The sequence below is a fragment of the Micromonospora alfalfae genome (assembly GCF_022230925.1).
Classification (GTDB): Bacteria; Actinomycetota; Actinomycetes; order Mycobacteriales; family Micromonosporaceae; genus Micromonospora; species Micromonospora alfalfae.
In genome coordinates this window covers 1-56,948 of record NZ_JAKKFH010000015.1, presented here as the reverse complement: position 1 = coordinate 56,948, position 56,948 = coordinate 1, and the positions used below count along the sequence as shown (strand labels likewise).

53 protein-coding genes and 2 tRNA genes (1 of these 55 running past the window's edge) are annotated in these 56,948 nt (G+C 67.5%); 36 read left to right on the top strand and 19 right to left on the bottom strand.

Annotated features, from left to right (window positions below):
* Window positions 1-233 carry the end of a ribose-5-phosphate isomerase gene (locus MED01_RS14215; RefSeq protein WP_238669040.1) on the top strand. 235 nt of this gene lie to the left of the window's left edge, so 233 of the gene's 468 nt are visible here — the last part of the coding sequence; its start codon lies off the left edge, out of view; its stop codon occupies window positions 231-233.
* Between the two features lie 11 nt (window positions 234-244).
* Here the strand turns inward: MED01_RS14215 and MED01_RS14210 are convergent, their stop codons facing one another.
* Window positions 245-586, bottom strand: coding sequence for a hypothetical protein (locus MED01_RS14210; protein WP_238669039.1), 342 nt, complete (start codon window positions 584-586; stop codon window positions 245-247).
* Between the two features lie 139 nt (window positions 587-725).
* On the opposite strand from MED01_RS14210, the gene MED01_RS14205 reads away from it, so the two are divergent.
* Window positions 726-1,271: a hypothetical protein gene (locus MED01_RS14205; RefSeq protein WP_238669038.1), complete on the top strand. Its 546-nt coding sequence runs from the start codon at window positions 726-728 to the stop codon at window positions 1,269-1,271.
* Between the two features lie 165 nt (window positions 1,272-1,436).
* Here MED01_RS14205 and MED01_RS14200 read toward each other — a convergent pair whose 3' ends face one another.
* Window positions 1,437-1,703 (bottom strand): hypothetical protein, encoded by a 267-nt coding sequence (locus MED01_RS14200; RefSeq protein ID WP_238669037.1) that lies wholly within the window; start codon window positions 1,701-1,703, stop codon window positions 1,437-1,439.
* A 72-nt stretch (window positions 1,704-1,775) separates the two neighbouring features.
* A complete protein-coding gene (locus MED01_RS14195; protein ID WP_238669036.1) occupies window positions 1,776-2,540 on the bottom strand; it encodes a class I SAM-dependent methyltransferase in 765 nt (254 codons plus the stop codon).
* A 130-nt stretch (window positions 2,541-2,670) separates the two neighbouring features.
* On the opposite strand from MED01_RS14195, the gene MED01_RS14190 reads away from it, so the two are divergent.
* Genes MED01_RS14190 through fxsT form a run of 3 tightly spaced genes read left to right on the top strand, consistent with a single transcriptional unit; the run spans window position 2,671 to window position 7,259 of the window.
* Window positions 2,671-3,042, top strand: coding sequence for a CU044_2847 family protein (locus tag MED01_RS14190; RefSeq protein ID WP_238669035.1), 372 nt, complete (start codon window positions 2,671-2,673; stop codon window positions 3,040-3,042).
* 57 nt (window positions 3,043-3,099) lie between these two features.
* A complete protein-coding gene (locus tag MED01_RS14185) occupies window positions 3,100-4,062 on the top strand; it encodes an effector-associated domain 2-containing protein (RefSeq protein ID WP_238669034.1) in 963 nt (320 codons plus the stop codon).
* A complete protein-coding gene (gene fxsT / locus MED01_RS14180; RefSeq protein ID WP_238669033.1) occupies window positions 4,059-7,259 on the top strand; it encodes an FxSxx-COOH system tetratricopeptide repeat protein in 3,201 nt (1,066 codons plus the stop codon). The genes MED01_RS14185 and fxsT overlap by 4 nt, the downstream gene beginning before the upstream one ends.
* Before the next feature lie 41 nt (window positions 7,260-7,300).
* Here fxsT and MED01_RS14175 read toward each other — a convergent pair whose 3' ends face one another.
* The 3 genes from MED01_RS14175 to MED01_RS14165 form a co-directional block, all read right to left on the bottom strand.
* Window positions 7,301-8,401, bottom strand: a complete 1,101-nt coding sequence (locus tag MED01_RS14175; RefSeq protein WP_238669032.1) for an aKG-HExxH-type peptide beta-hydroxylase — start codon at window positions 8,399-8,401, stop codon at window positions 7,301-7,303.
* An 86-nt stretch (window positions 8,402-8,487) separates the two neighbouring features.
* The gene (locus tag MED01_RS14170; protein WP_238669031.1) at window positions 8,488-8,682 is read right to left on the bottom strand and encodes a hypothetical protein; all 195 of its coding nucleotides are present in this window, start codon (window positions 8,680-8,682) and stop codon (window positions 8,488-8,490) included.
* Between the two features lie 146 nt (window positions 8,683-8,828).
* The gene (locus MED01_RS14165) at window positions 8,829-10,973 is read right to left on the bottom strand and encodes a M14 family zinc carboxypeptidase (RefSeq protein ID WP_238669030.1); all 2,145 of its coding nucleotides are present in this window, start codon (window positions 10,971-10,973) and stop codon (window positions 8,829-8,831) included.
* Window positions 10,974-11,284: 311 nt separating this feature from the next.
* On the opposite strand from MED01_RS14165, the gene MED01_RS14160 reads away from it, so the two are divergent.
* The 5 genes from MED01_RS14160 to MED01_RS14140 all read left to right on the top strand — a co-directional run bounded on the left by MED01_RS14160 (window position 11,285) and on the right by MED01_RS14140 (window position 15,095).
* The gene (locus MED01_RS14160; protein ID WP_238669029.1) at window positions 11,285-11,590 is read left to right on the top strand and encodes a hypothetical protein; all 306 of its coding nucleotides are present in this window, start codon (window positions 11,285-11,287) and stop codon (window positions 11,588-11,590) included.
* A gap of 71 nt (window positions 11,591-11,661) precedes the next feature.
* A complete protein-coding gene (locus tag MED01_RS14155; protein WP_238669028.1) occupies window positions 11,662-12,375 on the top strand; it encodes a hypothetical protein in 714 nt (237 codons plus the stop codon).
* 162 nt (window positions 12,376-12,537) lie between these two features.
* Window positions 12,538-12,975, top strand: coding sequence for a SigE family RNA polymerase sigma factor (locus MED01_RS14150; RefSeq protein WP_238669027.1), 438 nt, complete (start codon window positions 12,538-12,540; stop codon window positions 12,973-12,975).
* A gap of 52 nt (window positions 12,976-13,027) precedes the next feature.
* Complete coding sequence (locus MED01_RS14145) at window positions 13,028-14,590, top strand: recombinase family protein (RefSeq protein ID WP_238669026.1); 1,563 nt, start codon at window positions 13,028-13,030, stop codon at window positions 14,588-14,590.
* Between the two features lie 127 nt (window positions 14,591-14,717).
* Entirely contained in the window at window positions 14,718-15,095 is a 378-nt protein-coding gene (locus tag MED01_RS14140) for a hypothetical protein (protein ID WP_203148149.1), read from the top strand.
* A gap of 36 nt (window positions 15,096-15,131) precedes the next feature.
* On the opposite strand, the gene MED01_RS14135 is transcribed toward MED01_RS14140, so the two are convergent.
* Window positions 15,132-16,496 carry a hypothetical protein gene (locus MED01_RS14135; RefSeq protein ID WP_238669025.1) on the bottom strand — a complete coding sequence of 455 codons (1,365 nt, stop codon included), beginning with the start codon at window positions 16,494-16,496 and terminating at the stop codon, window positions 15,132-15,134.
* A 105-nt stretch (window positions 16,497-16,601) separates the two neighbouring features.
* Here MED01_RS14135 and MED01_RS14130 point away from each other — a divergent pair, with 105 nt between their 5' ends.
* Window positions 16,602-17,351, top strand: a complete 750-nt coding sequence (locus tag MED01_RS14130; protein WP_203148116.1) for a DUF5131 family protein — start codon at window positions 16,602-16,604, stop codon at window positions 17,349-17,351.
* A 156-nt stretch (window positions 17,352-17,507) separates the two neighbouring features.
* A complete protein-coding gene (locus tag MED01_RS14125) occupies window positions 17,508-18,602 on the top strand; it encodes a three-Cys-motif partner protein TcmP (RefSeq protein ID WP_203148117.1) in 1,095 nt (364 codons plus the stop codon).
* Window positions 18,603-18,733: 131 nt separating this feature from the next.
* Here the strand turns inward: MED01_RS14125 and MED01_RS14120 are convergent, their stop codons facing one another.
* Window positions 18,734-19,300 carry a GIY-YIG nuclease family protein gene (locus tag MED01_RS14120; RefSeq protein WP_238669024.1) on the bottom strand — a complete coding sequence of 189 codons (567 nt, stop codon included), beginning with the start codon at window positions 19,298-19,300 and terminating at the stop codon, window positions 18,734-18,736.
* A 1,053-nt stretch (window positions 19,301-20,353) separates the two neighbouring features.
* Here MED01_RS14120 and MED01_RS14115 point away from each other — a divergent pair.
* From MED01_RS14115 to MED01_RS14105, 3 genes are all read left to right on the top strand, one after another.
* A complete protein-coding gene (locus MED01_RS14115; RefSeq protein WP_238669078.1) occupies window positions 20,354-21,100 on the top strand; it encodes a DUF2637 domain-containing protein in 747 nt (248 codons plus the stop codon).
* A 453-nt stretch (window positions 21,101-21,553) separates the two neighbouring features.
* Window positions 21,554-22,492: a replication-relaxation family protein gene (locus tag MED01_RS14110; RefSeq protein ID WP_238669023.1), complete on the top strand. Its 939-nt coding sequence runs from the start codon at window positions 21,554-21,556 to the stop codon at window positions 22,490-22,492.
* A 571-nt stretch (window positions 22,493-23,063) separates the two neighbouring features.
* Window positions 23,064-23,207: a hypothetical protein gene (locus MED01_RS14105; RefSeq protein WP_238432884.1), complete on the top strand. Its 144-nt coding sequence runs from the start codon at window positions 23,064-23,066 to the stop codon at window positions 23,205-23,207.
* A 285-nt stretch (window positions 23,208-23,492) separates the two neighbouring features.
* Here MED01_RS14105 and MED01_RS14100 read toward each other — a convergent pair whose 3' ends face one another.
* A complete protein-coding gene (locus tag MED01_RS14100) occupies window positions 23,493-24,125 on the bottom strand; it encodes a 2'-5' RNA ligase family protein (protein WP_238669022.1) in 633 nt (210 codons plus the stop codon).
* Window positions 24,126-24,139: 14 nt separating this feature from the next.
* Complete coding sequence (locus tag MED01_RS14095) at window positions 24,140-25,609, bottom strand: helix-turn-helix domain-containing protein (protein WP_238669021.1); 1,470 nt, start codon at window positions 25,607-25,609, stop codon at window positions 24,140-24,142.
* A gap of 364 nt (window positions 25,610-25,973) precedes the next feature.
* On the opposite strand from MED01_RS14095, the gene MED01_RS14090 reads away from it, so the two are divergent.
* From MED01_RS14090 to MED01_RS14040, 11 genes are all read left to right on the top strand, one after another.
* Entirely contained in the window at window positions 25,974-27,380 is a 1,407-nt protein-coding gene (locus MED01_RS14090; RefSeq protein ID WP_238669020.1) for an APC family permease, read from the top strand.
* 5 nt (window positions 27,381-27,385) lie between these two features.
* Window positions 27,386-28,390 (top strand): acetamidase/formamidase family protein, encoded by a 1,005-nt coding sequence (locus MED01_RS14085; RefSeq protein WP_274525713.1) that lies wholly within the window; start codon window positions 27,386-27,388, stop codon window positions 28,388-28,390.
* 9 nt (window positions 28,391-28,399) lie between these two features.
* The gene (locus MED01_RS14080) at window positions 28,400-29,080 is read left to right on the top strand and encodes a GOLPH3/VPS74 family protein (protein WP_124771930.1); all 681 of its coding nucleotides are present in this window, start codon (window positions 28,400-28,402) and stop codon (window positions 29,078-29,080) included.
* Window positions 29,081-29,102: 22 nt separating this feature from the next.
* Window positions 29,103-29,756 (top strand): N-acetyltransferase, encoded by a 654-nt coding sequence (locus MED01_RS14075; protein ID WP_238669018.1) that lies wholly within the window; start codon window positions 29,103-29,105, stop codon window positions 29,754-29,756.
* A 33-nt stretch (window positions 29,757-29,789) separates the two neighbouring features.
* Window positions 29,790-30,359 (top strand): DUF4254 domain-containing protein, encoded by a 570-nt coding sequence (locus MED01_RS14070; protein ID WP_308193470.1) that lies wholly within the window; start codon window positions 29,790-29,792, stop codon window positions 30,357-30,359.
* On the top strand, window positions 30,356-32,263 hold the full coding sequence (locus MED01_RS14065) for a hypothetical protein (protein WP_238669016.1): 1,908 nt from the start codon (window positions 30,356-30,358) through the stop codon (window positions 32,261-32,263). Before MED01_RS14070 ends, MED01_RS14065 begins: the two co-directional genes overlap by 4 nt.
* Before the next feature lie 115 nt (window positions 32,264-32,378).
* A complete protein-coding gene (locus MED01_RS14060; protein WP_238669015.1) occupies window positions 32,379-32,813 on the top strand; it encodes a phosphoribosyltransferase in 435 nt (144 codons plus the stop codon).
* Complete coding sequence (locus tag MED01_RS36095; protein ID WP_238669014.1) at window positions 32,792-33,886, top strand: glycosyltransferase family 9 protein; 1,095 nt, start codon at window positions 32,792-32,794, stop codon at window positions 33,884-33,886. Before MED01_RS14060 ends, MED01_RS36095 begins: the two co-directional genes overlap by 22 nt.
* The gene (locus MED01_RS14050) at window positions 33,883-35,016 is read left to right on the top strand and encodes a hypothetical protein (protein ID WP_238669013.1); all 1,134 of its coding nucleotides are present in this window, start codon (window positions 33,883-33,885) and stop codon (window positions 35,014-35,016) included. The genes MED01_RS36095 and MED01_RS14050 overlap by 4 nt, the downstream gene beginning before the upstream one ends.
* On the top strand, window positions 35,013-35,759 hold the full coding sequence (locus MED01_RS14045; protein ID WP_238669012.1) for an SDR family NAD(P)-dependent oxidoreductase: 747 nt from the start codon (window positions 35,013-35,015) through the stop codon (window positions 35,757-35,759). The genes MED01_RS14050 and MED01_RS14045 overlap by 4 nt, the downstream gene beginning before the upstream one ends.
* Entirely contained in the window at window positions 35,756-36,343 is a 588-nt protein-coding gene (locus MED01_RS14040) for a histidine phosphatase family protein (protein ID WP_238669011.1), read from the top strand. Before MED01_RS14045 ends, MED01_RS14040 begins: the two co-directional genes overlap by 4 nt.
* Here the strand turns inward: MED01_RS14040 and MED01_RS14035 are convergent.
* Window positions 36,326-36,772, bottom strand: coding sequence for an NUDIX hydrolase (locus tag MED01_RS14035; RefSeq protein WP_238669010.1), 447 nt, complete (start codon window positions 36,770-36,772; stop codon window positions 36,326-36,328). The two genes, MED01_RS14040 and MED01_RS14035, sit on opposite strands and share 18 nt — an antisense overlap.
* 451 nt (window positions 36,773-37,223) lie before the next feature.
* Here MED01_RS14035 and MED01_RS14030 point away from each other — a divergent pair, with 451 nt between their 5' ends.
* On the top strand, window positions 37,224-37,892 hold the full coding sequence (locus MED01_RS14030; protein ID WP_238669009.1) for a hypothetical protein: 669 nt from the start codon (window positions 37,224-37,226) through the stop codon (window positions 37,890-37,892).
* Window positions 37,893-38,076: 184 nt separating this feature from the next.
* Here the strand turns inward: MED01_RS14030 and MED01_RS14025 are convergent, their stop codons facing one another.
* The gene (locus MED01_RS14025) at window positions 38,077-42,978 is read right to left on the bottom strand and encodes a P-loop NTPase family protein (RefSeq protein ID WP_238669008.1); all 4,902 of its coding nucleotides are present in this window, start codon (window positions 42,976-42,978) and stop codon (window positions 38,077-38,079) included.
* 541 nt (window positions 42,979-43,519) lie between these two features.
* On the opposite strand from MED01_RS14025, the gene MED01_RS14015 reads away from it, so the two are divergent.
* Window positions 43,520-44,023 carry a BsuBI/PstI family type II restriction endonuclease gene (locus MED01_RS14015; RefSeq protein ID WP_238669007.1) on the top strand — a complete coding sequence of 168 codons (504 nt, stop codon included), beginning with the start codon at window positions 43,520-43,522 and terminating at the stop codon, window positions 44,021-44,023.
* A 46-nt stretch (window positions 44,024-44,069) separates the two neighbouring features.
* Here the strand turns inward: MED01_RS14015 and MED01_RS14010 are convergent, their stop codons facing one another.
* From MED01_RS14010 to MED01_RS13995, 4 genes are all read right to left on the bottom strand, one after another.
* Window positions 44,070-44,636, bottom strand: coding sequence for a hypothetical protein (locus MED01_RS14010; RefSeq protein ID WP_238669006.1), 567 nt, complete (start codon window positions 44,634-44,636; stop codon window positions 44,070-44,072).
* Between the two features lie 42 nt (window positions 44,637-44,678).
* Complete coding sequence (locus MED01_RS14005; protein ID WP_238669005.1) at window positions 44,679-45,428, bottom strand: DUF6338 family protein; 750 nt, start codon at window positions 45,426-45,428, stop codon at window positions 44,679-44,681.
* Between the two features lie 674 nt (window positions 45,429-46,102).
* Complete coding sequence (locus MED01_RS14000) at window positions 46,103-47,284, bottom strand: hypothetical protein (protein WP_238669004.1); 1,182 nt, start codon at window positions 47,282-47,284, stop codon at window positions 46,103-46,105.
* Window positions 47,281-48,048, bottom strand: coding sequence for a TIGR02391 family protein (locus MED01_RS13995; protein ID WP_238669003.1), 768 nt, complete (start codon window positions 48,046-48,048; stop codon window positions 47,281-47,283). Before MED01_RS13995 ends, MED01_RS14000 begins: the two co-directional genes overlap by 4 nt.
* Window positions 48,049-48,195: 147 nt before the next feature.
* Between MED01_RS13995 and MED01_RS13990 the strand changes: the two genes are divergently transcribed.
* Window positions 48,196-49,026 carry a hypothetical protein gene (locus MED01_RS13990; RefSeq protein ID WP_238669002.1) on the top strand — a complete coding sequence of 277 codons (831 nt, stop codon included), beginning with the start codon at window positions 48,196-48,198 and terminating at the stop codon, window positions 49,024-49,026.
* A 111-nt stretch (window positions 49,027-49,137) separates the two neighbouring features.
* Here the strand turns inward: MED01_RS13990 and MED01_RS13985 are convergent, their stop codons facing one another.
* Window positions 49,138-49,530 (bottom strand): hypothetical protein, encoded by a 393-nt coding sequence (locus MED01_RS13985; RefSeq protein ID WP_238669001.1) that lies wholly within the window; start codon window positions 49,528-49,530, stop codon window positions 49,138-49,140.
* A 218-nt stretch (window positions 49,531-49,748) separates the two neighbouring features.
* Here MED01_RS13985 and MED01_RS13980 point away from each other — a divergent pair, with 218 nt between their 5' ends.
* Window positions 49,749-50,189 (top strand): hypothetical protein, encoded by a 441-nt coding sequence (locus tag MED01_RS13980; RefSeq protein ID WP_238669000.1) that lies wholly within the window; start codon window positions 49,749-49,751, stop codon window positions 50,187-50,189.
* 86 nt (window positions 50,190-50,275) lie between these two features.
* Here MED01_RS13980 and MED01_RS13975 read toward each other — a convergent pair.
* A tRNA-Gly gene (locus tag MED01_RS13975) sits at window positions 50,276-50,349 on the bottom strand.
* A 321-nt stretch (window positions 50,350-50,670) separates the two neighbouring features.
* Between MED01_RS13975 and MED01_RS13970 the strand changes: the two genes are divergently transcribed.
* From MED01_RS13970 to MED01_RS13945, 6 genes are all read left to right on the top strand, one after another.
* Window positions 50,671-50,744: transfer RNA gene (locus MED01_RS13970), tRNA-Pro, on the top strand.
* Window positions 50,745-50,882: 138 nt separating this feature from the next.
* Entirely contained in the window at window positions 50,883-52,229 is a 1,347-nt protein-coding gene (gene tig, locus MED01_RS13965; protein WP_145789660.1) for a trigger factor, read from the top strand.
* 193 nt (window positions 52,230-52,422) lie between these two features.
* Window positions 52,423-53,064, top strand: a complete 642-nt coding sequence (locus MED01_RS13960; RefSeq protein ID WP_007464111.1) for an ATP-dependent Clp protease proteolytic subunit — start codon at window positions 52,423-52,425, stop codon at window positions 53,062-53,064.
* Window positions 53,065-53,074: 10 nt separating this feature from the next.
* The gene (locus tag MED01_RS13955; RefSeq protein WP_030333536.1) at window positions 53,075-53,737 is read left to right on the top strand and encodes an ATP-dependent Clp protease proteolytic subunit; all 663 of its coding nucleotides are present in this window, start codon (window positions 53,075-53,077) and stop codon (window positions 53,735-53,737) included.
* A gap of 209 nt (window positions 53,738-53,946) precedes the next feature.
* Complete coding sequence (clpX, locus tag MED01_RS13950) at window positions 53,947-55,242, top strand: ATP-dependent Clp protease ATP-binding subunit ClpX (RefSeq protein WP_030333537.1); 1,296 nt, start codon at window positions 53,947-53,949, stop codon at window positions 55,240-55,242.
* A 138-nt stretch (window positions 55,243-55,380) separates the two neighbouring features.
* Window positions 55,381-56,178, top strand: a complete 798-nt coding sequence (locus tag MED01_RS13945; RefSeq protein WP_238668999.1) for a carbon-nitrogen hydrolase family protein — start codon at window positions 55,381-55,383, stop codon at window positions 56,176-56,178.
* Between the two features lie 65 nt (window positions 56,179-56,243).
* Here MED01_RS13945 and MED01_RS13940 read toward each other — a convergent pair whose 3' ends face one another.
* On the bottom strand, window positions 56,244-56,468 hold the full coding sequence (locus MED01_RS13940) for a hypothetical protein (RefSeq protein ID WP_238668998.1): 225 nt from the start codon (window positions 56,466-56,468) through the stop codon (window positions 56,244-56,246).
* Window positions 56,469-56,948: the final 480 nt, after the last annotated feature.

The following is a 56,948-nucleotide window of genomic DNA, read 5'->3' as shown; positions in this document are numbered from 1 at the left end:
TCGCCGGCGTCCGCGCCGCGCTGGCCTGGAGCGTCGAGACCGCTCAGCTGGCCCGCCAGCACAACGACGCGAACGTCGTCGCCATCGGTGCCCGCCAGCACACGCTGGACGAGGCGACCGGCATTGTCGAGGCGTTCCTGAACACACCGTTCTCCGGCAACGAGCGGCACGCTCGTCGGATCACCCAGGTGGCCGAGTACGAGCGGACCCGGAAGCTGCCCGACCTGCCCTGACAGTGCGGCGTTCAGCGCGGCGAGCGGGGCAGCTCCTCGCGGGGCACCCAGTTTCGCCGGACGACCACCACCCGGGCTTCCGCCTCGGCCAGGTCGTCGTCGGTGGGGCGGGCCGCGTCCCGGGCCCGTAGCGCGGCACTCAGTCCCACCTGGGACGAGCCGGAGCCGACCAATCCGCGCAGCCCCCGCTCGCCGTCGCGCTCGTCGCCGCCGGTGCTCCTGCGTCGCGGCGGCGGCTCGTCACCGTCGTGCACGCCCGGGGTGCTGACCGTCGGGCCGTCCGCACCCGGTCGGGTCGTCTCGGTGTCGGGGTGGTGGCGCAGCCGTCGCCGTCGTCGCTCGGGGTCACCCATCAGCCGACCGTACCCTGGCCGGGTTCGATCCGGCACCGTCGCGGGGCCGCGCGCCCCGGCCGGGGTCGGCGACCGATTTGCCGGCTGGCTACCCTCGAATCAAGGCGGTGCTGTTGCCGTCGGTCAGGGGGAGGACGAGATGGCAGACCAGACGCAGCCGTGGGCGGAGCGGACCGTGGAGGTGCCACCGCAGGCCGGCGTCGGGGTGCCGCCGCAGCGTGACGGGTTCCGCCGGGGGGTCGCTCCGGTGGGGGAGCCGCGCACCCCGCGGACGGAGCCGTTCCCGGTGGTAGAGCAGGAGCCGACCGGCACCGGTTGGCCCGGTGAGCCGGTGCCCCGCCGCTCGCTCAGCTCCCGGATGGCGCAGCTGCGGCGCGGCGGTGAATGGAGCGCTGCGGCAGGCCTCTTCGCGTTCGTGTGCTGGGGGATCTGGGCGCTGTCCGGCCAGGGTGACCTGAGCGGCCCGCTGCTGGTGCTGGTACTCAGCCTGCTGGTGGCGGCCGGCCTGTTCGCCCTGTTCCGGCTGGTCGGCCGGGTGGTGCTGGAGCGGCAGCTGGGCCGGGTCCGGCGCAGCGCCCGAGGTGCGCACCTGGCGACGGCGGTGTTCCTCGTCGGCCTCGGGGTGGCGTGGCTCCAGCAGACCGAGTGGGTCGTCTCGGCCTGGAACTGGATCTCCTCGAACTGACCGGGTGTGCACGGGTGGGCCGGTCCAGGACCGCCCACCCGTGCACCCGGTCGTCTCCCCACCAGGCACTGTCGCTGCTTACCCCGCCGGCCGCGGTTCATCCGTGGCCGGCCGCTCCGACCGGTACCTCCTTCGTGGGCTCGCGTGATCCCGATGGTGCGGCGGTCAGTGGGTGCCGCCGTGCCCCTCGGCGTCGGCCCGGGGCGACGCGACCCGGGCGGCCGGATCCTCGACGCCGGGCTCGCCGCCGTCCGGGGCGACCGCCCCGTCGTAGTTGTAGAGCGGTCGACCATCGTCGTGCTGCTTGGTGGTCTTTATGTAGCGGTGCATCAGGCCGTCGATCTCCACCTCGACGAGTGCCTCGTTGCCGGTCTCGTGGGTGCTGCCGTCTCGGGGGCCGCCCACCAGGTGGGCTTTTGTGTTCGTGTCCATGAACGGGGCCCTACCCACCAGACACCCGGCGGAAACGGGTGAAATCCGGCCAGCGGCGCAGGCGCGTTCGCGTCAGTGCTCGGGCTTGTGCGCCCGGACCAGGATGCGCTGGGCGTGGGCCACGAACGGACCGTGGCGACGGATGTGGTCGTGCAGATCGGCGAGGCGGGCCCGGTAGCGGTCCACGGTGAAGTCCGGCACCGTCCAGATGACTTTGCGGAGGAAGTGCACCACCGCTGCCACGTCGTTGAAGGTGGTCGGCAGCGCTTCGTGCCGCAGCTCGTCGATGACCAGGCCGGCGGCTCGCGCGTCGGCGGCGGCGCGGGCCGGGCTGCGTTCGTCACCGATCTCGCGGGGACCCGTGAGGAACTGGGCCAGCTCGCGGTTCGAGCCGGGGCCGATCTGCTGGGCCAGGTACCGCCCGCCGGGAGTGAGCACCCGTGCGATCTCGTCCCAGAGCACAACGTTGGGATGCCGGCTCACCACAAGGTCGAACGTCTCGTCGGGAAACGGGAACGGAGCGTCCTCGGCAACGTCGACCACCCGTACGCCGCGCGGTTCGAGCGCGCGTCGGGCCAGTTGGAGGTTGGGCGGCCAGTGTTCGGTGGCCACTGTCACCGGTGGGAATGCCGGCACCTCGGAGAGCACCTCGCCGCCGCCGGTCTGGATGTCCAGTGCGGCGCGGGCCACCCCCATTTGGGCTGCCATGAGTTTCAGATATCCCCAGGACGGCCGCTGTTCTGTCGCGCGGCCGTCGAACCAGGAGAAGTCCCAACCGTCCACGGATGCGTCGACACCTTCGCGGAGCAGATCCTGGAAGGTCGTCGTGTCCTGCATTGCGTCAGGCTGACAGGCCGCAGTGGTGATGGCAAGCAGATGTGTCAGGTGTCGGCGCAGGGTGCACGCAATGACTCCTGTCAGTGATCTGACACCAATTCCGAACGATCTTTCGGCGAGAATTCGTCACGTGGCGGATCTCCTTCGTTTCGAGACTGATCAGGGCGTCCTCCTCGTCGAGGAACACGCTGGCACCGATCTGGAACGGGTCGGTCTGCTCGACCGGATCCGCCCCGCCCGGCAGACGCTGGAAATGGCACTGGCCCACATCAGGCCCGCGCTCGACGCCGCGCTGGGCGTGGTCCGCGGGGTGGCGGTGCGCCCCGATCAGGTGGAGGTCGAGATCGGCGTCACCCTCACCGCGGAGGCTGGTGCGGTCGTCGCTCGTACCAGCGCGCAGGGCCACCTCAAGGTCAAGCTGATCTGGACCTCGCCCGTCCCGGCGCTGCCGTCGCCGGGTGAGGACGGGGCCGGCGCGCAGGAGGCCGCCGCGCATGACTGACCGCAGCGTCGGTATCCGGCCGCCGGCCGTCCTGGCCGAGTGGTTGGCGGAGCACGGATGACCGGCACCCGGTCGCTCGCCGGCCGGGTGCGGATACTCGGTGGCCACTCCTCGTCGGTCGTCGGCGCGGGCATCCAGTTGACCAGTGACCTGGTGCTGACCTGCTGGCATGTGGTCGATGACGGCACCGGGGCCGGCCCGCCCGGGGTGCTCGTCGACACACCGAGCCACCCCGGCACCCGGGTCGCCGCAGAGGTGACCTGGTCCCGGGGTGTCGGCCCGGCCGGCGACGGCGACCTGGCGGTCCTGCGCTGTGCCACACCGCTGCCGTCCGCCCCCGCCACCCTGGCGGATCGTGGCGACGACGAGTTCGACGTGCGGATCGTGGGTTTTCCGGCCAACACCCCGGCGTCCGTCATGGTGCTGGCGCGGGCCGTCGGCCCGGTCGACGGCGGCACCGGATGGCGGCAACTCGACCGAATTTCCCCTGCCACGGCCGGAATCGACAGGGGGTTCAGCGGTTCCGGGGTGTACGCGCCGGATGGCGCCGTGGTGGGCATGGTGCTGGCCCGCGCGAGCGTCGGCCAGCAGTTGGTCGGCTGGATGTTGCCAGTCGGGCAGTGGCGTGCCCTGCTGCCGTCCGGCCTGTTGCCGCCTGCCCTGCTGCCGTCCGGCCCGTTGGCGGCCGTCGCCCGGGCGACGCCCCGGACGCTCTCATTCGCGCAGAAGATGGCGCTGGCCCGACTGTTGGAGGAAATCCCGGTACTCCGGCACCCCGACAGCCGTCAATTGGTCATTCAGTCGCTGCCACCACACATCGGTCGGATGGTGAACCCATTCGGGCCATTGGGTCTAGACATGTTCGGCCTGATCCGGACGGCCTTAGAATACGAGGACGGGATCGCTGCTCTCTATCGCGTCCTGCTGTTGACGGAAGGGCCGACGAGTAGGCCACTGCGGGCCTTCCGTGACCTTGCCGAGAGCCTCGGTCTGCTGACGGGTACGGAGGACAATCGGTGACGACGCCCCGGATGCCGAGCGCCCAGGTGCAAGCCATCTGTGACGCACTGCTCTCGATGAGTTCGATCAATGACGGGAGCACCCGTTCGCTCTACCTCGACGAGGTCGAGGGGGAGCTGCGCAAGCGACTGTCGGTGCCCCGGCACTCCGAGGTCCGGTACGACGTCTACCGCATCGTGCGCACCTGCGCCCAGGAGCCCCGGGGCATGGCGACGCTGTTGCAGGTCATCGCCAACTTCCACCCGGGTGCCAGCGCGGTCACCTCCGCCCAGCAGATCTACCTCTCCTGGCTCCTCGCGCAGTTGCTCACCGACGTCCCGCCCGAGGTGTTGACCGCGGCCGTCGAGGCAGTCGCGGATCATCAGCTGTCACCGGAGGACATGCCCGGCCTGGTGGAGGCCGTCGGCTGGCAACCGGTGGGTGACTGGCGGGTCCCGGCCGCCGTGGCGCTGGCGGTCCTGGTCCTCACCGGCCTCGAGTCGGGCAGCAAGCCGCTCGAGCAGTGGTTGCGGGACGCGGCGGCGGCCCTGCGGCTCACCACCGCCGATCTCGACGAATCGCGCATGGCTGCGAAGGCGCACTGGACGTCGCTACGATCCCCGCACCAGGCGGCACCGGCCGAGACCGGTGGAGAGGAACCTGAATCCGACATGCGCAGGACGATCATCATCGAGGAGACGACGCCCCAGCGATCCCGAACTCTCATCCGGGGCGGCGTCCCACCGCGCAACCTGTACTTCACCGGCCGGGAGAAACAGCTCGTCGCGCTCGACGAGCTGCTGTCGTCACAGCACCGGGCCTCGGTGCTGCCGGAAGCGGCGCTGCGCGGTGTCGGTGGGGTCGGCAAGACCCAGCTCGCTGTCGAGTTCGCCTACCGGTACGCGGACCGTTACCAGCTGATCTGGTGGATGGCCGCCGAGGATCTCAGTGCGCTGCGTAGCTCGATCGCGGCCCTCGGCGAGCGGCTCGGCCTGGCCGCGAGCGCCAGCCTGGAGCAGACCGTGCGCACGGTCCTCGACTCGCTGTCGACGAGTTCGCTCAGTTGGCTGCTGGTCTACGACAACGCCGACGACCCGCACGAGCTGGCTCCACTCATGCCCTCGTCGAACCTCGTCGGCGAACGCGGCCACGTCCTCGTCACATCACGGAACATGGCCTGGTCGGCGAGCGCCCTGACCCTGGACGTCGACGTGTTCACCCGAGCCGAGAGTGTGGAACTGCTGCTCAAGCGGCGTCCCACGACCAGCCCTGACGAGGCCCGCCGGCTCGCCGCGGAGCTCGGCGACCTGCCACTCGCCCTGGAGCAGGCAGTCAGTTGGCTGCTCACCATGCTGTCGTCGGTCGACGAATACCTCGTCGACCTCAAGGAACACGCCCGGGAGCTGCTGGGTGAGGGGCAACCCCGGCAGTACCGGGGCACCGTGTTGACTGTGGTGTCGATGGCACTCGCCGCGATACGCGAGCAGAACCCGGCCGCCGCGCAGCTGATCCAGCTACTCGCCTTCCTCAGCCCCGACCCGGTCCCGATGCGCCTGCTCTGGGAGGGGCGCCGCGCCGGGTTGGACGAACCGCTGCGCACCAGCCTCCAGGAGCGCAACGACATAGCCCGGGCCATCCGGCAACTGGCGTCGCTCGGGCTCGCGAAGGCGGACAATGCCAGCCGGCACGTACAGGTGCATCGACTGGTGCAGGCGGTCATCCGGGAAGGGCTCGCCGAGCAGGGCGACGACGGCCCGCTGACGAATGCCCGCCGGCTGCTCGCTGCCGCCAACCCGGGCTTCCCCGACGACCGGAGCACCTGGCCCCGCCATGCCGACATCGCGCCACACGTCCGTGTCGCCGGTCTGATCCACGGTGACATCGACGCCCGCCGGACGGCGATGGACCAGCTGCGCTACATCTACAACCTTGGTGACTTCGAAGGCTGTCGGGACTTCGCGGAGGAGATCCTGGCCGCCTGGGACCAGCCCGGTCCAGACGGCCAGCGCAGCGGCGATCCGCTGACCCTGCTGGCGATGCGCCGGTACGCGGACGCCCTGCGGTTGCTCGCCGACCCGCGCGCGGCCGCGTTCGGCCTCGAAGCGCTGGAGCGGATGCGGACGAGCCTCGGTGAGGAGCACGAGTACACACTGGGCGCGGCGAACAGCGTCGGCGCGGACCTGCGGCGGCTCGGGGACTTCGCGGCCGCCGCCGACCTGGACCGGCGCAACCTCGACGTGCACCGCCGGGTGCTCGGCGACGGGCACCCGAGCACGCTGCGGGTGATGAACTCGATGGCGATCAACCTTCGCCTGATCGGTGACTTCGAAGGGGCGTACGACCTCAACCTCGAAGTGGCGCGGCACGCCGGTGCGGCCGCGGAGGACGGCACCTATTCACTGGTGCTGGCCCAGGAGGCCCAGGCGCGCGACCTCTACCTCCTGGGCCGGTACGCCGACGCGCTGGAACTGCTGGACAGCTCCCTGCCGGTGCAGCGGTCGCTGCTGGGCGCCGAGCACCTCACAGTGCTGCGGGCCACCTGCATCCACATCGCCTGCCTGCGCAAGACCGGGCAGCTCGACGCCGCAGTGACCGAGGGCGCGGCCAACTACCGGTTGGTGACCCGCCGCTTCGGCACCGATCATGTGCTGGCCGCGGAGGCGGGCATGACCTGCGCCAACGCCATGCGCGCAGCGGGCGACGCGACCCAGGCGTACGCCCTGGCCGCCCAGGGGCACACCACCTTCCGAGCCGTCTTCGGGGAGCGGCATCCGGTCACGCTCTGCGCTGCGGTCAACCTCGGGGTGATCCTGCGGGCGCGCAACTTCGACCGTGAGGCGCGGGAGTTGGGTGCGGCCACGTTGCAGGCGATGGGCGAGGCGTTGCCGCCCACCCATCCGTACCTGCTGAGCGCGCGCTCCGCGCAGGCGATCAACCTGGTCCGGTCACACCGGCTGGAGCAGGCGCAGGTGCTCTCCGAGGCGATCCTCGAGGACTCGCGTCGCCTGCGTGGGCCGGGGCATCCATACACGCTCTATTGTGCGGTCAACGCGTCGGTCGATCTGATCGAGGTCGGCGAGGAGGCTCGGGGCCGCGAGCTGCTCGACGAGGCCGCCGCGGCGCTGGAGGCGTTGTTCGGGCCGGACCACCCGGAGGTGGACGCCGCGCGGGGTCAGCGGCGCATCGAGTGCGACATCGAGACCGTCGGGCTGACCTGACGCCTCGTCCACCGGAGAGACGGTCGTACCGAGCCTTGGGTTCATCCGCTGGGGATCGTTTGTCGGCGGGCGCGCTCGGCCTCCGCCACCTCGCGCCGCCCGGCGGCGTCGGCGGACGCCGGGACCGGCACGGCGGCCAACTGGCCGATCCGTTCGGCCAGGCGATCTGCCCAGAGCCGCCCGGCCGAGGTGAGACTTGCGGCCCGGGCGAGCTCGACCAGAGCGCGCTCCAACTGGGCCCGTACCACAGCGAACCGCGCGGTGGCCTGGGCCGCGAGTTCCGGATGGGCGCGCAGCGCGGCCCACACCTCGGCGACGGCGGTGAACGCGTAGGTGCCGTGCAGCAGCCCGTCGATCGGACGCGGGTCAGGACGCCAGGGTGCGAAGTACCGCGCCGGGTCTGCGGGTTCGTGCAACTGGACCAGGCCGAGGACTGCGTTGAGTTTGCTGTGTTGCAGCTCGTGCACCATCGTCACGGCCAGATCCACCGGGTCGAGGTTGGCGTCGGCGGCCAACGCTCCGAAGGCGTCGGCGTGCGTGACACTGTGCCCGCGTTCGGTGCCGTCGGCCAACGGCACGAAGGTGCTGATGCCGGCGGCCACCTCGGCGGCGTGCGTTGGGGCGTACCCGACGAGCAGGTGCCAGGCGTGCCCGACGGACCGTTCCAGCTCGGCGGCCTGCGGCGCGGAGAGCCGGGCGGCGACCGGTAGCCCGAAGCAGTCGCGGTAGGGGTCAAGGTCGTCGACGCGGAGGTCGAGGGTGACCGACTGGTCGGTGAAGCGCCACCAGTGGGTGGGCGTCCACTGGCGCCCGGTCAAGTCGGCCGGCGTCACAGTTGTGCTGCCGCCGCCGCGGCGCAGCACCCCGAGGCCCGGCACGGGCACCAGGCCCGCACGGGGCGTGACCGGCACCGCCGCGTCCGACCGACCACTGAGGGCGGCCGCCGCGAGCGCCGCGAACGAAAGGTAGTCGGGTCGGCCGGTGTCGCCGTGCCGGACCCGATCGATCGCCCAGACGGCCAGCCACGGATGATCGAGCAGCACGTCAGCGGCGGCCGGGTCGACACGGTGGGCGTGGCCGAGCAGATGCGCCGACGCCGCCAAGGCGTCGTCGGTGTCGGCGAGGCTCTTGAGGACGAGCATCGTGCGGTTGCGTTGCGCCCGCCGCAGAGCGCGGATGGCAGCCGGGCCAGCCCGGCCGTCGGCCAGGCGGGTGAACTCCGAGTGGGTCAGCTGGAGTCGACGCCGGGGTCGAGGAAGCTGTTCCAGCCGGCGAGCGTCGTCTGCCGGGGACTCTTCAGTGTCGCGACCAGTTCCTCGATCCATCGGGCCAGTTCCGGATCCTCGTCGCGTAGCAGGTGGCTCAGACCCTGCGTCAACACGTCGACCACAACGAGGTGATCAGGTGCGGGTTGCTCAGTCATCGATGTCCCGGGTTGGCGCAGGCTTGCTGACATGAAAACACGTCAACGTCTGTGATCACCATCGGCTTACCGTCCGTCACCGAGGGTCGCGCGTCAGGGGCCGTACCGCCGCCGGCTGCTGCCGGCGGCGGTACGGGACCCGCGGGTCAGCCGGCGGCCGCCTCGGCGGCGGCGTAGTCGCGGGCCACCCGGACCATTTCCACCAGCCCGCCGGCGTACTCCTGGGATTCGCCGTGCGCCTCGTCGAACGGCGGCTGGAAGCCGACGCCCTCCCACTGGTTGGTTTCCGGGTTCCACAGGTCGTTGCCGACCTCGAAGTCCCAGGCGAAGATGCCCAGCTCGTAGTAGAGCTGGTCGGCCGAGTTGCCGGCGGCGGAGTAGAGCACGTCGGCGACCGGTCCGGTCTGCGACGGCCAGGTGACGGTGCCGCGCTCCTGGGCGATGGCGCCGACGATCCGCCGGGCGCTGTTGAGGAACAGCGTCGACTCGTCGATCGACGGTCGGGGCAGGGTGACCCTGCCGTCGGCCCGGTACGCTCCCGGCGGCCACATGAAGTACCCGCCGTAGGAGTGCACGTTCATCGCGAACTTGATGTTCGGGTGGGCCTGGGCGAGCGCGATCACGTTGCCGCTCTCCGCCTCGGAAAGCTCCGTCGTGCCGGCGAAGTTGCCGGACAGGCAGTTGGCGCTGGCGCCCACGTAGCCGTCGAAGTACGACCCGACTGTGTAGTTGCGGTTGATGTCGACGCCCCACGAGGTGCGGTTCTTCGGGTCGCGGGCCGCCCCGGTGCAGTGGTTGACGAGATTCTTGCGCTGGAAGTTGAAGTCGTTGAACGAGTAGTTCGCGCCGTCCGGGTTGACCGTCGGGATGACGAAGATGTCGACCTGCTCCAGCAGCTCACGGGTGGCCGGGTCGGTGCGGGCGTTGGCCAGCATCCGCTCGGCGAACTCCAGCGTCACCAGCGGGGTGGCCCACTCCCGGGCGTGTTCCTGGGAGTACGCGAGCACCCCGACCCGGGAGCCGTCCCGGTGTACGCCGAGGCGAAGGGCCTGCACCGTCCACGGCCGCGCCGGCACCTCGGTGCCCTGGAGGCCGTCGTCGAGCCGGGTGGGGCCGGCGACGGGCATCGGCAGCCCGGCCGAGCCGTCCTCGACGGTGGCCCGGAACCGGTCCGGTTGGCGGGCGTTGATCGCCGCCGCGACCTCGTCGGTGGTGCTCACCGTCTTGCCCGCCGTGTCGGTGGCCAGTGACACGGTGAGGACGCGGTCGCGGTAGCCGACGGTCAGTGGCCGGTTCGCCCGACCCGGGTCGACAGTCCGCACCTGTACGCCGTTCATGTTCTGGTCGCCGAAGCGGACCGACTCGACCACCACGGCGGCGACCGTCGGGTCGCCCAGGTAGCCGGCGGCGTTGCGTCGGTATCCCTGAGTCTTGTTCGGCAGGTCGATCACGTCCACCAGGTCCCGGTACTGGCGGGCCAGTCGCTTGATCCGCGCCTGGATGTCCACCGGCGTCAGGTACGCGTCGATGAAGTCCTTCTGGTAGCCGGCCGGTAGCGGCGGTGGGGAGGCGTTCGGCCAGAGCGTTGGCGTGATCGCCCGGCTGACCCCGCCGAGGCTGGAGGTCGCGCTCAACTGAACCGGCCGGCTCGGCACCGGCTGGGGAAGGTTGTAGTGGTACTGGTACTCGCCTGAGTCCTCGAACCGGTACAGCGGAAACGAGCCGGTGACGCCGTCCGCCGTCCGCCAACTGACGGTGATCTCCACGTCCGGGTCGTCGGTGGCGGTGGTGGCCACCTGGGCCTGCAGGAAGGTCTGTCCGTTGGTGGTCCACCAGTACGCCTGCTGCACCTGGAGGGTGTCCACGGCGGCGGCGGTGGACCGCTGGCCTGCGGCCGGCACGCGCAGCCCGGCGGCGGTGCGGGCCTGGGCCGCGCGGACGCTGTCGGCGTAGTGCCGGTTGCCGTCCCCGGCGCGCTGCACGATCTGCACGGCCGTCGCGCCCTGCGCTGTCAGTTCATCGAGCTGCGCGCCGCTGAGCACCAGGTCGGCGATGATCCGGCCGTCCCGTGCCCGGGGCCGGTTGGCCAGGTCCGCGCCGGTGGCCACGAGCCGGTCCAGCTGGGCCTGATCGCGGAGCTGGACTCGGACCACTGCCGTTTCGGTGGTGCTCAGGGTGATCGGGGCTGCCGGATCGGCGGGTGCCGCCGCGCCGGAAGCGGGATGGGACAACACTGCGCTGAACAGGATCACTGTGGTGGCGGCAGCTGTCCACCGTCGTCGGACGATCATGTGCCCTCCTGTGACGGACGTCGATGTGCTTGGTCCTTACACCAGTGCACAGATCGACACCTGTCAAGGTGGGGTGGCTGTTGGCCTTTGCCTGCGCGTTATACGCGGAGTCGTCCAGCGACTCTGCGACGTTCGATCGCAGTCGCGTTGGTAACGTCTGTTGTCGGCTCGCTGCTCGTGGTACCGGTTGCAGTCGTATCTCAACGTCGATGGCTCCGAGACGTTGGAGCAGAGCTGCCGAGACCGGTCGGTCTGGTTAGCTGGGCTCGTTGAGCGACGTGAGTGAGGCCACTCACAGAACGGATGCGACGATGGTTGCCCTGACGATTGACTTCATCGGTGATGACGCAACAATCAATGACTCCGTTCGGGAGTGGTTGACTGAGGCTGGCTTCCGCGCTACGAACGCCAGCAACGGCTCGAACGTCTGGGTGCAGAATGTTGCGGACTGCGAACAACTAGGCGCGCATCTGTCCCTCTTCGTCGCGGAGAGGAGCGATCCGTTCAAGCTGCGCATCGATGGTCCAGGCGGAGATTCCCTTATTCATGAGGTGCGAATGGTTGCGGACGCTGACTCAATGACACATCTTCTCGCCACGAGTGCTTATCTTCAGTGACTTCAGCTGTCGCTAACCTCGGCCCGTTCGCCAAAGTGCGCAGTTGTGACCGAGCCGTACCGGCAGCGTTGGTGACCAGGTTCGGCCGGCCGCTGCTCACAGTGGTGGCCGCGGTGGGGCTCGTCCTCACCGCGGCCTGCGGGGGCGGCTCCGGCACGCCGCCGGCAGCCGGCCGGAGTGGGCCGCCGGCCGGCGGGTACACCATCGATCCGGTCGCCGAGGGGTTGCAGCCGATCTTCGACATGGACCCTGAGCTTGGGGACCAGGTCGGCAGGGTGCTGATCGCGCCGACGCTGGACGTCGATGGTCTGAAGGTTGTGCCTCAGCAGTCGCCCTACGCCGACGACGTTCTCTCGACCGTCTGTGGGATGCGTCAAGGCAACGGCGTCTACGGCACTGCTTTCGGGCAGCAGCGTGAGTGGGAGGCACCGAATCTGCGGGTCATGCAGCTCGCCGGCGCGTGGGGTGTGACATCGGCTGCGGAGGCTGTCGAGCAGGTTCGCGGCAAGCTTGGTTGTGGCACCTACCGTGATCGCGAGGATCGGTATCGCGTTCTCGGTGAGACGCAGCTTCCTCGTCTGCCTGGGCTGGATGGGCAGCTGATGTACTGCGAGGTGATCGATGGAGCGGACCGCTCGGTGCCGACCCATATCTGTACCTTGCTGTTGGCTCGGGGTGCGCTCGTCTCACGGATCCGGACGCTCGCTTTGGACACTGCTACCGCTGAGCGGGTTACCAAGCAGTTCAGCGTGCTCGCGGCTCAGAGCCTCACCGCCGTCTCCTGAGAATCGACCTGTTGGTCACCTCGCCGGGTGCGGTCACCGCCCCCGCGAGGGTGGCGCGGGCGTGAGTCACGCGTTGATCCCTGTGACATCTGCGCGAGTTCCGGAGCAACCCTCCGAGCCGGACCCCGCGTGACTATCTCGAAACGGGGATCGGAGGCCTGAATGAGCGATCGCGATGAGGCGTTCGCCGAGTACTTCGCGGCACGGTCCGGTGCCATGCGCGGCACCGCGTACCTGCTGTGCGGCGACTGGCACCGTGCCGAAGACCTGGTCCAGACCGCGTTCGTCAAGCTCTACCGGGTCTGGAACCGAATCTCCCGGCACGAGGTGCTCGACAGCTACGTGCGCCAGATCCTGATCCGGACCTTCCTCGACGAGCGCCGCCGCGGCTGGTGGCGGCGTGAACGGGTGGGTGGCGAGGAGGCCGAGCAGGTGGCCCCGCCCGACTCGCCGGAGGGCCGACTGGTGCTGCTGCAGGCGCTGGCCCGGGTGGCCCCGCGTCAGCGGGCCGTGCTGGTTCTGCGGTACTGGGAGGACCTGTCGATCGAGGACGTCGCGGCGTTGCTGGAGTGTTCTCCAGGGACTGTCAAGAATCGTTAGAAGCTATGGTCGATGTTGCCGACATGGACGTCGATCTAGGGGGACGGTTCTGATGGTACGGCGGAAGGCCCGGTCGGGGAACCGGGGCCGGTTCGACAGCAAGGACGCACTGCTAGCCGGCGGCGTAGAGGTGCGGGCGCTGCGGTATCAGCGTGCGAGTCAGGACAAGAAGGAGCAGGGCAAGAGTGTCCACGACCAGGGTGTGCTCAACCTGGCGGAGATCACGAAGCGGTCCTGGACGGACGCGGGGTCGTTCACGGACAACCACCGCTCCGCGAGCCGGCGTGCCACGAAGGAGCGGGAGCAGTTCGAGTTGTTGATCGAGCAGATCCTCGCCGGCAAGGGTGACGTGCTGGTGGTCTGGGAGATCTCCCGCAAAGAACGTGACCTCGCGGTGTTCGTGAAGATCCGGGACATGTGCCACGAGGTCGGTCTCAACTTCTGGCTGGTCGGCGGGGTGCTGTACGACCTGCGGGACAAGAACGACCGGATGATGCTCGGCTTCCAGGCGGTGCAGGCCGAGTGGATGGCCGACTCGATCCGCGACAACGTGCTGCGCGGGATCGTCGGCGCCGCCGAAGCCGGGCGTCCGCACGGAAAGGTCACCTACGGGTATCGGCGGATCTACGACCAGCGCACCAGAGCACTCCTGCGCCAGGAGCCCGATACCGAGATCCGTACGGCCGTGGCGGCGGACGGGACGGTGACAGAGTATTCGCACGCGCAGGTGGTGCGGGACAACTTCCGCAAGATCGCCGAAGGTATGCCGCTGACGGTCCGCGAGGCCGAACTGAACCGCCTCGGCATCCCCGCGTCGCAGGGTGGGATGTGGCGACGCGGGATCCTGCGCAAGCAGGTGATGAACCCGGCGTACATCGGCAAGCGGGTGCTGCGCGGGGAGATTGTTGGCGACGGGATCTGGCCTGCGCTTGTCAATGAAGAGACGTACTGGTCGGTGGTGCGGATGCTCGGCGATCCGTCGCGCACCACGACCCGCGCCGGGAGAGCGGTGCATCTGCTGTCGTACATGGTGCGCTGCGGCGTGTGCGACGGGCCGTTGTCATCGCAGCGCCTGAACCGGCACGGCTGGGAGGGGCAGGTGTACTCCTGCCTGCACAAGCGGTGCACCGCAGTGAAAGCCGAGTTCCTCGACGAGTACGTGCAGCGCACCGTGGTGGCGTGGCTGTCCCGCCCCGACGTCTACGACATTCTCACCGCCGCCAGCGCCACCGACGAGGAGGTCGCCCACGCCCGCGCCGAAGCGCAACGGTTGCGCGGGGAACTGGAGGATTGGCGCAAGCTCGGGGAGCAGGGCGAGGTCACCGCGATCGCCTACGCCCGCGCAGAGAAGGGCCTGACGGCGCAGATCGCTGAGCACGAACAGCGCGCCGCCGACGCCGGCATTCCTGCGGTGCTGCGCGGACGCATCGGGGACCAGGCTGTGGCGGCGTGGCAGGAACTCGGTGACGACGTCGCGGTTAAGCGGGAGATCATCCGACTCGTCGCTGACATCAAGCTCCTGCGCGCTGGGTTCAAGGGCGAACGCCGCACCTTCGGCCGCCACCGCCTCGACTGGCGGTGGAAGTTCGGCCCGCAGGATCAGCAGGCGGCCTGAATTCGGGGGATTCTGAGTCAGGAGCCGCGAAGACGACTTGACCTGTGGGAAAAGTCGAGCGTCGATGGTGTCCGCCGCCCGCCCATGGGACGGGCGGCGTCATCCGTCGACGGAAGGTGTTCAGGCTGTGCCACGCGAACGACTCAGCACCCTGGCCGTGCTGCCCGACGATGCCACCGATCCGCTGTTGTGGCGGCTCGCCTTCGACGTCGCCTCCGCACATCAGCCCGACGAGCGCGGCGACTGCCGCAACCTGCAGTGCCAAGGGCAGCGCGGCATGTGCGCCGCCGCTCGCGCCGCCCGCCGTGCGATGAGCATGGCGCGGACACTGCGGACTACCGCGCCGCACCCGCCACCTGCTCAGGGCTGCGCTGCCGTGGACGACCCACCTAAGCGCAGCTTCGTCGGCTGGTTTACCGCGCGCTCGCCGATCGAGGCGACACACCCCGCCAGCCGTTCGGAGACGCTGCCACGTTGGCCGCATCCGAGACGCGCGGCGGCGTGACCTGATCCGGCTGTCGCAAGCTAGCGATGTGGCCGTTTACTTCAGGTGACCGAGCAGATCAGCAGTGTCAATCCTCCCTGCGGCGGTCAGCGCTATCGCGATGAAGGTCGCCGCCATTCCCGCGACGGCGGCCAGGACGGCAGCGGTTCGCTGCGCGCTATCGGTGAGCCTTGTCAATGCCACCGCGAGGCGCCCGGGGGGCTTGACGAACGTCTCTGCTGTCGGGGCCCCGCCCTCGTCGAACGCCTGAACCCTGGAGGCGAGTTTGCGCAGTGACGATGTCCCTTCCGGTTCGACCAGCAGGTCCAGCACCATGCGCAGCGTTTCTTGCAGGTCGAGGGGAAGCGTCGGGTCGCACGACTGTGGGCTTTGCAGATGTCGTCGGATCGACGCGCTAGTCGCTCGCAATGCGGTCGCTGCGGGGTGAGGGGCGAACCCTCGCGGTTGCCGACGATCCCACAACCCGGCGGTCTGATCGAGCAGCACGGCGATATCGACCAGACCGCTGCGGTGGACGTCGGCAACCGGCCGGAGTGGTTCAGGCATTTCCAGCGAGTCGGCGCGCTCTTCTATGACAGGCGGGGCCAACAACTGGCAGATCTCTACCGACAACTCCCACCCGGCCAAGCGACGGCGCAGGAAGGATGCCGCAATGTGAGCAGGCACCAGCATCGGTGTTACCGCCAGGAAGAGCACGATGAGGCCGAGCAGAGGGGGCAGTGCGGAGTCGGCGTCCGATGACGGCGTTGAAGCACTTGACGGCGTTGTAGCACTGTCCAGGTCGGGTATTACCGCGACCAGGACAAGGACGGGATACATCGCGGCGAGCATCTCGACCGTATGGGCCATCGTGAACCAGAACGCGTTGGCGGCGAGCCGGTCACGACCCCTGCTGGACAGATCGTCCGGAAAACGCAGGCCCGGAAGCTTCCCGCGCGGCTTGCCGGGCTGAGCGATGTAGCGCAGCCCGTTGAGGAAGATGCGTATCGCCACCAGAACGCCGAGGATGCCCGTGAGGCGACCCACTCTGTCGATCGCCTCCGCGAACTCGCCACCCGCGATGGCCCCTGGCACCAAGAGTAGGACGACGTAGGGAAGACTCACCGGCACCAGGAAGCCAACGATCGGGACCAGCAGCATCAGCGGCACCCGACGCCACGACTCGCGGGCGATCAGCCGGCCGATAATTCCGGGCCCGGCAGCCGACCGAATCAGCTCCCATGCACCTCTGCGCAGCCCTCGCCGTCGGATGGGCTCAAACGACGTGGACGAGACGCATCTCCACTGCACCGCCCAGAGCATCGAGCTGCCGAACGCGGCTGCCGCAACGATCCAGCCGACCATCAGGGCGATGATGCAGACGAGCAAGAGGGCCGCGATCACAATCACATCGACCGTCATACCAGTCACGGCCAAACGTGCCGGCCGTCCAGCTCGATATTCGGCGGTGTCGGATCTATCGAACCTGCGTTCGAACCAATACTCTTCGCAGTGTGAGGATGAGCCATGGGTGACCGCAGTGCCATCGAGTGGACGGAGGCGACCTGGAACCCTACGACGGGCTGCGATCGCGTGAGCCGCGGATGCGACAACTGTTACGCGTTGACGCTGGCCAAACGGCTCAAGGCGATGGGACAGCCGCGGTATCAGCGAGATGGAAACCCGCAGACAAGTGGGCCAGGGTTCGGGTTGACGCTGCACCCGGACAGCCTTGAGCTGCCGCTGACCTGGAAGCGTCCTCGGCTCGTCTTCGTCAACTCGATGAGTGATCTGTTCCACGCCCAAGTGCCGGCGAGTTTCGTCCGCCAGGTCTTCGAGGTCATCGCGGCGACCCCGCAGCATACGTATCAGGTATTGACCAAACGAGCACGCCGCCTACGCCGGGTGGCTCCATCTCTGACCTGGCCGTCCAACTTGTGGATGGGCGTGTCCGTAGAGGACGTCAGCACTGTCCACCGCATCGATGATCTGCGGGCCGTGTCGGCGGCGTTGCGCTTCCTGTCGTGCGAGCCGTTGCTGGGCCCGCTCCCGAGCTTGAAGCTAGATGGCATCGGCTGGGTGATCGCAGGCGGCGAGAGCGGTGCCAACGCCCGGCAGATGAATCCAGCCTGGGCCGTAGACCTGCGTGATCAGTGCACGCGCGCTGAGGTGCCCTTCTTCTTCAAGCAGTGGGGCGGACGGACGCCCAAGGCTGGAGGCCGCATCTTGAATGGCCGGACCTGGGACGACATGCCCCTCAGCCTAACCACCTGCTGACAACCACCCGGCCCGCATTGGCGATTGGCGGGCGCAAACCAGCAGCCTCTCGGACTACTCGGCCTTCACGCGGTGTCACTCACGGACAGTATCGCTTTACGCGCGTCACAATGAGAGACTGTCTCGCAACCTGCTGTGATGGGATGAGGAGGCTGGATGCCGGTCGACGGTCCGGTGCCATGGCCCTGTGCGGAACACACGGGCGCCAAGCACGACATCTACCGCCACTACCTCGGGAAATGGTTCCCCATCCTGCTTGCCTACTCCAACGCCTACCCCTCGGTCACCTACGCAGAGGGATTCGCCGGACCTGGCATCTACAGCGGTGGACAACCCGGATCGCCTGTCATCGCGATCCGCGCCCTCGTCGAGAACGTCCCCCCGACCAAGGGCATCGCCCGATTCGTCTTCATCGACGACGATCAGCGTTGTGTAGACATGCTACGGGAGACCCTTCAACAAGCGTTTCCCGACCGGCCACGGTCTACAGTCGCCATGCCTGTGACGATGGGCAAAGGCACCTGCGCCGACGACCTCGAAGCCGCTCTCGACCGCATAGGTGCCTGGGGCCAGCCGATCTTCGCGAACTTGGACTCCTGGGGCAACGCACCCGTGCCATTCAGGCTGCTGAAGCGCCTCGCCGCGAACGTGTCCACCGAGGTCATCGTCACACTGTTGCCGCAGCACTTCGTGCGCTTCGTCAGCAATCTTGGCGAGGCAGGTGACGACGTTTTCGGCGGCGACCCGCGCTGGCGCGAGGTCGTGAACCTCCCGCCAGCGGCAAAGAGTCGACACATCCTTACCTGCTACCGGCAGGCCCTGCAGGCGGCGGGCTTTCCCTACCTTCTGGACTTCGAACTGATCCCTCGCAACGGCCAACCCCTGTACCTCGTCTTCGGCACCGGGCACCCACTCGGCGTGCAGAAGATGAAAGCCAGCCTCTGGGAGGTCGACCGCGCCCAGGGCGTCGGCTTCCGCGATCCCCGCGACGAACAAGCGGAGACGCTGTTTGCCATAGATGAACCGCTTCTCGGACCGCTGACCCGACTACTGCAACACAGGCTGCGCGACAGCGAGCCGGCCCGCGTAGAGGACCTGCGCGACTTCGCCCTACTGGAAACGGTGTACCGGCCAGAACACGTCATCATGGCACTCAAGCCGCTCGTTGACGCCGGCGCTGTGAAGATTGAGGGCGGCGGCCGGCTACAGAGGTCATCCTTCGTTTCGCTGGCTAACGCGCGAACTCCTTAAGAAACGACGGCCGGGCCGCCGCTGGGCACCACATCCTCGCGGCTCGTGGTCTGCTGGTCGCGGCAGTGCACGCCGTCGGGCTCGCGTTCGCGCTCGCCTGGAACGGGTGCTGTTCTTCCCGTTCGGCGTCCTTACCGCGGCATACGTGGTTGGGCCGCCCAGACGTCCCAAGCGCCGATCTCTGCGTACTCCAGCTGGATGTCGTAGTGCTCGCCCCGGCGCAACGGATACCGGCCGTCGGGGGCCATGTCCTGGTCATGTAGTCGACCGGTGATGACGCTGTGGCATGGCAGTCGAAAGTCGCAGACGAGTGAGCCATCTTCATCTGAGGCGTCGTTCGCAACGATCGCGGCCATCCGCATCGGCGCGGGCACCACTCCGTTCCCGCAGGTTGGACAGGTCGTGTAGTACACCTGTCGAGCCTGCTCGCACGCGATGCTGAAGGCAACGTCCTGGAAGTACTCGCGGCCGGCGGGCGTGCGCCTGCCGATCTTGGCGAGGATCGTGATCAGTTGCTGTTCCGCCCAGTGGGCGCCCGCCCATTCGCCCGAAAACCAGCGACGTTCGATGGTGAGACCGTAGCGACCGCAGTCTCGCTCGTGGCGCACGTTGCGCGTCCGGGGGTCGGCCGTGCGGCCCACCTTGATGACTCCGTTGTTGAACTGCAGGACGTAGAGGTGTTCCTTGCCCGATTCCATCGATGTAGACCGACTTCTTGCCACGGCCGCGGAGTGTAGCGGCTGCCCCTGACAGCAGCCGGCAGGGTTTACCCGATGGTCTTCACAATCTGCGCAACGGCGTTCGCGATCCGTCGTACCACCGTCGCGACAAGGGCGGCTCGCTAGCCTCGCACTGGCCATCTGCGTGCCGAGATGAGCGCCCCAGCAAGCGGACCCCGTGGCCTGATTTTTGCAGACGATCCGGGGTGGACGGACGAGGACTGGGGCAGACGCGGGCAACATTTATAGCACCCTGTCGCACCAGCGGCAATGCTTGTTACCGATTCGTTACAAAATATTGATTGACTCCATCGGATTTTTGAGGCTTAATGGAGGGACATTCCCGCAGCGCCGGCTGGCGCGGTCGGCTACAGACGTAGCGGGCAGGCACCCCCTGAGGGGGTGCCTGCCGTTGCTGGTGCTGACGCTGCGGGTATGCCGAGTGTTGGGAGGACCCCCATGAAGGATCGCCTGTCGGCGAGTTGAGCCGTCGCACCACCTGATCGCGTTTGCGCTGTTGGTGGTGAGTCCTCACCCCTTGTGGCTCGGCTTGGCCGTCTGCCCTGTTTCCATGCTGTTGACCGTCGCCTGCTGTGCAGGTCACGGCGACGCCTGCTGCCGTGGTGCCTGCCCTTGCCCGGGGTTCGGCGTGTTCGTTGACTCGACCACAGTGACTCTTTCCGACCCCCGCCTCGCGAGGGGTCCGCCCGGCCGGGCGTTACCCGGCAGGGACGCGCATGCCCGTACCCGCCGAGCATGCGAGACCCGGGCGATCCCCTTACGCCGCGCCTGAAACCCACAAACTCAGCTTGGAGAAGATCGTGACTTCACTCGACATCATCCCTTCGGGCGCGGCCTTCGCGCCCGCCCTTCCGGTCCGCACCAGAGCGATAACGCCACTTGAGGCGATGCCCGGATCGGCCAACGGCAGGTGGTGGGCCTTTGGCGACACGTAAACAGCGGCACCCTGACTCACCCGAGGCGGTGGAGTCGGGGCAGAAGCGGCTAGAGAACCGAGCCCAGGTGACGATCATGCTGCTGATCGGCGGAGCGGCCGGCGCGGCGTCCTTCACCCACGTGCATGACGTCGCCGCCGCACACGGCCAGCCGGGCTGGCTGGCCTGGGCCGACGCGATCGTGTTGGAGTTGACCTCGATCGCCGCCGGTCTGGAGTTGCGCCGCAACCGGCGCTTGGGCAAGAACGTCGCCTTCCCTGCCACGATGCTGGTCGCGGCGGTGCTGCTGTCGTTGGCCGCGCAGGTCGTCGAGGCCGAGGCGTCGATGATCGGCTGGATCGCCGCCGCCCTGCCAGCGCTCGGTTTCCTGGCGATGGTGAAGATTGCCCTCGGCCGCGCCGACCCTGCCCCACCCCACTCAACCGTCCGGCCCGCGCGGACGGAGCCCGGACCGGCCCTGACCGTTGACGCTTCCGTCCCGGACGGCCGTCATCTGGTTCCCAGGATCGCTGCCGCCGTCCGGGACCGCGTGACCGAGGTCCCCGCCCGTGCGGACCAGCCCTGGGCGGTCCCGGACCGTCCGGACAGCCAGCCGTCGACCAACGATGGCGGTCCGGAGGTCGCCGTGCTGGTCCCGGCCGCCCGGACCGCCGCCCGCACCCTCACCGACGAGGGAACGCCGATGTCCCGCAAGGCTCTCGCCCGACAGCTCCGCGCGGACGGACACCAGTTGTCCAACGCCACCGCCTCGGCCCTCGTGCGTGTCCTGCGCGCCGAAACCACCTCACCCGCCCCGGACCTGTCACCCGGGGAGGCGGCGTGACAGAACCGCAACCTGCGGCTTCTGTCAGAGCGCGTCGCCGCTGTCAGACCAGTTTGCGCGCCTGTCAGCAGGCCCACGAGCTGACAGAACCTGACCGAACCTGTCCACACTCTTCCGCCCGCGACAGCGGCCGGTGCACCCGCCGCACGTCCACCCACACCTCTGAGCTTGGAGCAACAACAGTGATTACCCCACATGGTGAATCTCAGCTGGGTCGCCGCTTTCGTCACCGGCCCGACTCACACCCACTCTCACCGCACCGTCACGCCGAACCCGGTGTGCCCGGCGGTGTCGGAGTCAGTGCGGATCTCCGTTCTACCGTCCGTCTTGATCCTGACCCCCAACCTGACCCCCTAATCCCGCTCACAGCCCAGGTCAGTGCCGCTCTCAGCGGCGCGGGACCGCTCCAGACAGACCCTCCAGTCTCGGGTCTCTCCCCAGGGGCTTGTGCCCATGGGTAAACACCTACCGACCGCGGACCCGCTGCTGCGCCTGCAGGCCAGCGTCACCGCCCGTGACGACCAGCTCCTGGGCTGGCTCTACGACCACGGCGTCCTCACCACCGACCAGATCGCCGCCGCCCTGTTCCCATCCCTGGACTTCACCCAACGCCGCCTACGCCGCCTCACGGCGCTGCGGGCGTTAGACCGGTTCCGACCCAACAAGGCCGACGGCGGCTCCCACCCATACCACTACGTCCTGGACCAACTCGGCTACGACCACGTCCACGCCCAACGCGGACTGCCACGAGGCCGCCGGGACCAGGCCCGCCGCCGCAAGCAATCGCTGACCAGCCGGCCGGACCTGCCGCACCTGCTCGGCGGCAACCAGGTCTTCATCGACCTCGCCGCCCACGCCCGCACCTACCCCGATTGCGACCTGGTCCGCTGGGAGCCCGCGTCGGCCTATCACGAACCCGGCGCCCTCTACCGCGAAGGCGCCAACCCGAACATCATCCTCGCCGGAGCGACCGGCTTTCCCCGCCCGGACGGCGCCGGGGTGTGGACCGAGCAAGGACGGTCCGTGCCGTTCTTCCTCGAGTACGACACCGGAGGCGAACACCTGCAGATCCTCATCGACAAGGTCATCAAGTACGAGCGGCTGTACAGGATGAGCACCTGGGCATGGCCGGTGCTCTTCCACGTCCCCTCCGCACGGAGGGAGGCGAACCTGCGCCACCGCCTCGCCGCCATTCCCGACCTGGCCATGCTCCTCGCCACCACCACCGCCGAACTGCGCATCGCACTCGCGGCCAGCCCCGCTCACCAGGTCTGGCAACTCGCCGGCCGCGCCGGTCGTCACCGCCTCATCGACCTGCCCTACATCGACGCCGACCAAGACGACGAATACCCCACCCACGACCAGCCCGCCCCGGATGAGCGGCCCGCCTGATGAGCGGAAGCGGGACACGTGGCGTGTGTGGCGGCCTGAAGGCGGCACACGCCACCGAACCTCGCCCGCACGCGCAAACTCCCCGCCGGGGCGGTGCCGTCGCCCACCGTGAGGGCATGCACCGAGGCGACCGGAGCGGACTGCGCGCGAGTCGGACGGGAGCTGTCAGGGTCTGTCAGCCGCGCCGTGCGGCGATAGCGCTCACACTCACACCAGCGGCCCGCCGCTGTGAGTCGCTGTGAGTGGCGAACGTCTTCACTTCCGTGGCCACCAGAGGTACCGTCCGCAGCCCTTCACGCACGTCGAGCCGCGGCCGACTCCGGCCGACGGAGTCCGGTGATCGATTCCCAGCGAGTCCTACAGCCAAAACGAAGGAGATGCCCATGGCCCCACACGTTGACCTCACGCCACGAGCCGTCCTGGGAGGGACATGGCCACACGCCGTGACCAGAGATCACGTGCGAACACACCCCACCCGTCGCCGCCGACCCTGCCCACGCGGACAGCCGACGGCGAGGCCCCGACCGCGAACCCCGACTCCGAACCTGCCGTTCTCCCGGGGACGCTGTCGATGGCCCGCTACCTGACCGATCCCGACACCGAAACCGAGATTCAAGCACTGGCCGCCGAAGCCGGCCTTCCCACCGTTGACCAAGCCGCCACACTCGCCCGCCTGCTGCGCCTGCACCAACCCGCACCGCCACGCGCCGCGTGAGCTGCGCCCGCCCCCGTAGGGGCGGGCGCAGCTCGCTTCACCCCGAACGCTGGTCCCGTCCACATCGCGCGGCAGAGGGCGACCCCCCGCGTCGCGGCCACACCACTTTGCGAGTCCTGGACGCCCCACGCCGACGCGGGAACGCCTACCACCTGTCGCCCAAGCTGCCTGATTAGAAGACCGCGCCGAAGCAAGTCTTCGGCCAGCCCCGCCCCGGCTGCAACAAAGTCAACCTCCATACTGCCAGCGGCGACCAGCTAGCGCGGCAGGCGTTGGATACCGGCCTCAGGATCCAAGATCGATGGTCGCGTACGGCTCCCACACGTACATCCCCTCGTCGCGGTTGAGGACGATGAGCTGGCAGGAGTTGATCATTGCGTTCGCGCTGAGGTTCGGAGCGGAGGAGAGAGCCTCGATGAGCGGTGCCGCTGGGCCGTCGGTGTTGGTATAGGCCAGGCTGAGGTGAGGGTTGTAAGGCTCGGCCGGCTCGGGTACTCGTTCCTGTCCCCAGACGTCCGCGATGGCGCTGCGGATGGCGGTGCGTAGCTGCCGCACGGGCTCGACCGGGTCGACGGCGATCTGGATGGACTCGGGATCGATGTGGGGGGTGCCGATGGTGAGCTTGAAGGGTGCCAGGCGCGCGCAGCGGTTCTTGGCGGCAGCCACGATGGCGTCGACGTCGTCGATAGCGACGTCTTGAACGAAGCCGATGCCCTGCATGGTGAGGTGCAGCCACCGGTTCGGGATGACATCGAGGCTGGGCTGCGAGGAGAGCAGGGACCGGTACTGGTCGGCGAGTTCTTCGACCTCGGGTTGTCCGTCGAAGGTGATGTGCCAGGTGTAGAAGCGGGAGCCGATTCCCCAACCGGGTCGCCAGTACCAGTGGTTGCGGACGTCGGTGGCGTGCGGGACTGCCATGGGTTCTCCAGGTATCACGGAAGTTGGCGGGCGGCGCCGGTGGCGCAGAACTCGGTGATGGCTGCTTGGACACTGCGGGCCTCGATGCTCGTGCGCAGCGACGGGTCGCCGGCGAGACTTCGGCCGACGCCGCGCAGGCGGTGCACCAGCGGGTCGAGTCGCTGTTCGGGTGGCAGAGCGAGCACCGGAGACAGGACCGACACCGCGCCGTCGAGGCTGCCGGCTTTGAGGTGCGCTGCGGCGGCCCAGATGCGGATTTGCGCCAGTGTGCCGTACGCGACCGAGGGATCTGCGGCGGCTTCCGTGAGGGCGTGCTGGGCGTGCTCGATGGCGTTGGCGGCATCGCCGATGCGAAGCAGCACTGCACCGGCGTAGTTGTGTTGGCGCACCGTGCCGCAAGCTAGGAGGCCACCTACCGGGTCGCGGCTGGCATGTTGGCGGGCCTCCTCAGCCCGTTGCAGTGCCGCTCGGGCCGGCTCGGCAGCGCCGATCTCCGCCCACGCGTCGGCTTCCTGGCAAGCCAGCATGATCGCCGCGCTTCCCTCGGCGGCGTGGCCGTAGCCGCGTACGGCGGCGTTGGCCGCGTCCTCGAACCGCTGCTCCCACAGGTGAATCTTGCTGATGGTCGACAGGACCCAGGCGCGGAGCGTGTTGTCGCGGACGGTTTCAGCGCACATCCAGGCGGTGCGGGCCTGGGACTCGGCAGCGGCTGGGTGACCGAGGTCGCCGGCCATCCAGGCGAGCAATGTGCACAGGTAACCCGCCCAGGTGTAGAGCTCCCGAGTCTGGTCGGGATCCTGGCGCCCGGTCTGCAAGAGGCGAAACACGCGATCCGCCAGGAGACCCGCTCGGGCATAGACGATGACGGGTGGCTCATTCAGATAGTCGACAGCGATTCTGCGGGTGGAGGCGGCGACATCGTCAAGGGTGAAGGGCCCGACGTTGGAGGCTTGCGCCCATTCTCCGAAGCTGGCCGTACGTTCTGACACCGCTATCACCAATTCCGTCTCGTCCTGCAGAGCGCCGAGGTCCCACCGCAGAGGCTCAGTCATCGCGCCACGTGGTGCTGAGGCTGCGACGGATCGATTGGGCATCGGGGCGGCGTTCCGGCCGCTCAGAACCTCTCGGTCCGCGTCCGGCATAGCGGCCAAGTCGTCGAGGTCGACCAGACAGCTCGGTTCGGTCCCGAAGACATAAGCCAGGGCGTTCAAGGCGGCCAAGGTAGGTCGACGACCACCGAAGGGCCACCGCTCGTAATCGCTGATCCGTGCCCCGGTGAACGTCGCCGAACCGGTTCCATTGGTGTTCAGCTTCTCTGCCACCGCGTCCTGGGTCCAACCGTGAGCCTGTCGAAAGGCATCCCGAGGACGCAGTCCAAAGCGTCGCTGCAGCTCGGCCGCGATGGCGGTCGGCGTCGCGCCGAATTCGGCCAGTGTCTGGCGGACGTGATCGCGCTGTGCCTTGGTGCCAGTCGTCCTCGCCATCGTCGGACACCTCCTCCGTGTGGCCTCCCGTCGCACGGTATCGCCGCTCTGGCCAGGTCCGGTACGGGTCCTGGCGAGGCCAACGGCCCTCGGCTGGGTGAATCCACCTCAGTTGATCAATATTCGTGCAGGTCACAGGCGCGGCCGGGTGGGGGAATTTCTCGCCACTCGTGGGGATCCATCCGCATGGATGCGCTTGGCAAGCTTGCCGCACCGGATCACCGTCGGTCCGGACGTAGCCACCACCGGTGACTACATCAAGTCGCTGCCAAGCACCGTCAATCGGAGCGCCGCTGCCGTCAGGTTTCTCTCGGCCACCCGGCAGACGTCTCCCCGCTCGTGCTTCTCACCCTCGTGAGGATCCATGACAACTTCGAATGATCTGACCCGCTACGGCTATCGACAGGAACTCAGCCGCCAGCTCCGATCGCGGGACCTGGTGGCGTACGGACTGGTGTACATGGTGCCGATCGCGCCGATGGCGATCTTCGGCAGCGTCTACGCCGGCTCCGGCGGCATGGTCGCTCTTGCGTACGCCGTCGGTGTGGTGGCGTTGGTGTTCACCGCCTTCTCCTACGCACAGATGGTGAAAGCGTTCCCGATGTCGGGCAGCGTCTACAACTATGCCGGCCGGGGCATCAGCCCACCGCTCGGCTTCCTCGCCGGCTGGGTGATCCTCCTCGACTACGTGCTCGTGCCGGGGCTGCTGTACCTGGTGGCGTCGGTGGCGATGCACTCCACCGTGCCGGCGGTGCCGGTATGGCTGTGGCTGCTCGGGTTCGTCGCGGTCAACACGATTATCAACTCGGTCGGGATCCGGCTGACCGCGATGGTGACCCGGGTGATGCTGGTCGGCGAGTTGATCGTCCTGGCGGTCTTCCTCGCTGTCGCCGGCTGGGCTCTTGCCTCCGGCAAAGGCCGGTTCAGCTGGGACGCCTTCTACAACTCCGACACCTTTACCTGGTCCCTCGTCGCGGGGGCGGTGTCGATCGCGGTGCTGTCGTTCCTCGGCTTCGACGGCATCAGCATGCTGGCCGAGGAGGCCAAGGGCGGGTCCCGACAGGTGGGTCGTGCGATGGCCGGCGTCCTGATCCTGGCCGGGGTGCTGTTCATCGCGCAGACCTGGCTCGCGGCGATGCTCGTCCCCGCCCCCGACGCGCTGCTAGCTGAGGGCGATGTGAACGGCACTGCCTTCTACGACGCCGCCGCGGTAGCCGGCGGAGGGTGGCTGGCCACCTTGTGCGCTGTTGCGACGGCGATCGCGTGGGGGTTGCCGAACTCGATGGTCGCTCAGGTCGCCACGTCCAGGCTGTTGTACGAGATGGCCCGCGACCGACAACTCCCGGCCTTTCTGGCGAAGGTGTCGGTGCGCCGCAGCGTGCCGATCAACGCCACTCTGCTGACCGGCGCCGTGTCCCTCGCCCTCGGCCTGTATCTGGCGACCCGGGCGGACGGGATCACGCTGCTGTCGTCGCTGATCAACTTCGGGGCGATGGTCGCCTTCCTCGTCCTGCACGTCTCCGTGGTCGTGCACCATCTGATCCGCCAGCGCAGCGGCAACTGGTGGGCGCACCTGGTCATGCCCGGCATCGGGTTCGCCATCTTGGCGTACGTGGTGGCGAACGCCAACATCGCCGCCCAGCGTCTCGGCTTGGCCTGGCTCGCCCTCGGCGTGCTGGTCCTCGCAGGCCTCTACCTGACCGGTCGGCGGCCCGTGCTGTCCGGCATGGCAGCCACTGAGGCCGCCGGGCGCGACATGGCGCGGGTGTGATCGCGATGGACCAGTTCACCTACCGGCCCGCCCGCGACGAGCTGGCCTACACCTTCGGCGGGCGTCTCCCGGTCGCGCACGTCCGCTCCGGGGACATCCTGCGGGTGCACACCGAGGACTGCTTCGGTGGCCTCGTACGGGGACCTGCGGACCTGCCATCGCAGGTGTGCCGCATGCCGTACCTGAACCCGGTGTCGGGGCCGTTCTTCGTCGAGGACGCCGAACCCGGCGACACCCTCGCCGTGCACATCGCCTCCATCGTCCCCGCGAGGGACTGGGGTGTGTCGGCGACGTTCCCCTACTTCGGGGCGCTGACCTCGACTTCGCACACGGCCACCCTGCAACCGCCGCTGGATGAGCGGGTGTGGGTGTACGACATCGACCGTGCTGCGGGGGTGGTCCGCTATCACGCCACCGCGAGCGAGCACACTGTCGACCTGCCGCTGGATCCAATGATGGGCACCATCGGCGTCGCCCCAGGTGGCATGGAGTCCCGGTCCACGATCGTCCCCGACCACTACGGCGGGAACCTCGACACCCCCGAACTCCGTGCCGGCACCACCCTGTACCTCGGGGTCAACGTGCACGGCGCGATGCTGGCCCTCGGCGACGGACACGCCCGACAGGGCCAGGGAGAGGCGTGCGGCGTCGGCGTGGAGATCGCCACCATGACGACCCTGGCGGTCGAGGTCATCAAAGGTGCCGACACCGCCTGGCCACGTCTGGAAACGGACACCGCGATCATGTCGGTCGGCTGCGCGAGGCCCCTGGAGGACGCCTACCGCATCGCCCACCAGGACCTCACCGCCTGGACCGTCGACCTGTGCGGCCTACAGACCCTGGACGCCTACCAACTCATCTCCCAAGCCGGGCGGGCACCCATCGGCAACGTCTGCGACCCCAACTACACCGTCCTCGCCGCCGTCGACAAAGCCCTGATCCCGCAATCGCTGCCCGCCTACCGCGACGCACACGCCCGGCTGCGGAACCTTGCCGGCGCTCGGGAGTAGGGACATCTGATGACCGCCTCGATACCGCAACTGCCGCTGCGGGATGAGCTGTTCCTACTCGGACACCACGACGACACCGGCCAACCCCACCTCCACCGCCAAGCGCTGGCCCTGGGCATGGCCGGCGGCGTTCTGATCGACCTATTCCTCGCCGGGCGTATCACCCTCGATTCCTACGCCGACCGCCCGGCCGCGGACCGGTGGCTACGCCTCAACTCCGAGCAGCCGGTCGGCGACCTGATCGCCGACACCGCCCTCGCCGCGATCCACTACTCGCGCGCCACCCCGACCATGAAGGCGTTCCTGCGCAGCTTCGCCGACGACCTGTACGAGCGCACCCGCGCCGGACTCGTCGCCGCCGGGATCCTGCACCACACCGCCCGCCGCCGCCTCGGCGGCCTGGTCCGTGCCGACGCCTACCTCGCCACCGACACCAAGTGGGCCGTTGTAGCCCGCTCCCGCCTGCGCTACCTCGCCGCGGGCCGCGAACCTCCCGACAACCACACCGCCGCCCTCGCCGGACTCGTCGCCGTCCTTGGCCTGGCCGACCACCTCTACCTCGACGACGACACCACCACAGTGACCGCGCACCTGAAGACCATCGCCGCCCAACACCACCGACCCATCCGGGAAATCACCGCCGCCGTCGACGCAGCAGTCGGTGACCTCGCCACCGCCACCTACCGATGACCGCCGAGGAGACAACACCACCGTGGACCCCAGCCTTCGTATCCGTGCCGCCCGCTGGCCAGACAGGCAGACCGTCGCCGCATTGATCGCCGACGCCCTACACGCCAGCCCGCTCGCCGCCTGGCTGGTGCCAGACACAGTGCAGCGCCGTCAGGTGCTGACCGACGTCCTGGCGGTGTGGGTAGAGCACGCGATGTTCTTCGGCGATGTACACCTCGCCGACGACCTCACCGCCGCCATCGTCGGCTTTCACCGCTACCGACCGATCCCGCCGCCGGCCAACTACACGACCCGCCTCGTGAAGGCCGCCGGATCACATGCTGACCGCTTCATCGCCCTTGAGGGCCTACTCGCGCAGCAGCAGCCCACCGAGCCGCACTACCACTTGGCGTTCCTCGCCGCATCCCCAACCCATCAGCAGACCGGTCGCTGCGGTGCACTGCTCGCTCACCACCGCGCCCGCCTCGACCGCATCGGCCTGCCGTCCTGGACCGCCGTCACCGCAGACGCGGAGCACCTGCTCACCCACTACGGGTACACGCCCCGCCCGCCCCTCACCGTGCCGCATGGGCCGAGCCTGCGTCCCATGCGCCGGAACCTTCACCAAGCCAGCAGCCCGACGCCGATCAATCCCACGCGACCGGCGGGCAACCGCTGGCAAGACCAGCACGCCTAACCCGTCCACCCCTCAACGGACAGAGGCTCAACCATGTCCCTCCATTCCGTCGGTGACTTACCAATTGCCCCTGACCAGCAGTGTTGCCCAATGCTGCCCTGCTCAGACCTGATCATCAGTACGTTCGATGGCCGCCCAGAGGTTCCGCCAAAGGTTTGGGCGGTGCCCCTTCATGTGGCATCCCGGCTCGCCTCGCACCATCGCGAACAATGGGCGGCGGAGACGATCTCCCGCGACCCATCCGCTGACGATCACGCAGTGGCTGACGCCAAGAGGTCGATCGACCGCCTCAACGCCACCCGCATCGCTCTCATTGGTGAGATCGACTCATGGGTCGAGCAGGTGATCCAGCCTCCGCGCGGGGCACCGTTGCACACCGAGACGATCGGCTCCGTGATCGACCGCCTGGCCATCGCCTGGGTTCGGTGGAGGAGATTCTCGGAGACAGCCCACCTGGGCCTGCGCGACGTCGATCCTCCGCTGGCGCTCCATCAGTTCACCGAACTCTCCGAGGCATTCGACACCCTTGTGCTCGACATCCATGAGGGCCGCCGCCGAGTTCCTCCTTGGCGCACGCTGAAGAGCTATCGGGAGCCGCGATGAGGATCGCCGTCACCCTCAACGGCGCCGACAACGTCGGCAAAACCACGAACGCTCGCTGGTTGGCCTCGGCGCTGCCGGACGTCGAGTTCACCGGGACAGTCGATCGGTGGGACCGGCGATGGGCCGAGGTGTCCCGACGAGACTTCAGTCAGTGGTGGTTCGTCGACAGCACCACCGACGAACACATCGACCTCGTGTTCAGCTCCCACGCCGCGCGGAGCGCCGGTGGTGGTCCCTTGGCGTTGGAGGACCGCGGGTGGCCGATGCTTGTGGCGACCTGCGCCGCGACAGCGGCCGTCAAGGACGGCATCTCCACCGCCGAGGCGCTCGCGCTAGTCGAGACCAAAGCACGTCGCTACGCCCCTACGCCGCGCCGCGAGCTGCACCTGCTGCTGCGCCACAGCGACCAGGAGTTAGCCGAGGCGCACCACGCCGTGGCGCGTGAGCCTGTGCCGGCCACCGAGCGCTACGTCGAGTATCAGCGGCGGCTTGCCGAGGCGATCGATCTTCAAGTCTATGCCGGAAAGTATCAGGCCATCGTGGTGCGCGGGGACCGCCCGCTCCTGGATGTGCAGCGTGAGATCCGCGAGGCCGTGGCGCAACTCGACGTGCCCGTCGCCCCGCTCCCACCGGACCGGATCGAGCACCTATGGGTGCTCGCTGGCATGTCCGAGAGCGGCAAGAGCACTGTCGGCGATTTGCTCCGCACGGAGCACACAGCCACCCGCCTGAAGATCGGCTACCTCATGCAGCTAGCCGCGGATCGGCTCGGTAGGGCAGATCCGTATCGCGAATGGGACGAGCTGACCCAGGCGCAGATGCTCACGGAAGAGGTCCTGCGGTTCGCCGCGCTGAACCCGGGTTCACACCGGATCAGTCTGGAGAGTGCCCACCGCTTCAACGCCACAGCACACCTCCGCAGGATCTGGGGCCAGCGCTGCGAGATCCTGTTCCTTCGCCTTCCGGACCGGCTTCGCGCGCAGCGCGCCACCGAGACCATGGAATCGCTCTCCACCCGCGACGCGATCAAGCAAAGCCGGGGCGGAGACCGCATCGCGTTGATCGCCGACACGGTCATCGACAACGGTCGCAGCCTGGCCGCGCTGAAGAGGGCGGTCACGGAAGTTGTTCACCGTAGGTCCGGGGCCAGCGATCCGCCGCACTCGGACGCGGCCATCCCTGAGTCCCTGCAACCGGTACTCGCGGACTGCGTCGCCAGACTGACCGATTCTGAGACCGCGCTCGTCGCCGCCACCGGGAGCCTCGCCCATCAGGGCTGGCAGCCGGGATGGAGCGACATCGACCTCCTGGTCATACGCGACACGCTGCCGCTGGACTGGCTCCAAAGCAGGCATGTACCTCAGAGCGGACCGACGGGCGAGAAGATCGCGCTGTCGTCGTTCACCACCCGGGAGATGCTCACCGGGTCGGTCCCACCCCGAGTACTGCACGCTGTGCGGCAGATAGCCCACGACGGCCGCGGCCTGCTCTACCGCCGAAGCGGCCTCGTACTCAACGCCTTCGACGCACCAACCGACGACCGCGCCTCACGCAGCGAACTGCCGCTCGTGACGATGGTGCTGCGGCGACTCGCCGCGAACCCCGAACCCGATGTCCGCGCTGCCTACAAGCACATCGTGCTGATCATGAAGGTCATCCTGCGCGCCGACGGGGTGGACCTCGACGGCAGCGAGGAGGTTCGCCTCGCCTTCACCACCAGCCATCCGGACGCCGATGTCGACCTCCCGGCAGTGGCCGAGGTCAGCGGCGACCGGTGGCGACAGGACGAAACCCTCTCCTATCGGGTCCGTGGAGCCGCCGCCAAAATCCTCGCCTACCACGACGTGCTCGGCTGCTCGGTCGCGCCCAACACGCCCCAGACGGAAGGATCGGATCTTCAATGACCACCGCCTTCGACAAGGTTCTGCACGCCGAGCGAGTGACCCGGCTCGGGGTGGGAGACACCACTCGTCCGGCCGCGTCGTCCACGGTCTCGATGGCATCCGCACCGACGTAGCCGTGGATCAGGTATTGGAGACGGGGCGCTGCCTGTGGAAGCGATGGTGCGAGCACCCGGCGTACCGGCCGCACGATCTTCTCCTGGGCCTCGACGCCGGCGGCATCGTGCCGACGATCGCGGTGGCCTGGGCCAGCGGTAGCCAATATCGGCTCGCCTGGAAAGTCAACCTCGACCTACCCGGGAAGCTCGTGTTCCACGAGCCCCATGCCCGGCGTCTTGAGGTCTTCGCCTACGGCGACTTCGAAGGACTGCGCGTCCTCATCGTGGACGACGAGATCACCACCGGACTCACTCTGGCCAACCTCGTCGAGGCGCTTCGTGCGGCCGGCGCCGACATCACCGGCGCGCTCTGCCTCGTCGAAGACACCGCCGGCGAGGGCCGACAGCTACTCGAAGGCAACGGGGTCCCGCTGTGCGTACTGACCACGCTGTGACCCTCGTCGAGGAACCGGTGTGCCACCGCGGCGGACGGTGCGTCGTCCGGCGTGAACAGGCACCGCTCGGCCGGCTCCTGCCGTATCGCCGGGCCAACGGAGAGATCCCATCCCGGCGGGCACTCCTCGACGCGGTTCGTGAGAACGGGTGGCGCGTCGACTTCGGCTCTCGCGGACTCGGTGACCTGCTACTCGGTCTCGCCATGGCGCAGGCGCTTCACGACGCCACACACGATCAGTTCGAAACCCTGGAGTACGCGGGCAGCCGAGCGGACCTGATCGCCCGCTGCACCCTTCCAGTCACGGTCACGGACGGCAACGGGCACCAACTGGGCACGCTCGGCAGCGATGACGCCTTGGAATTCGACGCGGTCCCGGAATCGCCCCCTACGCTGCTCGACCTCATTGACGCCCACGTCGTCGAGGTCCATGCCGCGCTGCCGATGCGCTACTACCTCGACATCGAGCAAGCCCTCGGCGTCAGGCTCCCCGCATCCGACGACCCGTGCCCGAGGTTCCGGTCGACCGTCACAGCGCCACAGCCAATGCACGTGGTCTTCGTGGCCACGACAAGTCGCCCCGACCGCAAGGACTACGGCATCGATAACTTCAGCGCCGTCGCCGAACACCTGACGACCCGCCACTCGGGCGCCTGGCGCTTCAGCCTGGTGACACCACCGGGCCACCAACCTCCGGCACCCGTAGGGCAGATTGAGGTACTTCATTCACCAACGGCGGTCGACTGCATTGACCTCTTCGCCACCGCCGAGCTGGTCATCGGCAACGACACCGGCCTGACTCATCTCGCCGCGCTCACCATCCGACCGAACGGCAACCAGCCGCACGTGGTCGGCCTCTACGGACGGCACGGCTACGCCAAGTGGATCACCGGATCGCCGCACCACCACGCGGTGGCCACCCCGTTCTCACACCTGATGTCGGTCGCCGATGCGTGTCCCGTGCGGGACTGCTACGACGACACTCTCTGGTCCACCGCGAGCGACCTTCGCGCCATCCCCGTCAAGGACATAGCGGACTTCGCGGGGCAGTGCGCTGGTTGGTGGCCTCGATGATCCGGGTCGCCCGCTACCGCCGCTTCACCATGAACCGCACGTTCCACCTCGACATCGGCCCGCACCGCCTCTTCGCCAAAGTGAACCCGAACCCCGTGGAGGCCGCCGCCGAAGCCGCCGGATACCAACGAATCCGCCACCATTACCGGGTACCAGGGCTGCATTCCCAACACCGCATCGGGCACTGGACCCTCACCCTCTATGACCGCCACCAACCCGATCTCCCGGACACGGGCCTGCTCCTCGACGCTCTCACATCGACCGACCCCGACAGCGCGGCCAACCTCGATCGCGGGCTCGACGCGATCTTTCAGCACTACCGCCGGACCATCGACGCGACCATTTGGCGCGTCGCCGCCTCGCGCACCAACAGCAAGCTCTACCGCGGCCGGGCCCAGGCAGGCGGCAGGCTGGACCACTACTACGGCCACGACCCGGTCGTGCTCAAACTGGCCGACGCCGACGGTCTCCGACCCTCCGAGCTGCGAGAGACCACCCTCATGGTCAACGGACAGCCCCGACGGCTCGACCTCCATACCCTCGTCAGCGAGCTACGCGACGCCTTCCACCCCGACGAGCAGGTCTGGGCCGCGATGACCCAGGGCGACCCCACCGACTTCAATATCGGCCTCGACGCCGACAACCAGCCCGTCTGGTTCGACTACGACACCGCAGGCCTCAACGCTCTGCCCGGCGAGATCGCCTGCTTCCTCTGGTACCAGAGACTGCACGGCGCCTGGCTCGTCCCTCACTACAACAACGGCGCCTACGCCGACCACAGGAAGGCACTCGCCGAAGCTGTCGAGCCCACCGTTCGGCTCAGAAGACTTTCCCACCGAGTCGTCGGCATCGACTACCAGCACCAACCATCGCCGGCCCGGCAGCAAGCCATCACCCGATACCTCACGGCGCTCGCCCGGCCGCTTGCACTCTCCGCCGCCACGGATCTGCTCGCCTGGATACGCCCATACCTCGCCATGCGAATCCTCGCCGTCTACCCACTACAGCTCCTGGAGCCTCGCGACGCCGCTCTGTCGCTGGGCCTGCTCGCCGACCTTTACGCACCCGACGCGAACCTGGAGCAGATCCTCGGACTCACCACTCAGGCGCCAGCGGAACCGCCCTCATGAGCCGCCCCATCGCCGTCATAACCGGAGCAGGTACGGGCATCGGAGCGGGCATCGCCGCCCAACTGCCCGCCGACTTCGACCTTGTCCTGACCCACCGCCACGACGACACCGACCTCGCCGCGGTCGTCGAGGCCGCCCGCCGCCACGGCGCCCAGACCCACACCATCACCGGAGACCTGACCGCCGCTGCTACCCAGAGCGCACTCCGCGCCGCGATCGAGCAACACGCCGCCCGACTCACGGCCCTGATCAGCAACGCCGGAGCGTACCCCCGCATCCCTTGGAGCCAGACGGACCCCGATGCCCTTCGCGACCAGCTCGAACTCAACCTCGTCACGCACGCCGCTGTCATCCGGGCCGCCACGCCCGCCCTCATTAACAACAACTACGGGCGCATCGTCGCCGTCTCCTCAGTCATGACCCAGATCGGACGCGTCGACCTCGCCGGCTACATCGCCGCGAAAAGCGGCCTCGAAGGACTCGTCCGCGCGCTCGCCCGCGAACTCGGCCCCCACAACATCACCGTCAACACCGTGCGGCCCGGCTCAATCGAGGTCCCCGCGGAGCACCACGTCGTACCCGACCACGACGCCATGGTCCGACGCCAGCTCGACCGACAGTGCATCAAACGACGGGGCCAACCCTCGGACGTCGCCGCCGCCATCGCGTTCTTGGTCACCCCGGAAGCGGGATTCATCACCGGCCAGGCGATCAACGTCGACGGCGGCTGGCACCTGTCATGACCACCCTCTGGATCCGCCACGGAACCAGCCTCGACGGAATCACCCGACCCCACGCCCATGCCCGACCCGACACACCCCTCACCGCGCGCGGCGCGGCACAAATCGCCGCCACCGCTCACACACTTCGTGACCGCGGTGCCCGGCCCACAATCGTATTCACCAGCCCGCATCCGCGCGCCACCACGAGCGCGCAGATCCTGGCTGCGCTGCTCGGCGTGCCGCTCGCCGATCCCAACCCGCTGTACGCCGAGTGGCGTCCACCCGACTGCGTCCTCGGCAAAGGACCTGACGAGTACCCACTTGAGTACCAGACCTGGCGCAGGGACCGGCTCCGCGACCCGGACTCGGCCCTGGCCGGGGGCGAGAGCCTTACAGCGCTTTACGAACGGGCGATGGCCGCCGCGGCGGTCCTCGGACCTGCGGTTGAAGTAAACGACGCCTTGATCGTCTCGCACCGAGTGCTCATCGGCGCCGTCGCAGCGATCATCGCCGGAGCGAGCCGCCCCCAGGACGTGTTCCAAGCCGCGCGCCGCTTCACGCTCGCACCGGCAGGGATCTGGCCCGCCTTAGCTGAACTCCGATAGCAAGGCATCGGTGTTCGCGAGGATGAACTCCTTCAGGGCCTCAGGCTTCAGATCCACCTCAGGAAGGCGGTCGAGGGCCACTCGGTCCAGGGCATAGCCACCACGGCCCGGATCAGTGAACTCCGCACCCGTACGGGCGCTCTCGTCTACGCGGGTGAGCCGGCAGGAAACGAAGTGCTGTACGGACACCCCCTCGCCCGACGGTGAGCTAAACAAGAACACCTGGCTGAGCCGCTCTGCCTCCGCACCCAACTCCTCCTGTAGCTCACGTCGCAGTGCTGCATCGAGGGATGCGTCCGTCGGCTCAAGGCCGCCACCGGGCGCAGTCCAGTAAGAGGCCTGGCCAGGCTTCGTCCTCTTAATCAACACCAGCTGATCGCGGTCGTCCCACAGGATCGCCCGTACCGACCGACGCACGACTTCACGCATGTAGACCCCAATCAGCAGCTGCCCGAGGCGCGGGCGAATCGAAGTTACACCGTGACGTCGTGCGAGCACAAAATGCCACATTGTGATCCGCAGGCGTGACCTCACCGAGTGAGGTGTGGGAGTCGGTGCAGGAAGCGCGGGGGCTGCTGAAGGCCCTCAACTTCGACGGCGAATGGGGCAAACGCTCCGCACTCGTATTGCACGCTCTGCTGGGGCTGCTGCCCGACGAGCCGTGGTCGCAGGCCGCTAATCCGACCCCACGCACTGTGGAGCTCCTACCGCAGCGCTGTCGACACGAGCATCAGGAGCACCTCATCGACATCCCAGGACAACTTCACGCATACGCCGCAGCGCCCGCCGAGGCTGCGCTCCGCGAGGTTAGTGACGAGCGCAGGACACCACCGGAGTGGCCTTCAGCGGTAGCGGCCGAACGTGAGCGATCGTGTCCGCCATGATCGACGGACTGTCAACCGCTGTCGCGCTGGTAACGCCACCGCTGCCAGTCACCACCGCGCTCATCGCCGGCGTGGCTCTCACGCAACGCGCCCAGCGCCGCCAGAACGAGGCCGCCCGCGCCGCCGCCGTTCGCGACCGCGCCGAAGCCGCGACCACCGAACTGATCGTCGCGGCCACCGAACTGCACATGGCACTGGTCGCCGAACAACCCCGGTGGAACGACTGGCAGCCACGGCTGCTCACCATCGGTCAATCACTGCTGGAGTTCTTCGCTGGCCGCGAGGCCACCGGCGACGCCACCGGCGTCGCCCGAGCCGGCAGCGTCGCCGTGGACTGGAAAATGCGCAACCTTGCCTGCGGCGCGACGTTCCTGCGCGAGCCGTACGTGCGACTGACCACCGCGATCAGCCGTGCCGCCTTGCTGCCCGACGCCGACGTCGTCGCTGCGGCGATGCGTACCTCCGAGGCCGCCATCGCCGTCATGACCGCCTACGGCACCGACAATCTGTACCGGCCCCGCGCCGCAGCCGCCGCTCGCGCCACCGCCACCACCGCACTGCACGAAGCGATCGCCGACCTCATCACCACCGTCCAACGACACCTTCACCCCGCCGACCAGCCACCCACACCTCGGTGGCGGCGAACCCTGAACCGACGCGAGTGACACCCGAGTACTGCTGCTGTACGAGACCGACGGGTCGCTGAGTGGGTCTCGCTACCGCGGCGAGCCTCAATCGCGGACTGCCGACCGAGACGCCGCGATCAAGGTCGCCCCGCTGCGAAGCCTCGCGGCAACATTTAATTGCTTGATCAATGCCTACGGATAGCCGTCGACCGCATTGCGGCGATTAGGTGCTGTACCCAGCGAGACCTGAGTTCCCGGCGACCACGAGCGCATCGATCAAGGCCTGCCATTGTGCGAGTGTGTCGTGCTCCTCGGCTGTTGCACGAACCGCAATCAGCCATTCGTTAGACGACGTCGATCGGTTGATCGTGACTCGGCCATCTTGAATGCACAGGCCGGCAACCCAGGCGATCCCCCGGGTGGCTTGCTCTGAGGCCGGCAGCTTACGGACGAGCCGGATGAGCGCATCGAGACAACGCGCTTCCCCCACACCGACGGGAAGCCACCGATTCACCAGGTCTGTGAGCGAAGGGGGATCAACCCAGTCGATGGGTGGGCCAGACAATTCGTTGTACAGCCCCTGCGTCCACGACAGCGGGTAGGGCAACAGAGCGGCCGCAGCCCAGGCTCCCCAGGTTCGCTCACGGTAGACGTTAGGCTGACCCTCGACGTATGTGAGGGCATGAACCAGCAGGCCTGGCCATATATCTTTCGCCGCCCTGGCCAGGGCCGCGTTCTCGGCGCCGGCCGCTGCGAGTCCATGGAGCATGTGCATCAGCAGCCCGGCGTCGTGGCGCAGAACGTCGAGGTAATCGATGATCGGGCGCGGGTTGGCGTCGGCCGCATAGGACTGCAGGAGAGAGCGCGCCGCGACGAGCGCGTGCGTCCCCCGATGGTCGACGTTCCAACCTTCCTCCTTATGCCGGACCATGGCGCGCCGCTGGACGGCTAGCAAATCGGCGAGAAGATGCTGGGCGTCGTTGGTGACGCAGTGGCTGGTCGTTGCCGCGACACCCAGGGCGCGGATCGTCGGGTCGAGGACGGGGATGTCGATCGATTCGCCGTCGAGTTCCTTCAGGCGCGCGGTAACATCGCCCTCGATCGTCACCCGAGCGGTACGTTGGGTGTCGACATTCCAGGGCCCGATCTCGGCACCCCGTGCTGTTTCAAGGACCCACGCGAGCGCAGTCGTGTGAATGCACTCACCGTCGGTACAGGGTGATGCCCACACGATGTCGCAGCCGCGGCACAGGAAGAGACGGGTTTCGATCGGAGCTTTACCGGCTAGGGCGAGCCCGACCTTGGCTACGTCGGCGACTGCCACCTTGGCCTCGGTCAGCACGGGTGCGAGTTCTGGCGTGAGTAGGGCGGGGAGTGCGCGGGCGGCGGACCGGTCGGCGCCGAGGTCGAAGTACTGGCCTTCGTCGCGTAGGTCTGCGGAGTCGAGGAATGTGGCGGCGACTGCCATCACTACCCCGACGGCGAACGCGCCCTTGTCGCCGAGGGCTTCAGGTTCCCCCTTGGCGGCGTGCTCGATGGCTGTTCGCACGACCTGCGCGACGGCGTCGTGCGGGCGCATGTGGTGTTGGTGGGCTTCGAGTAGCGCTTGCGCAGCGGTCAGGTCGTCTGCGATCTCTGCGGCGGTGGGTGGCTCGTAGCCGTCGCCGGACCTGGCTGACGCCCAGTAGCGGTTTTGGAGGCGCAGGACTACGTGGTTCTGTTCTTGTTGGGCGATGATGTCGGCTTGGGCCGCGATGACTTCGGGCGGTGGAACGACCTCGAGGTATAGCTGATCGCCGTCCAGGGTGAGCCGGTACCGGGTTTCGTCGAAGTTGGCCGCCCAGTGCAGGGTCTCGTCCGGTCTGAAACCTTGCCGGCTGCCGTTGGCAACGAGTTGTTCACCGATGCCGCGTAGTTCCGCGCGGCGTGCTTCATGGGCATGGGTCATGAGCCAGACGGCCACTTGCTGCGGGGTCCAGCGGCGGCGCTCCGGGTGTGCGAGGTCGTCGGAGGGGGACGCGTGGAACCCGACATGTTCGTTGATTGTCCGGCTGAATTCAAGCAACCAGATGGTGGGCTCGGCGAGGAATCGGTCGAGTTGGTTGTCCGCCTTTTCGATGTTGCGGGCGAACAGCCCGTACAGCATTCCCGGAACCGCGAGGTTTTCGCAGCCGTCGAGGAGACGCTCGATGATGAAGTCTGGGGCGGCTCCCGAGTCGAGTAGTTGCTCGGCGAGGTGTTCCATGGCTTGCAGCGCGCTCATGCAGGGGTACGGGCCGTTAGACGTTCCTCGATACCACGCCCATACCTGGCCATCACCGATGTACCGGCGGGGCTGGCCGGTCAGATTCAGCGTGACAACCCAGGACTCATCGTCCGTCTCTGCGCTGGTATCCAGCTCCTCCCCGGGCGCAGCCATGCCGCGACGACGGTTCATTTGTGAGGTGATTTTCACGCGGACTCGGGCGGCGTGGTTGAGCACGTTGTTCAGCACTTGGGTGGATGTGGTAAGTGATGCGGTCCTGAGCAGCTGCAGAAACCCTCCGAACCAGTACGCGGCGAATGGCGGAGGGAAGTCCATCCAGCGCCCTTGGTGATCGCGGATACCTTCGCCGTGGTCGCCCCACCGGTCGTCGGTGTCCTCGTCAATGTAGTAGGCCTCGGTAAGCCTGGCGAGCAGCTCGGGGTCATGCCGGGCGATGCTGAGCGCGCTGACGGGTGCGTCGACCGCTGGAGCAAGGTAAGCGGGTGCATCTTCGGCCAGCGTCTGCAGGCAGGTTTCGACGTCGGTGTTGATGTCGGGCCCGAGCAGTGCCAACGTCTCGACGAACTCGTCGTCGGTGACCCGGTAGTCCAGGTTCTTCCGCTGTCGCCGGGGCCTTGCCCGGGTTGTCCAGCCGAGTACGTCGTCGTCGGTTGATTCTTTCGGCGGAAACCGCTCCCAGAAGTCCAACAATCGTATACGGAGCGCTTCGCGAAGTGCGTGGCCCGCCGGCTCGCCTACGACGATGAGGGCTTGGAGCCAGCTCGTGAGGACCTCGAATGCCTGCGTGGAGATGTTCCAGGGCTCATCGTGGTCGATTAATAGTCGTGCGACGGGTGCCCCGATCGACGGATCGATGGCCCCGTTAAAGGTGAACCGCTGCGTGATCACACGCAGCACGTCAGCCAGCTCGAGATTAGCGGGTTCGGCGCCGGTAGCGGCCTTGAGGCACTCATACGCGGGCGAAGTCTCCAGGACCGCCTCGATCGGAACATCTGCCCACCGGGAGCCATGTGCGCGGGCGAGATCCTTGAAGCCCGAGACCAGGGACTGGAAGGTCTGCTCGGGCTGGCGTGCGGGGTCGACCAGGTGACCCTTACACGCGAGGGCGACGGCAGACAGCGCCGATCGCGGCACCCCGGCGGCGTTGAGCGTGCCGACAATCTGTTCGGAGCGAAGGAGGTAAATGGCGGTCGCGTAGCGGCGTACTTCGTCGTGTGCGAACTGTGGCTGCCGGCGGTAGACGTTGTGGGGTGCCAGGAGGTGGTCGGCGCGTAAAGCATCGACCGCTGAGGCTTCGAAGATGCTCGGGCCGACCATCCTGTCGGGACCAGCGAGTGTGAATGCTGCGAGCGCGAGCAAGACTTCTTCCCGCGCCTGTGGTGACCCGTGGCCGGGGCGTCCGTCGCCGCGGACAACCTTGCTCCAAATGACCTGGAGGCAGTCCCATTCGCTCATTGGCCCATCGAGGGCGACGCCGGTTCGCGCGAGCAGGTCGAGCACGACCAGGCGCCTGAGCAAGGAGGCGCCGGGCAGGTTTCGCAGCAGTCCGCGTAGCAAGGGGAAGCGTTGCGCAACTTCGGCCAGGTCGGTGTCGTCCAGGGGTGCGACGTGGAAGGTCTGAGCGGAACCTTGCCATGCGATGGTCAACTGCTCGCGGACGAACTCTGCTGCAGGGTCGGCGGCGACTGCGACGATTCCCATTCCGGCCGTCGAGGCGGCGGTGACCAGATGGTGCAGCAGCCTGGCAGATCGTTCGTTCGCTGCGTCGGCGGCGTCGATGACGAGGACCCTGCGTGGCGCCGAGAGTTCGGCCATCACCTGGCCGAGCGGTGTACCGAGCAGGTGTTGGAGTTCGACGCCGGTGTTCGGCAGCTCGCGGAAGTTAACGACGACTGCTTCGAAGGCTCCGGGCTCGGCAGTCTCGAGTTCGGCGACGGTGGACAGGACCAGGGCACTCTTGCCGGTTCCCGAGGAACCGGTGACGACCAGCGCGCCGTGGTCGGAGGCGACGCGCCGCAGTTCGGCGGCAAGATCCGCGCGTCTTTCGGCGAACGGCAGCGCAAGCTCCGTCGCGCCACCGGTGCCGGCGCCGGCACCGGCGCCGAGGCTGCCGCGAACGGTGCCGAACGCCATGATGCGATACTGGTGCAGGATGTTCCAGGCCTGCTTGGTGCGCGTGGCTGGGGCGTCGATGAGCAGGTGGGTGTCGGCTCGCAGCAGGTTGAGGTCGACCACGGCTCCGAGAACGTCGTAATCGCCGGCTTTTACCTCGAGACGGTCACGCAGGCTGACGCCGTCGGCATCCTCGGCGGCAATGCCGTCCAAGGAGCTGGCCACAGCGGTCCAGTCGGACTCATCTGGGCTTTGTACCTTGAACCCGAGGATGTGCAGCCGTGTTAGGAGAGCCCAGGTCCGCTCTCTCACCTCGGTGTCATCGGGCTCCTTCCCGAAGGGCTTCGCGACCATCCGACGCAGGTGGAGGTAGCGGGTGCGTGCGGGTTGCGACCAACGGCCATCTGTCTCCAAGGCGGTATGGAAGGTGTTGGCGTCGCCGTTCGCCCGGGCAAGGTCGCACAGCTTGGCAACCTGTTCCCATTCGGGCTTCCACCCGGCGACCGCGACGGCGACGCGTCCGTCGGGATGGGCGGCCACCTCGTCGAGCAGCGACCCGACCAGCTTGACGGTCTCTTCGTGACTGGGGACGAAGTTGGGCGTCGCCCGGCAAGCGACGGCGAGTTCGATGTCGTGATCGCCCGCGACGACGAGCAGGTCGTCGGCCGGATGCTCGGGCCCGGTCTGGAACGCGAGCGATCGGACCGGGAGCTCGCCCGTTTCTCTCCGGCGGCTGCCAGTGAGCATGCTCGCGAGGTAAGTGGCGGCCACGCGGCGGGCGAAGGAAACCCCTCCTCCGCCGGTGGAGTACGTGTTTACGCCAGTCCGCGTCGACGCCTCTGCGTCCGCGGGACCCTCGTTCGAGCTACTCATCACATCTCCGGCGTTGCGCTTGCCCCGGCCGGTCGCCGGACCGCGTCGCACCACTCTAGGGCTGCTGACCGACACGAACCCGGACGGACGACCTCAAGATTGATAGCGCCATCGAAATCTCCACCCGCAGCTCCGGACGCCGTTTCCGCCTGCCACTTGACAGGAACCACCGACATATCAGGGCCAGCTGCGTATGGACCTTGGCGGCGGCCCAGGCCGCCGCCGCAGGGCTTGTCGTGCAAAACCCGGACAAACCCGACCGGCCCATCAAACTCGCCCCACTGGTGCTATCAGATCAGCGATCCCGCCCTGGCCGTTATCCGCTCCTACAGCAGCGACGAGTTCGACACCACCATCAGGAACTACCTGATCGACCTCCCCGGACAAACTGGACGCCTATGCCGCGGAGAGGAAGATGCGCCGTATTCCTGTAGTGCTGCCCGGCGGCCGAGAGGTCACTCTCAGTCCCGGCGGCCAGAACGAACTCCTCGACGTCATGATCAGGGACTTCTGCAGCTACTTCACCCCCGGCGGCGTCGTGCTCTACGTCGGCGATGCCGGGGACAAGTGGTCAGCCTTCGAGGAGAAGGCTCTCACCGACCTGGGTGTGGTCCTCGACCCCCACGGCAAGATCCCCGACCTGATCGTGTACATGCCGGACAAGAACTGGCTGGTGTTGCTGGAGGCTGCCCCCAAGCATGGACCTATCGATGCCAAACGACACGCCGAACTCCGCACTCTCTTCGCTGGCAGCACCGCAGGTCCTGTCTTCGTCACCTGTTTCCCGACCAGACAGAACGCGCGGAAATACCTTCACCAGATCGCCTGGGAGACCGAAGTGTGGTGTGCGGACAACCCGACCCACATGATCCATTTCAACGGCGAGCGGTTTCTCGGCCCCTACCCACTCGAAACGTGACCTTGTCCTGAACCGCTACGGGCCGTGGGCGAATCCGGATCGGTGACTAGGTCCGGAGGGCTTCGTGCCGGTCGGCTGGATCATCCGTTTCGGTCTCCCGGATCAGTTTGTCGAGTTCCCTCATTGCCCGTAGTCGTGCCGGAGCATGTCGACGAGGGCCATCCAGTACGAGCGCTAACTCAGCCGTTAGCGCTCGAACGATCCGAGCTTGGTCGTTCTGCGTTCGTCGGGACCAGGCAAGGCCTTGAATACACAAGATGTACCGTATGACCAAGTCTCGAACCGGACCCGGATATAGGCCCCCGTAGCGGCCGGTGTTCTCAAAGAGATGCTGAATTTGGTCGCGCATAACTTCGTACTGTTGCCGACGTCCCTCGAGGAGGCGCTGGCGCATATCCGCAGGTGTGCTTGGTGGTAAGTGCTCAGTAAGGAAAGCGGCCGGCAACGCGATTTTGATGATGGTTGCGAGGAGTTCGCGTCTGCCGCGCATGCCCTCGAGAATGCGGTCCTTGCGTGCTTCTAGCCACGGCTTGGCCGTATATTCGATGGCCAGGGTGGTGAAGACTGCTGCGGCGACGGAGGTTGCGACGGTATCCCAGTTGATGTTTGCCACAACCTAAGTTTGCCTGAGGCGGGGGCCTGCATCACATCGGGGTCATTGAGCCGAACTATCCGTAACTGATAGTGAAGAGTCTTCTGGCTTGCGCTGGGCCGGGCTGATTGCCTCTTCAGCGGGCCGCCGCTGTCGTCTGCGTGCCTTTACCTGTTTGGGGACATGGATAACGGTGATGTACGAGACCCGATCCGCAGAAACGACCAAGCGGTCGAGATTGGGTAGAGGGTGGGCAGTCGTCTCATTTGCTGAGGTAATTCGGATGGGTCTTTCCAGAGCGACGTCGCGGCACCCTTCCTGGTTGTCAAGCGCGTAAGAGTGCAGCTTGCCTTCAACTAGACGTCCATCATCAAGATGCAGCCCAATATAGGGCACTTTGTCTGCTGGCCGATCGCCGAGGCTGTGAACCCACACATTGCCATGGCCTTTGAACTCGGCGGGCCGGCGCAGCCGGTGGAGGCTGAAGAGCCCGTACGCGATGAGCAAGGCCACCACGAAGACGAGAGCTACGCTCCACGCTGCTGGCCGGGGGTGCGCTCGGAGGTAAGCGTCCCCGCCGACCGCCCAAGCGTCGACGTTGAGCGTGAAGGGCAAGAGACGGTGAGGTGTAAGTAGAACCGCCAGTGCAGCTACACCTGATGTGGCAACCCCGACGGCTAGTACCTCAAGAAGCTGATGGAGGCCACCATAGGTAGCAGGAGGGCGTAGGCGTTCGACTAATCGCAGATATAGCCATCCTGGTACGAGCGCGAGGATGATCAGCAGGGCGCCGAGGGTGACCGGCGGCAACATCGCTAGTCGCTGGCGGTAGGAGCGCTACTGCTGGGGCTAGCGGCCGAAGAGCCACCAGAGCCGTTGGAGGCGGGTGCTGGGCCGGGGGATGCAGCGGGATTCATCGAGGCAGACGGTGGGTTGAAGTCTGCGGCCATCGGAGTGAGGATCACCTGCGAACCGTGCTTGAACTCGCCCTCGCCGAGGCTTACGGGGTTGGGTCTGGCGTTGCTCTTGTCATCGGCCATGGCGATGATTATGCCCTTTGAGTAGCCGGGTTTGGCGCTCCGACCCGCGCACGTCTCGGCGACAACATCCCTTCCCGCTGCCTGCCGCATCCCATGTGGCTCGGACCCGACAGGCTGAAGTCACCTCCAACCGAGCCCAACAACCCAGACCCATGGCGCGCATGAGCGCGAACCTGGAGCGACAGGAGATCGCATGCCCGGGCCCTAATTGTCACGGACGCGCCAGGCAGCCCCCTCGAAGAGCTCATGCATTGCGAGCTCAGGGACGGTGTTATCAGCGCCTGTCAGCTTGGATGGTTCTTGAGCGGCTCCTCTGCCATGGCTACCGCTGACTCCCAACCGGTCAATGAGTCGGCTTGCCATCCTCGTGATCGAACGGCGACGTTAGTAGCAACGGCCATCAACGAATCACGAGCGTGCCGCAAATTCCTAAGGGGCTCCTTCCACTTAAAGCTGCTTGACCAGTGAGCGGAGGTTGCGGTGGATGCTGGTCGCCCGGCCTAGCCGCCGAAGCCCATTTGCGATGTGGGAAATATGTGCACGCTCACCGACGACGTGGTCGCAATAGCCCGCTGCCGACGTAAGGTACATCATGTCAACGAGATCGTTGTCTAACCAACGGAGGCGCTCATCTGAGAGCTTCTCATGAATGACTTCCCGAAACAGTCCTAGAGCCGGCATGTCTCTTAGGTCCTCCTCGCTATGATTAAGAGTCCAATTGGACATCTCCTCCGGTGTAATGCCAGCACGGTGTGCTTCCTCAGGAAGCTCTCGCCCCAAGTCGGCGATGAACTTCGCATGCGTCCTTCGGCGCTTCAACTCTTTCCCTTTTGGGTTGCTCTTCAAGAATGTCGCAAATTCCTGGAATCCGGATGCCCATCCTGGTGCAATGGACATAGGGATATGTTCCGCGTCGAGCACTGCATCGAGAATCCCTCCGATGCACCGAATGGCATGGACAGCCCATTGGGCTTCGGCTGGTAGATCCGCGCCGACGTCTGGAAGGTCGCTGCCTCGGCCGGAGTGGACGGCGTTCGGCTCGAGGGTGACTGCCGCCGGAGGGACCAGGCAAAGGTGACGGTATCGTACGGTCAACGCCTGTCGTATTTCAAACCGCCGAAGATCTAGCGGGTCACGCAGTTGCCAGCCCGCCGAGAGTTGGGCAATAGTAAGCGCCCGCCGGTAGCGCTGGTCGGCGTCGACCTGCTTGCAGGTTTCTGACAAGTGCGCAGAGGACATTGGCAGCACAACTTTCCGGGCCATCGCGAATTCAATGAGCTTCGCCGCTGCCTCGCGCTCCTGTTCGTTGGTGACCCGGTGTGGCTCGTGGAGCATATTGGCCAGGGCGCTCCAGTGATTTTGATCGAGATAGATCGTTGGTCTGCCGGCTAGGGGTGCGAGTTCGGTGGGCTGCGGTAGGTCGACGAAGATGTCGTCGCCTTGTTTTGTTCGCAGGTGCAACCGTGAAGACTGCGGAAGGTAGGTGGAGGAGGCGATTGCGCTGGTTGGCTCGAATACATCTCGCCCAAGCGGAGCAGTTGCGCTTCGGCCATCGGTGAAGGTGACGGACATCGTTCCGCCGCCTTCAAGACGCATTTCCGAGATCCCGTCGAAGGCCGAAGCGCTCACTGAGCATCCGCCTTATCTGATCGGTCGACGAGGTGAGCCACGTAGCTCAGGACCGCGAGCATCTCAAGCGCTTCACGAGAACTTGGATCCGGCCACCCTGGATGAGACACCACATTTCGCACACCCATAAAGGCGCCTCGGATCATCGCAGCGGCTCCCTCATGCGCTGACTTCCAAGTCTTCGAAGCCGAGTCAACGTCGCGCAGTCGAAGACGGGGCGACGCCACCGTCGGATCGCCAATAGAGAAGAGGCCAGCAAGGCCCTCGCCCGACACTCCTGGTCCGGCGATGCCCTGCAACAGGCCTTCGAGCGCTGTCGCACCTGTCTGCACCGCTGCGCGGAGGTGGCCGTCGTCCCACAGCTTGGCGGCGGCCCCCCAGATAGTTGGATGCAGCTCCGACGCCGACAGTCGAGGGCCCACCGGACCTATGATCTCGGCCAGTTCCTCCCGCTGCGCAAGGCTGGAGATCGCTTCGACGATCGCGACACGAGCCTGAGTAAACGGATGCCCTCCATACACTCCCTCTTCGTGCTCGACGACCTTCGCCGCCAACTGCACCTCACCCATCGCGACGATCACGTCTCGGGCCAACCTCGTCCGGGACCGCACCTCGTCGATGAGCGAGTCGACCTGCGAGTCGAGTGCGGGGTTCTCCTCCCCATACGGCTCTCGCTTTCCCCAGCGTCGGTCGTACAGGTCGCCCCACTGGTCGATGAGCTGAAGTACACCAGCAAGGCGTTCACGGGCGAGACTCTCGTTCACGCCGAGCAACGTATAGCAACGCTGCTGTGACACACGGCCTGGCTTCTATAGACACTTGACTACGGTGAAGAGCCAGGCGGCACGCGGGCTCGACACGTTGCGCGGCCTCCTGTCACCCGTCCACAGCGGGATCGAGATGAGAGAGCGATGAACGAAGAAGAGTTCCGCGAGGGGCTCCGCAGCGAGATGGCGCGGACAACCCCGCCACCACCATTGAGTACGGGAGCAGCGCTCGGCGCGGCACGGCGGACGTGCTTCCGTCGACGCGCTCTGTGGGCGTCCCTCGGATCGGCCGCCGTCGTGCTGGCCGTCACCGGCTTCGCGGCCGTCGCCACCCCGGACGGCCGCGTCTACCAACCGGCGGGTCAGGGGCCGCTGGGTTCTCCGGACACCAAGGAGCCGTGGCCGACCGGGCCGGACGGCCAGCCGCAGGAGGACCGGACCGCGCGGGCCGGATCCAAGTACGAGCAGGGAACTCACCTGCTCAGCGAGGCTGTCTCGGTCATACCTTCCGGCTACACCACGCCGGAGGACCCGCCGAACCAGTCCGCCGAGGAGCGGACGCTGCGGACCCACCAGGCGCAGTTCGAGGACAAGGTGGACGGCGTCGACGTGTGGAGCTACTCGTCCTCGGTGGCCGTGGCGCAGGGCAAGGGCACCGGTCGCGTGATCGTGGAGGTGCACGACGCCGGCAACCAGTTGCCGACCGAGCCGTGTGACCTGGCCCAGACCTTCTGGGGCATGCGGGGCGAATGCCAGGTGGAGACCGCCGGCACGACGCGGGTCGGCGTGGTGATCCGACCGACCGACGACGATCGGCTCGACCAGTGGTCGGCGTACCGGCACCCGGACGGCGTTGTGGTCTTCGTGGCGCAGACTGTGCGGCTGGACGAGAGCCGGCCAGCGTTGACGAAGCTGCCGTTCTCCGTTCCGCAGTTGGCCGCTCTCGCGGTCGACGAACGGTTCCACCTGAGGTGACTCGGCAACTCGGCCTAGCCGAGTGGGCCCAGGCGCCGCCGCCGCGCGGTTCACCTGGGCCTTGCTGTGTGTCAAGAGCCAGTCTGGTGACCCGTGCGCGGCCAGTCTTCCTCAGCGGCGCGCCGTGAGGGGCACCAGCACGAGGACGGCGATGCCCAGCATGGCTGCGCCGACAGCCCACCACCAGAAAAATCCCGAGAAGGCCGAGGCGACCAGGAGCCCCACGCCGAGACCGGCCAGCAGGCCGAGTGCGAACAGGGCCCGTGGCGGCAGGGCGAGGTACGGCAGGCGTCGTATCACCAGCACCTCCAACCAGGTGCCGCCCGCCGTCAGCAGCGCCGCACCGATTCCGTCCACTGCGGACAGCCCGTGACCCTCGCTGATGGGCACGAGAACCCTGCCCTCGTCACCGGCCGGGACGAAGAGGACCAGCACACCGACGACGATGAGCAGAGCGGCGGTGACGACCTGCCTGCGTGGGGCGCCCGCACCAACGGATGACATCGCTACAGTCTCGGCCGTCCGCCACCGTCTGCACAGGAGCCGTATCGGCGAACATCGAAGGTCTGGCGCCCGGGCCGGTGCGCTGTCAGCGTGGGCTGTCAGCCGCGCGCAGAGTCGAAGCTCTATCCTGCTCACTCCCGGACCGCAGGGCCAAAGGCGAGGGCCCGCCTTGAATCCATCTCTGGTCGAAGAGGCATGGCAGGAAGGACAGCACGACGATGGCACAGCACGTCGGCAACCCACGCGCACCGCAGATCTGGAGAGTCTCACCGCTCGGTCGATTCGGCGTACTCGCTCTGGTCCCTCTGGTCGGCCTGTTGTCGTGGCTGGTTCTCGGCTCCGTGCTCGCGAGCGCTCTCGCCATCGTCGGCGCGCTGCTGAGTTGGTGGAGGTTCGCCTGGTCTCCGGCCGTGATCCTCACGGACACCGAGGTGATCGTGCGGAACCCCAACGTCTCCCACCGCGTCGCTCTGCACGACGTGGCGATGGTGGATGCGGGTTACGGCGGCATGACCATCACGACGGCGAAGAACCAGCGTGTGGTCGCCTGGGCGGTCCAGAAGTCCAACCTCGCCAAGTGGACCGGCAGACACACCCGCGCCGACGATGTCGCGGCGTCGATCATCCAAGCGACTCGGCGCTACGCCGAAACGTCCTAGAGGGCAGCCGATCCCGCTCGGCGCGATGACGAGATGCGAAAGGCCCAGGTGCCGCGATCATGCGGTCTTACCTGGGCCTTCGTGCGTGGAGCGGGCGACGAGAATCGAACTCGCGTAGTCAGTTTGGAAGACTGAAGCTCTACCATTGAGCTACGCCCGCGTGCATCCCGCCGAAGCAGGACGCGCCCCTAGCGTACCCAATGTCGGTGCCCGACGCGTAACCGCGTCGCCGCCGCGCGAGGTCGCGTCGTCGGCGGGCCCGGCGGCACGGCGACCAAGATCCGCACAACATCCGGGATGTAGTGGCCTCGCCGTCCCAGGAGGCCAGAACATCCGTGACGTTGCGCGGATCTTGGAGCCGCCCGGCGGATCTTGGCGGCGAGCAGGTGGGGTGGAATGGTAATTTTCGGGTGATGTGTCCGGGTGGGGGATGCCCCGGCACCTACTGAGGCGTGGCGACGGCATAGACTGCACGTCGCCACGGGGTGTGGCGCAGCTTGGTAGCGCACTCGCTTTGGGAGCGAGGGGCCGTGGGTTCAAATCCCGCCACCCCGACTGTCGTCCGCGGCCGGGCCGCCCCGGGTGCCGCCCAGTGCGGCTCCCGGGCGATGCCGGAGCGTCAGGCCGGCTCGCCTACACTCGATGGGCTGAATCACGCCCAGACTCAACTGAGATCCGTCAAGGAGTACGCCTGTGAAGAGCACCGTCGAGACTCTGAGCCCGACGCGCGTGCGGCTCGCCATCGAGGTGCCGTTCGTCGAGCTCGAGCCGAGCCTCAAGAAGGCGTACCGGGAGATCGGTTCGCAGGTCCAGGTTCCGGGCTTCCGCCGGGGCAAGGTGCCGACCGCGGTGATCGACCAGCGGGTGGGCCGGGGCACCGTCCTCAACGAGGCGGTTCAGGAGGCCATCCCGGAGAACATCCTCGCCGCCGTGCGCGAGCACGACCTGAAGACGCTGGGGCGCCCGGAGGTCGAGATCACCGAGTTCAACGACGGTGACTCGCTGAACTTCACGGCCGAGGTCGACGTCCGCCCGGAGATCACCATCCCGGACGCGAGCACCATCGAGGTGACCGTCGACGAGCTGCAGATCGACGAGAGCGAGATCGACGAGCAGGTGAAGAACCTGCGGGAGCGTTTCGCGACCCTCAAGACCGTCGAGCGGGCCGCCGCCGAGGGCGACTACGTCCAGATCGACCTGAACGCCACCGTCGACGGCGAGGACGTGCCGGGCGGCCAGGCGAGCAACATCTCCCACGAGGTGGGCAGCAAGCAGCTCCTGCCGGGCCTGGACGAGGCAGTGGTCGGCCTCGCCGCCGGCGACGACACCACCTTCACCACCCAGCTGGTCGGCGGCGACTTCGCCGGTCGGGACGCTGACGTGGCGGTGACCGTGCGCACGGTCAAGGAGAAGGAGCTGCCGGAGCTGAACGACGAGTTCGCCCAGATGGCGAGCGAGTTCGACACGATCGAGGAGCTGCGCGGCGACCTGCGGTCCCGGGTCACCCAGGGCAAGCAGGTCGAGCAGATCTACGCCGCTCGGGACAAGGCCCTGGCCCAGCTCGTCGAGGCCGCCGACATCCCGGCCCCGGAGGGTGTCGTCCGCGAGGAGGTCGAGAGCCGCAAGCAGGCGATGGTCGACCAACTGGAGCGGATCGGCGCCTCCATGGAGGAGTACCTCGCGGCAGAGGACAAGACCGAGGAGCAGATCGACGCCGAGCTGACCGAGGCGGCGACCGAGGGCGTCAAGGTCCAGCTCCTGCTGGACACGCTGGCCGACGCGGAGGACGTGCAGGTCTCCGACGACGAGTTCGGGCACGAGATCGTGCACCGGGCGCAGCGCGCCGGGATGGCCCCGCAGCAGTACTACGACCAGCTGGTGCGCTCCGGCGCGGCCGCCGCGGTCTTCGGCGACGTGCGGCGGGGCAAGGCGCTCGCGGCCGTCATGGAGAAGATCACGATCAAGGACTCGGCCGGCAACGGGATCACCCTCGACGCCCTGCGCGCCGCCAACGAGGCGGAGCACAACCACGACCACTGATCGTCGGGTGCGGCCGGGCAGCAAGCACTGCCGGGTACGCCGGGCAGCAAGCACTGCCGGGTACGCCCGGAAGCCCGCGCCGCGGGTACCCCGACACAGCTGCGCTGAGAGCGAACACTGCCCCGACCGGGACTCTGCCGCCCCGCACAGCGGTTAGTGTCGGGAAAGACGGTACGGAGAGCGAAGGGCTGCCATGACCGACATGCACATCCCCAAGAAGTCGCTCCGGGCGATTGACGCGCGCGGTGGCGACTCCATTGGCAACCTCGACGACTCGGTCTACAACCGGTTGCTCAAGGAACGCATCATCTTCCTGGGCAGTGAGGTGACCGACCAGGTCGCCAACCGCATCTGCGCGCAGCTGCTGCTGCTCGCCGCGGAGGACCCGGACCGCGACATCAACCTGTGGATCAACTCGCCGGGTGGCTCGGTCTACTCCGGCATGGCGATCTACGACACCATGCAGTTCATCGACAACGACGTGTCGACCGTGGCGATGGGCATGGCTGCCTCGATGGGCCAGCTGCTGCTTTGCGCGGGCACCAAGGGCAAGCGGTACGCCCTGCCCCACGCACGGATCATGATGCACCAGCCGTCCGGTGGTCTGGGCGGCACGGCGTCCGACATCGCCATCCAGGCGGAGCAGATGCTCTACACGAAGCGGATGTTCCAGGAGCGGGTCGCGCACCACACCGGCCAGAGCCAGTCGCAGATCGAGGCCGACTCGGACCGGGACCGTTGGTTCACCGCCCAGGAGGCCATGGACTACGGCTTCATCGACAAGGTGATCATCGGGGCCGCACAGGTTCCGGATGGCGCCGGGACCCTGAGCTGAGGAGCTGACGATGACCGATCTGAGCCTGCCGCCCCAGTTCGCGGCCGTGCACAACCGCTACGTGCTGCCGTCGTTCGTTGAGCGCACGTCGTACGGGGTCAAGGAGTCGAACCCGTACAACAAGCTCTTCGAGGACCGGATCATCTTCCTCGGCGTCCAGGTGGACGACGCGTCGGCCAACGACGTGATGGCCCAGCTGCTGACGCTCGAGGGCACCGACCCGGACCGCGACATCATCATGTACATCAACTCGCCGGGTGGTTCGTTCACCGCCATGACGGCGATCTACGACACCATGCAGTACGTCCGTCCGGACATCTCGACGGTCTGCCTCGGGCAGGCGGCGAGCGCGGCGGCGGTGCTGCTCTCGGCGGGCACCCCGGGTAAGCGGATGGCCCTGCCGAACTCGCGGATCATCATCCACCAGCCGGCCACCGAGGGCGGCTACGGGCAGGGCTCGGACATCGAGATCCAGGCCCGGGAGATCCTGCGGATGCGTACGCAGCTGGAGGACATGCTGTCCCGCCACTGCAACCGCCCGATCGAGCAGGTTCGCAAGGACATCGACCGTGACAAGATCATGACGGCCGAGGAGTCCAAGGAGTACGGGCTGGTCGACACGATCCTGACCAGCCGCAAGAAGGGTCTGCTGGCGGCCAACGCCGCCCGCTGAGCTGTACCGGGTCAGAGGTTGGCCGGGGCTCCGTTCCCGGCCGACCTCTGACACACCCGTTTTGGGGGTCGGAGAATGCCCCGCCAGCGGGTAACGTCGGGTCCGTACCGCTTCGCCGGTTGGACCGGCGGCGCGAACTAAGCCGGGCGGCGCGCAACGTCCGCAGGTCAGGGCCGGGTCTCCGGCCGATGAGTGCAGGGAGAACGTAGGTGGCACGGATCGGTGACGGCGGCGACCTACTGAAATGCTCCTTCTGCGGCAAGTCGCAGAAGCAGGTCAAGAAGCTCATCGCGGGCCCAGGGGTCTACATCTGCGACGAGTGCATCGATCTCTGCAACGAGATCATCGAAGAGGAGCTGGCCGAGTCCGGCGAGGTGAAGTGGGAAGAGCTTCCCAAGCCGATGGAGATCTGCCAGTTCCTCGACACCTACGTCGTGGGGCAGGATCAGGCCAAGAAGGCGCTCGCTGTAGCTGTCTACAACCACTACAAGCGGATCCAGGCCGAGGCGGCTGGCGCGCCGGGCTCCGGCAGTGACGCCGTCGAGCTGGCCAAGTCCAACATCCTGCTGCTCGGCCCGACGGGGTGCGGCAAGACCCACCTCGCGCAGACCCTCGCCCGGATGTTGAACGTCCCGTTCGCCATCGCCGACGCCACAGCGCTGACCGAGGCGGGCTACGTGGGCGAGGATGTCGAGAACATCCTCCTCAAGCTGATCCAGGCCGCCGACTACGACATCAAGCGCGCCGAGACCGGCATCATCTACATCGACGAGGTCGACAAGATCGCCCGCAAGTCGGAGAATCCGTCGATCACCCGGGACGTCTCCGGTGAGGGTGTGCAACAGGCCCTGCTCAAGATGCTCGAGGGCACTGTGGCCAATGTGCCCCCGCAGGGTGGCCGTAAGCACCCACATCAGGAGTTCATCCAGATCGACACCACGAACGTGCTGTTCATCTGTGGTGGGGCGTTCGCCGGCCTCGACCAGATCATCGAGTCCCGCACCGGGCAGGGCGGCACCGGCTTCGGTGCCCGGCTCCGGTCGGTCTCCGAGCGGTCGACCGACGACATCTTCAGCCAGGTCATGCCGGAAGACATGCTCAAGTTCGGGCTGATCCCCGAGTTCGTCGGCCGGCTGCCGGTGATCACCAACGTTCGCAGCCTGGACCGTAGCGCCCTCGTTCGGATCCTCACCGAGCCGCGCAACGCCCTGGTCCGGCAGTACCAGCGCCTGTTCGAGCTGGACGGTGTCGAGCTCGAGTTCGACGAGCCGGCGCTGGAAGCCATCGCCGATCAGGCGATGCTGCGGGGCACCGGTGCCCGTGGTCTGCGGGCCATCATCGAGGAGGTTCTGCTCTCCGCGATGTACGAGGTGCCGAGCAACCCCGACGCCGCCCGCGTGCTGATCACCCGCGAGGTTGTCCTGGAGAACGTCAACCCGACGATCGTGCCGCGTGAGTTCACCGGGCGCCGGGCTCGGCGCGACCGCGAAGAGAAGTCCGCCTGATCCTTCCCGCATCACGCCGGCCGTTCGATCCTGAGCGGCCGGCGTGTTCGTGTTCGGCGCCGTTCGCCAGTGCCCACCACCCGTGCCGGCCAGACTGTGACGCTGTCCGTCAGAGCCCTCCAGCCGTACCCTTTGCTCATGCGTGTCGCCGTCTGCCAGTTGAACGCCCGGGACGACCGTAAGGCCAATCTGGCGGCTGCGGAGGCCCTACTGGAGCGCGCCGCCGCCGGCGGCGCGGATCTCGCCGTCCTCCCGGAGTACGTCGACTATCTGGGTCCTGCCGCTGGGCTGCCCGAACCGGAGCCGGTCGACGGCGAGGTGGGCAGCTTCTTCGCCGGTGTCGCGCGGCGGCTCGGGATCTGGTTGGTGGCCGGCTCGTTCCACGAGGCCGGCCCGGACCCGGACCACACCTGGAACACGTCGCTGGTCTTCGACCGTTCCGGCAGTCTGGCCGCGAGCTACCGCAAGATCCACCTGTACGACGTGGAGATCCCGGGTCGGGTCTCCTACCGGGAGTCGGCGAGTGTCGCGCCCGGGGTCCAACCGGTGGTGGTCGACGTCGAGGGGCTGCGGGTCGGCCTGTCGATCTGCTACGACCTGCGCTTCCCGGAGCTGTACCGGCTGCTCGCGTCCGATGGCGGCGCCCAACTGCTGGTGGTACCGGCCGCGTTCATGATGCACACCGGCCGGGACCACTGGGAGGTCCTGCTGCGGGCCAGGGCGATCGAGAACCAGTGTTTCGTGGCGGCGGCCGGTCAGACCGGCGACCACGAGCCAGGTCGCACCTGCTTTGGCCGCAGCATGGTGATCGACCCGTGGGGGACGGTCATGGGCCAGGTGCCGGACGGCCCGGGGGTCTCCGTCGTCGACCTGGACCTGGACCGGCTCGAAACGATCCGCGCCGAGCTGCCCAGCCTGGCCAACCGCCGGCTCTGAGCTGCCCGGCCCGGCCAACCGCAGGCTCTGCGTCATCCAGCCTGGCCGACCGCCGGCGCTGAACCTCAGTTCTCGAGCAGGACGCCGATCACCGCGAACCCGGCGATGGCCGCGGCGGTGACCAGCAGCGCCGTGGTCATCCGGGATTTGCCCCGTCGGGCCAGTCGTCCGACCGAGAGCACAAGAACGACCAGCACGACCGCGCCGATCACCACCTGCCAGAACGGCCCGATGAGGCCGAGCAGCGCCTCCTCGGCGAACACCCTGGCACCGTGCCCGGACTCATCCATGACTGACACTCTGGCACGTCGAGGCGGCTCCCGTCCTCGGCTGCGCCGGGGACCGGTCGGCGCTGTTCGCCCGAACCAGTGATGAACCCTGATTTGCCTTCTCCGGGCCGTCCGCGTAACTTTCTCTCTGCACGGGGGAGGCCGGACAAACTGGCCGAGAACGGGCGCCAGGCTCGTGGCGGGAACGCCGAGCGAGACTGAGGATCGGGCGGTGCGGAACACTCCGGAGACGGGGTTGCGAACGCGGAGCCGACCGGGTAGAGTGCTGAAGCCGGCAGGAGCCGGGCGGAGAGCCGCGAAGCGGTGATCGGCCGGTCTGCGGCTTCCCACGACAGAAACGAACGTCGGTAACGACGTGCGTCCTCGTGGACTCGAGCAAGCAAGGCTATCCGCATTATCTGTTGAAGCATGGCGAACCGCGAAATATCGGTTTGACACGGTGGAAACGAGCGGGTAATGTAGTAAAAGTGCCTGGCGCTG

Bases quoted from the DNA above. Each gene is read 5' to 3' on its own strand.
- MED01_RS13985 (WP_238669001.1), bottom strand. From the start codon at position 49,530: ATGTCATCCGTTGGTGCGGGCGCCCCACGCAGGCAGGTCGTCACCGCC.
- MED01_RS13980 (WP_238669000.1), top strand. From the start codon at position 49,749: ATGGCACAGCACGTCGGCAACCCACGCGCACCGCAGATCTGGAGAGTC.
- MED01_RS13940 (WP_238668998.1), bottom strand. From the start codon at position 56,468: ATGGATGAGTCCGGGCACGGTGCCAGGGTGTTCGCCGAGGAGGCGCTG.
- MED01_RS14115 (WP_238669078.1), top strand. From the start codon at position 20,354: ATGCTGCTGATCGGCGGAGCGGCCGGCGCGGCGTCCTTCACCCACGTG.
- MED01_RS14100 (WP_238669022.1), bottom strand. From the start codon at position 24,125: ATGGCAGTCCCGCACGCCACCGACGTCCGCAACCACTGGTACTGGCGA.
- MED01_RS14065 (WP_238669016.1), top strand. From the start codon at position 30,356: ATGAGGATCGCCGTCACCCTCAACGGCGCCGACAACGTCGGCAAAACC.
- MED01_RS14210 (WP_238669039.1), bottom strand. From the start codon at position 586: ATGGGTGACCCCGAGCGACGACGGCGACGGCTGCGCCACCACCCCGAC.
- MED01_RS14085 (WP_274525713.1), top strand. From the start codon at position 27,386: ATGGACCAGTTCACCTACCGGCCCGCCCGCGACGAGCTGGCCTACACC.
- MED01_RS14070 (WP_308193470.1), top strand. From the start codon at position 29,790: ATGTCCCTCCATTCCGTCGGTGACTTACCAATTGCCCCTGACCAGCAG.
- MED01_RS14200 (WP_238669037.1), bottom strand. From the start codon at position 1,703: ATGGACACGAACACAAAAGCCCACCTGGTGGGCGGCCCCCGAGACGGC.
- MED01_RS14195 (WP_238669036.1), bottom strand. From the start codon at position 2,540: ATGCAGGACACGACGACCTTCCAGGATCTGCTCCGCGAAGGTGTCGAC.
- MED01_RS14135 (WP_238669025.1), bottom strand. From the start codon at position 16,496: ATGACGGTCGATGTGATTGTGATCGCGGCCCTCTTGCTCGTCTGCATC.
- MED01_RS14030 (WP_238669009.1), top strand. From the start codon at position 37,224: ATGATCGACGGACTGTCAACCGCTGTCGCGCTGGTAACGCCACCGCTG.
- MED01_RS13955 (WP_030333536.1), top strand. From the start codon at position 53,075: ATGACCGATCTGAGCCTGCCGCCCCAGTTCGCGGCCGTGCACAACCGC.
- MED01_RS14040 (WP_238669011.1), top strand. From the start codon at position 35,756: ATGACCACCCTCTGGATCCGCCACGGAACCAGCCTCGACGGAATCACC.
- MED01_RS14170 (WP_238669031.1), bottom strand. From the start codon at position 8,682: ATGACTGAGCAACCCGCACCTGATCACCTCGTTGTGGTCGACGTGTTG.
- MED01_RS14090 (WP_238669020.1), top strand. From the start codon at position 25,974: ATGACAACTTCGAATGATCTGACCCGCTACGGCTATCGACAGGAACTC.
- MED01_RS14110 (WP_238669023.1), top strand. From the start codon at position 21,554: ATGGGTAAACACCTACCGACCGCGGACCCGCTGCTGCGCCTGCAGGCC.
- MED01_RS14035 (WP_238669010.1), bottom strand. From the start codon at position 36,772: ATGCGTGAAGTCGTGCGTCGGTCGGTACGGGCGATCCTGTGGGACGAC.
- MED01_RS14015 (WP_238669007.1), top strand. From the start codon at position 43,520: ATGCGCCGTATTCCTGTAGTGCTGCCCGGCGGCCGAGAGGTCACTCTC.
- MED01_RS14145 (WP_238669026.1), top strand. From the start codon at position 13,028: ATGGTACGGCGGAAGGCCCGGTCGGGGAACCGGGGCCGGTTCGACAGC.
- MED01_RS14165 (WP_238669030.1), bottom strand. From the start codon at position 10,973: ATGATCGTCCGACGACGGTGGACAGCTGCCGCCACCACAGTGATCCTG.
- MED01_RS14080 (WP_124771930.1), top strand. From the start codon at position 28,400: ATGACCGCCTCGATACCGCAACTGCCGCTGCGGGATGAGCTGTTCCTA.
- MED01_RS14150 (WP_238669027.1), top strand. From the start codon at position 12,538: ATGAGCGATCGCGATGAGGCGTTCGCCGAGTACTTCGCGGCACGGTCC.
- MED01_RS14095 (WP_238669021.1), bottom strand. From the start codon at position 25,609: ATGGCGAGGACGACTGGCACCAAGGCACAGCGCGATCACGTCCGCCAG.
- MED01_RS14050 (WP_238669013.1), top strand. From the start codon at position 33,883: ATGATCCGGGTCGCCCGCTACCGCCGCTTCACCATGAACCGCACGTTC.
- MED01_RS13945 (WP_238668999.1), top strand. From the start codon at position 55,381: ATGCGTGTCGCCGTCTGCCAGTTGAACGCCCGGGACGACCGTAAGGCC.
- MED01_RS13960 (WP_007464111.1), top strand. From the start codon at position 52,423: ATGACCGACATGCACATCCCCAAGAAGTCGCTCCGGGCGATTGACGCG.
- MED01_RS14160 (WP_238669029.1), top strand. From the start codon at position 11,285: ATGGTTGCCCTGACGATTGACTTCATCGGTGATGACGCAACAATCAAT.
- MED01_RS14125 (WP_203148117.1), top strand. From the start codon at position 17,508: ATGCCGGTCGACGGTCCGGTGCCATGGCCCTGTGCGGAACACACGGGC.
- MED01_RS14025 (WP_238669008.1), bottom strand. From the start codon at position 42,978: ATGCTCACTGGCAGCCGCCGGAGAGAAACGGGCGAGCTCCCGGTCCGA.
- MED01_RS14045 (WP_238669012.1), top strand. From the start codon at position 35,013: ATGAGCCGCCCCATCGCCGTCATAACCGGAGCAGGTACGGGCATCGGA.
- MED01_RS14175 (WP_238669032.1), bottom strand. From the start codon at position 8,401: ATGCTCGTCCTCAAGAGCCTCGCCGACACCGACGACGCCTTGGCGGCG.
- MED01_RS13990 (WP_238669002.1), top strand. From the start codon at position 48,196: ATGAACGAAGAAGAGTTCCGCGAGGGGCTCCGCAGCGAGATGGCGCGG.
- MED01_RS14120 (WP_238669024.1), bottom strand. From the start codon at position 19,300: ATGGAATCGGGCAAGGAACACCTCTACGTCCTGCAGTTCAACAACGGA.
- MED01_RS14185 (WP_238669034.1), top strand. From the start codon at position 3,100: ATGACCGGCACCCGGTCGCTCGCCGGCCGGGTGCGGATACTCGGTGGC.
- MED01_RS14130 (WP_203148116.1), top strand. From the start codon at position 16,602: ATGGGTGACCGCAGTGCCATCGAGTGGACGGAGGCGACCTGGAACCCT.
- MED01_RS14205 (WP_238669038.1), top strand. From the start codon at position 726: ATGGCAGACCAGACGCAGCCGTGGGCGGAGCGGACCGTGGAGGTGCCA.
- MED01_RS14005 (WP_238669005.1), bottom strand. From the start codon at position 45,428: ATGTTGCCGCCGGTCACCCTCGGCGCCCTGCTGATCATCCTCGCGCTC.
- MED01_RS14105 (WP_238432884.1), top strand. From the start codon at position 23,064: ATGGCCCGCTACCTGACCGATCCCGACACCGAAACCGAGATTCAAGCA.